Genomic DNA, 56471 nt, shown 5'->3' on the forward strand with positions numbered 1-56471 from the left:
CGGCACTCTCCCGCAGACCCCGAGCGGAGGACCCCTAGTATGGCCATTTTTCGGCCGTACTAGGGGTTTCTTGCTCTGGTTCTGTGGGCGGGGCTCCGGCGGTGGGGCCGTGGGCGCGGGTGGGGCTCCGGCGGTGGGGCCGTGGGCGCGGGTGGGGCTCCGGCGGTGGGGCTCTGGTGCATAGACCCTGGGAGGCAAAGCCTGGGATCGCGCAAAAATCGCGCGTTGCCAGGGTCTTGATCCCAGGGTCTGCGCGAGGGGACGGGGAACGAGCGGGCTGGGGCGGGGGAACGAGCTGGCAGGGACGAGGGACGGGGAACGAGCGGGCCGAACCGCGGGGGAGCCGACGGGAGCGCCACGGGTATGGGGGCTACGGGGTGGCCGGAGGGGCGTCGAGAAGCGAAAGCTCCTCGAAAACGGGCGCGAGGCGCTCCCACAGAACCGGAGCCAGCGACTCGGCGTAGGCGTTGGAGATGTGGTTTTGGTCGCGGTAGATGTACACGTTGCCGATCTGCGGCGGGCACAGACCGTCCACGCAGTACCAGCTGGCGGTGTCGATTTCCCACTGCGCGAAGGCGGCGTCGATCAGCTCCGCCGCCGGGTCCTCGGGAGCGTAGACCATGTCCGCGGCCATGGAGCAGTCGTGCTCGGAGTAGCCCGCCACGATGCACAGGTTCGGGTCCATTGGCTCGCCGGTGGGGGTGAACATCCACGGGTTGTCGCGCAGGCCCACGAACGGGATGCCTAGCTCGGCCAGGCGCTGCCAGAGGTTGGCGTAGGCTTCCGGCACGTAGTCGGCGGAGACGCGGCCGTCGCCGGCGTGGCCCGCGGGGCGGGTGGAGGTGGAGATGACCATGGCGGGCTGCAGGTTGATGATCTCCTGCATGGCGTTTTCGCCCCACTCGGCGCACTCGGGGGAGACGATCTCGTTGGCCGGATCCAGAGGCCCGCCGACAACCAGCGGGCATTCCTGGCGCACGAAGGTGGCGACCTTGAAGTGGTGCTCCTTGCCCAGTTTGTCCAGGGGGACGATAAACGGCTCGATGTGGGAGCCGCCGGCGAGCACGACCGTCGTCTCCGCCGCGAGGTCGCCGTAGGTGCAGTCAGGGCCCGGCATGGCGTCGGGGGCTTCGGGGAGGAAGATCATGCAGTCGTCGAGCCCGATGGGCGGGAACACGCCGGCGATGAGGTTCGGGTTTGGCTGCGGTTTCACGTTCGGCACTTGTGCGCCTTGGATGGCGCGGGCGCCGGGGTAGTTGACCGGGTCGAGGGCCTTTTCCGCGCTGTCGACGCGGTTGTCCCAGTACGGCTGCACGGCCAGCGCCACGGCAAAAAGCGCTGTCGCCAGCACGCCACCTACCGCACGCGCGGCACCGGGCAAGGTGCGTAGCGACGCTCTCGCGTCGGCCACCGGATGGTCGTCGCCACGCGGGCGCTGGCGGTGCTGACGAAGCGGATCCTCCACGAGCGTGTGGGTGACGTGCGCCAGGCACAGCGACACCACAATGACAAGTGCGCCCAGCCAGGCCGGCGGGGTGTCGTAGCCGCCGATGACGGTGACGATGATCAAAAGCGGCCAGTGCCACAGGTATAGCGAGTAGGCCACGCTGCCCAGCCAGGTCATCGGGGCGGAGGCGAGCACTCTGGACACGCCGTTGGCGTTGCCGGAGAGGATCACCAGCGCCGCGCCGGTCAGCGGGATCAGGGCGACGGGGCCGGGGAAGGCCAGCGAGGTGGGCACGATCAGACCGGTGACGGCGATGAGCACCACGCCGAGCAGCGCGGTCAGCCATGCGGTGGTCTGCGGCAGGAACCGGTTCCTCGGCACGAACGCCAGCAGCGCGCCGAGGGAGAGCTCCCACGCGCGGGAGAACGTGGAGTAGTAGTTCTCGCCGGTGCCCTCCAGCCCGAAACGAGAGGCCCAGGCGAACGACGCCACGGTGATCACAGCCAGCAGCGCAATCGCGGCGCGGCGGGCGTGCTCAGGCTTCGCGTGCAGCTTCACGACGGCCACGGCAACGACCCAGCCCATAAGAATGCCGAAGACGTAGAACTGCCCCTGCACGGACATGGACCATAGGTGCTGCAGGGGAGAGGTCTCCTGGCTGGCCGCGGCGTAGTCCGCGTTCTGCGCCATCAGCTCCCAGTTTTGGAAGTACAGCATCGACGCGGTGACCTGGCGGGACAGCTCCACGCCCATCAGTTCCGGGGTGAACGCCATGACCAGGCCGACGACTGCAACCACCACCAGCGCCAGTGCCGGCACCAGCCTGCGGATGGTGCGCCACAACGGCCACCACGGGTTCAGGTTCGGGTTCGGGCGCAGCGCGTAGCGCAGCTGGCCGCCGAGGAAGAAGTAGCCGGACAGCAGCAGGAAGACGTCCACGCCGCCGGAGACGCGGCCGACGAACACGTGGAAGATGACCACCAGCGCGATGGCGAAGCCTCGCAGCCCGTCCAGGTCAACGCGGTAGGCGGTGGAGCCCTTCGTCGGCCGCGGTGCGTGCCCTGCCGTCGTACTCAACCGTTTCTCCAACCCGTCTTGTCGTGTGTGTCTTGTTGCGCTGTGCCGATTATCGTCACAAGCGGTTAAGGACAATACCGCCACCAACGCGCCGGACCGAACCAGACTCGCGCGGACGTGGAAAGGCGAAAACCGGACGCGTGTTTTGGAACCTGGCGTAAGCGCGCGTAAGCTGTTTCGGGTTGTCCGGCGTCTTTGTGCGCCAGGCACGACAAGTCCATAACTGCGTACGCGCCGGATCCGTCTCACCCCGTGCTTTAAAGCACAGGAGGTCGCCCGGCCAGGCACGCGCAGGGTAAATAAGAAGGGTTGAACCGGCTCGTCGATAAGTGGCGAGTGTCTGCACTGCCCAGTGACCTAAAAGGAAGTACACCATGGCTGTAAAGATCAAGCTGCAGCGCGTTGGCAAGATCCGCAACGCGCAGTACCGCGTCGTCATCGCTGACGCCCGCACCCGTCGCGACGGTGCCGTCATCGAGAACATCGGCATCTACCACCCGAAGGAAGAGCCGTCGCTCATCCGCATCGATTCCGAGCGCGCTCAGTACTGGCTGGGTGTCGGCGCGCAGCCGACCGAGCCGGTGCTCGCACTGCTGAAGGTGACCGGCGACTGGCAGAAGCACAAGGGCCTCGACGGCGCCGAGGGCACCCTGAAGGTGGCCGAGGAGAAGCCGTCCAAGCTCGACCTGTTCAACCAGGCTCTTGAGGAGGCCAAGAACGGCCCGACCGCCGAGGCCATCACCGAGAAGCGCAAGAAGGCCAAGGAAGAGGCTGAGGCAAAGGAGGCCGCTGAGGCCGCCGCTGCTGCCGAGGCCGAGGCTGCTGAGGCCGAGGGCGAGTCCGCTGAGGCTGAGTCCGAGGCTTCCGAGGACGCTCCGGCTGAGGAGAACTAAGCACTCTTCGCTTATCGACGCCACCCCGTTCCCGCACACCGCGCGCGGAACGGGGGTTTCGTGTTGGTGGATGAGATTTTGCTATCCGCAGTCCCAGCCGAAGATGACCCGGTCGAAGTTGCGCGCGGCGAGATCGTCAGGGTGGATGAAGAAATTGCCGTAGCCGCAGTCGCCAAACATCAGATTGCCGTCGTGACTCACAGATGCAAGCGACACGCGCGGGTCTCCGGGTGTCAGTATGCAGTCATTGATCCACTGTGAGTATCCCCCGAGCCGAGTGCTGTCCTTCCAAAAGTAGGGTGCTGGCTGTAGTAGCTGGTCAGCTGAGGGGTCGAGAACGAATCCTTCTTGTTCCGCCTGAGCGATAGCGGAATCAAACATAGCCTGAAGTTCGCTTTTGTCATCTGTCCACGCTCGCGTCGTGCAAATTTCTTCTTGATCCCCGATTACTCTGCGTGACACGATCCGCCCGCGGAACGTATGTAGTGTTTGCAGATCGCTGTCTCTTCTTAGAAGGGCGTGGGGTTTGCGGGGTGAAAAAGCGTAAGTGTTGAATTCTTTGGACCCTAGAGTCACAAATTGATCGGTGCGCACACCAGAAATAGTGGTGGCCTCGAGCGGATCAATTGCGGGGTGATCACCAGAATCCAGGACACTTTCGGGCACCTCACCAACGTGCGGTTCCGTCGTGTCCGGAAGGTATCGAGCGTTTTGAGTTGGTTCGTGGTCCGATGGTTCTTTTACCGTATCCCGGTAATTATCGCCCCACATGTCATCATCTGAGACGAACAGTTGAAGTATTCCGATGGTTGGAAAACCAGGGAGAGGATCGAATTCTGAAAAATTGAACTGAGCGATGAAGTACATAGGCTCACCACTGCGATACGGGTACGGCGCGTATTCGGGGAGGTACGGGGTCCCACACACCTTGGAGGTTGTGGGGCTATCCGGACGTTCGCTGGACTCGAACCGGATTGAGGGGCGTGTAGTGAATTCGTCGAAGGGATACTTCAATTCATTGGAGGTGCCGGTTGGGCCTTCGTAGATCCTCATACTCGCGCAGTGTAGGCAGATTATGCGCTGATAGTCTTGGCTCCCATGGAGCTGCAGATCGGCCGCGTGGTCAAGTCCCACGGCGTGAAAGGTGAGGTTGCCGTCGAGTTGCTGGCGGACGAGTCGGAGGAGCACATCGTCGTCGGCGCTGTGCTCGCCGGTCGCCAGGCGGGCAAGGAGCGGGAGTTGACAGTGAAGACGGTGCGCCCGCACCAGAAGCGCCTGCTGGTCAGCTTCGAGGAGGTGCCGGACCGCACGGCCGCCGACAGCTTGCGAGGCATGAAGTTCTTCGCCGAGCCGCTCGAGCGCGAGGAAGACTCGGACGAGTACTACAACCACGAGCTCATCGGCCTGAAGGTGCGCCACGAAGGCGAAGAGGTTGGCGAGGTCACCGGCGTGATGGACGCGCCGAACCGGAAGATCCTGGAGATCGACTACAACGGCAAGGACGTCATGGTCCCGTTCGTGATGGACTTCGTCCCGGAGCTCGACACGGATGCGGGCTACCTCACCATCACCCCGCCCGAGGGCCTGCTGGATGTCTAAGCTGCGCCTCGACGTTGTCAGCATCTTCCCCGAGTACCTCGACCCGCTGCGCCACGCGCTGCTGGGCAAGGCGATCGAGCAGGGGATCCTGTCGGTGGGCGTGCACGACCTGCGCGATTGGGCCACCGGCAACCACAAGTCTGTGGACGCCCCGCCGCTGGGCGGGGGACCGGGCATGGTGATGAAGCCGGAGGTGTGGGGGCCTGCGCTTGACGACGTCGCCAAAGGCCGCCCCGGAACATCCCTCGACACCGCGGCCGCGCACCGCAACGACAAGCTGCGCCACGACGACGTCCACGAGGTGGCCCCCCGTCCGTACGAGGGCGGCGAGGACAGCAGCAAACCGCTGCTGCTCGTGCCCACCCCGGCCGGCAAACCCTTCACGCAACAGGACGCGCAGGCGTGGTCGCGCGAGGAGCACATCGTGTTCGCCTGCGGGCGCTACGAGGGCATCGATCAGCGAGTCTTCGAGGACGCGAAAAAGCGCTACCGGGTGCGCGAGGTCTCCATCGGCGACTACGTGCTGATCGGCGGCGAGGTTGCCGTCCTGGTCATCGCGGAGGCGGTCACGCGCCTGATCCCGGGCGTGCTGGGAAACACGGAAAGCCACGAGGACGACAGCTTCTCCGACGGTCTGCTCGAAGGCCCGAGCTACACCAAGCCGCGCGTGTGGCGCGGGCTTGAGGCACCGGCGGTGCTCACTTCCGGCGACCACGCCAAGGTGGAGGCCTGGCGCAGGGAGCAGTCCTTGAAGCGCACCCGCGAGGTCCGCCCCGAGCTGCTGGAGCAGTCTCATCTGAGCGAGGACGACCGGTTCATGTTGGACGCGCGCGACGTGGTCACGACGGTGAGGGTGGACGGGGCGACGCGGATCGTCGTCAAGCAAGTGCGCAGGGCCTTGAAGAAGGCTGGCTACCGCGACCCCGAGATCACGCTGGAGGGGGATACGCTCACCGTCGCCGGGCGCACCGCGCTCGCGCTCGAGGAGGCCACGCGTGCGGTGGAAAACGCGCTGCCACCTGGGGCTTATCAGTACGGCGAAACCAAAGAGGTTTAACCTATCTGGTGGGCAACATCACCCTATGAAAATTTAATGGTCTGACCAATCGGGCAATACACTTGGGTGCGTTACACGCGTAAGAAAGGACACCCATGCTCGCGTCAGTGCTTGACCCAACATCCGTGGTCGCCATCGTCCTGCAAATCCTGGTGATCCTCAGCGCCCTGCTGCTGGGCACCCGCTACGGTGGGCTCGGCCTCGGCCTGATCTCCGGCATCGGGCTCATGCTCATGGTGTTCGTCTTCGGTCTCGAGCCGGGCGAACCGCCAGTCGGCGTGATGCTCACCATCATCGCCGTGATCGGCTGCGCAGCCACGCTGCAGCAATCGCGCGGGTTGGAGGTGATGATGCAGCAGGCGGAGAAGCTGCTGCGCGCCCATCCGGAGCGAATCACCATCCTCGCACCACTGACCACCTGGTTCCTCACCGTGCTCTGCGGCACTGGGCACGTTGTCTACACCATGTTCCCCATCATCGAGGACATCGCGGTGAAGAAGGGCATCCGCCCGGAGCGCCCCATGGCGGTGGCGTCCACGTCCGCGCAGATGGGCATCACCGCCTCGCCGGTGTCGGTGGCGACGGTCTCGCTCGCGTCGATCCTGGCGGAAAACGCCGGTGTGATTGATAAGGCGTACTCCATTCCGCAGATCCTCATGGTCGCCATCCCGGCGTCGCTGTCCGGCGTCATCCTGGCCGCGCTGTGGTCGCTGCGCCGCGGCAAGGACCTGGACAAGGACCCGGTGTTCCAGGAGCGTATGCAGGACCCGGCGTTCGCGGAGTCCATCAACCAGTCCAGCCACTCGCTTTTGGACGAGGTCTTCCCGCGATCCGCCCGCAACGCCGTCTGGGTCTTCCTCGGCGCCATCGCGTTCGTGGTCGTCCTCGGCGCGTTCGAGGGGCTGCGCCCCGCCTTCGACGACGGCGAGGGCGGCATGAAGCCGCTGTCGATGAACCTGGCCATCCAGATGGTGATGCTGTTCGCCGGCGCGATCATCCTGCTGTTTTGCAAAGTGGACCACAAAAAGATCGCATCGACTCCGGTGTTCAAGGCCGGTATGACGGCGGTGTTCTCCGTCTTCGGCGTGGCCTGGATGGCGGACACGTTCTTCGCCGCCCACATGGACCAGCTCGAGTCCAGCCTCGGCTCCGTCGTGGAGGCCGCGCCGTGGGCGTACGCGATCGTGCTGCTTATCGTGTCCAAGCTGGTCAACTCGCAGGCCGCCGCGCTAGTCGCCATCGCCCCGATCGGCCTGGCGCTGGGCATCGACCCGAAGATCATCGTCGGCTTCTACGGCGCCGCCTACGGCTACTGGATCCTGCCGACCTACCCGTCCGACCTGGCCTGCATCGGCTTCGACCGCACCGGCACCACGCGGATTGGCAAGTTCGTGATCAACCACTCCTTCCTCATCCCGGGCGCGATCTCGGTGTTCACCTCGTGCGTGGTGGGTTCGCTTCTGGCGCAGGTGCTGCTGTAAAACTGGCGCAACACGGCCACGACTAGACTCGCCCGAATGACATCAATCGCAGCCACCATCGCGAACGAAATCAATGTGCGGGACAACCAGGTCGAGCAGGCGCTGAAACTGCTCGCCGAGGGCAACACCGTCCCGTTCATCGCCCGCTACCGCAAGGAGGCCACGGGCGGCCTCGACGACGCGCAGCTGCGCCACATCGAGGAGCGCAACACCTACCTGCTCGAGCTCGCCGAGCGCAAGCAGGCCGTGCTGGAAAGCATTGAAGAACAGGGCAAACTCACCGACGAGCTGAAGCAGGCGATCCTTAACGCCGACACCAAGGCGCGCGTGGAGGACCTCTACCTGCCGTACAAGAAGCGCCGTAAGACCAAGGCGGACATTGCGCGCGAGGCCGGGCTTGAGGCGTTGGAGCAAAAGCTTATCGACGATCCTTCGGCCGACCCCGAAACCCTGGCCGAGGCCCACCTCTCGGAGGGATTCCCGGATGCGAAGTCCGCGCTCGAGGGCGCCCGCGCGATCCTGGTGGACCGCTTCGCCACAGACGCGGACTTGGTCGGCGAGGTGCGCGACCGCGTGTACGCCCAGGGCACCATGCGCTCCGCCGTGGTGGAGGGCAAGGAAACCGAGGGCGCGAAGTTCGCGGACTACTTCGAGTTTTCCGAGCCGTTTGAGAAGCTGCCCAGCCACCGCATCCTGGCACTGCTGCGCGGCGAAGCCGAGGGCGTGCTCACCCTGGACATGGACCCGGGCGAGGAAGCCGTCTACGAGGGCATGATCGCCGAGCGCTTCGACCTGCCGGTCAAAGACTCTGAGTGGCTGGCCAAGGCGGTGCGCTGGGGCTGGCGCACCAAGCTGCAGGTCTCCGCGAACCTGGATACCCGCATGCGGCTGAAGGAGAAGGCGGAGGAGGGCGCGCTGCAGGTGTTCAAGACCAACCTGCGCGACGTGCTGCTCGCCGCACCCGCCGGCCAACGCGCCACGCTGGCCCTGGACCCGGGTTACCGCAACGGCGTGAAGTGCGCGGTGGTGGATGAGACCGGCAAGGTGCTTGCCACCACCATCGTCTACCCGCACCAGCCGCAAAACCGCTGGGACGCCTCCCGCGCGGAGCTGGCGTCGCTGGCCGCGCAGCACGGCGTGGAGCTCATCGCCGTGGGCAACGGCACCGCCTCGCGCGAGAGTGAAAAGCTCGCCGGCGAGGTGGCGGACCTGATCGCCCAGGCCGGCGGAAAGCGGCCCACCCCGGTGGTGGTGTCCGAATCTGGCGCGTCGGTGTACTCCGCCAGCCAGATCGCGGCGGAGGAGTTTCCGGACATGGACGTCTCCCTGCGCTCGGCGGTCTCCATCGCCCGCCGTCTGCAGGACCCGCTGGCGGAGCTGGTCAAGGTGGACCCGAAGTCCATCGGCGTGGGCCAGTACCAGCACGACGTGAACCAGACCGCGCTCGCCCAGACGCTGGACGCGGTGGTGGAGGACGCGGTGAACTCCGTCGGCGTGGACGTCAACACCGCCTCGGCGCCGCTGCTTGAGCGCGTGGCCGGCCTGTCGGGCACGGTGGCGAAGAACATCGTGGCCTACCGCGACGAAAACGGCCGGTTCACCACCCGTAAGGAGCTGGGCAAGGTGCCGCGCCTCGGCCCGAAGGCGTTCGAGCAGGCCGCCGGCTTCCTGCGCATCCGGGGCGGGGCCAACCCGCTGGATGGCTCCGCGGTGCACCCGGAGGCCTACCCGGTGGTCGAGCGCGTCGCCCAGGCCACAGGTTTGAGCACCGAGCAGCTCATCGGCAATACCGCGGTGCTGACCAAGCTTGCCCCTGCAGACTTCGCGGACGAGCAGTTCGGCGTGCCTACCGTCACCGACATCCTCGCCGAGCTGGACAAACCCGGCCGCGACCCGCGCCCGGAGTTTAAAACCGCCGAGTTCAAAGAAGGCGTCAACGAGGTCAAGGACCTCACACCCGGCATGATCCTGGAAGGCACGGTGACCAACGTCGCCGCCTTCGGCGCGTTCGTGGACGTGGGCGTGCACCAAGACGGCCTGGTCCACGTCTCCGCCATGAGCCATAAGTTCGTCTCGGACCCGCACGAGGTGGTGCGCTCCGGCGAGGTGGTGAAAGTCAAGGTCATGGATGTCGACGTCGCCCGCAACCGCATCGGCCTGAGCTTGCGGCTTGACGACGAGCCGGGCCAGCCGGCGCAGAAGAAACAGCGCAGGCAGCAGGGCAAAACTTCGGGCAAGGGTCGGAAGCGGGGTAGGCCGGAGGGACGTCGAGAAGCATCAGGCTCGATGGCCGACGCGTTGAAACGCGCCGGATTTGGGAAGTGACCGGCGCATATGTAAAATGCTGCAGGTTGTTGTAATCGACATGAACCGGCCGAGCGCCCCAGGTGGGGAAGTGCCGCCAGGGTCCTCTGTCCGAACACGTAAAGGATTGCTTTCATGAGCAACGGCATCATTGATCTTGTCGACGCAGGCCAGCTGCGCGACGACATCCCGGACTTCCGCCCGGGCGACACCCTCGACGTCCACGTCAAGGTTATCGAGGGTTCTGTGACCCGTACCCAGGTCTTCACCGGCTTTGTGGTCCGCCGCCAGGGCGCGGGCATCCGCGAGACCTTCACCGTGCGCAAGGTCTCCTTCGGCATCGGCGTTGAGCGTACCTTCCCGGTGCACTCCCCGAACATTGAGAAGATCGAGGTCGTCCGCAAGGGTGACGTCCGTCGCGCGAAGCTGTACTACATGCGCGACCTGCGCGGCAAGGCTGCCCGTATCAAGGAGCGCCGCTAGTTTCAGCGCGCACAAGTGCCCCGTCCGAGTCCGCTCGGGCGGGGCACTTTGCTTGTCGACGGCTCCCGCGGTGCTAACGTATCCCGGGTGACCAACGTGAACGGACCCGCAGGCGAGCCTTCCGCCTCGAAGCCTGCACAGCCCCACAACCCGTACGCCGCCGAGCCGCGCTATGAGGCGGCCCCGGTGGCGCAGCAGCCGGCTGCGGACGAGCCGGAGGAGAAGAAGGAGCTTCCCTGGTACGTGGAGATCCCGGTCGTGGTGGTGCTGACGCTTCTGATCATGTTTGTGATCCAGACGTTCATCGGCCGTCTCTACGTCATCCCGTCCGCCTCCATGGAGCCCACGCTGCACGGCGAGTCCGGCTCCGGCGACCGCATCTTCGTGGAGAAGGTCAGCTACTACTTCTCCGACCCGGAGCCGGGCGACGTGATTGTCTTCGCCGGCACCGATTCCTGGAACACGGGCTTCGACTCCAACCGTTCCTCCAACCCGGTGATCCGGGGCATGCAGGAGGTCGGCTCCTGGGTGGGCCTGGTGCCGAAGGACGAAAACACCCTGGTCAAGCGCATCATCGCTACCGGCGGGCAGACGGTGTCCTGCCAGGCGGGGGACCCGGCGATCATGGTGGACGGCAAGCCCATCGACCAGTCCTACATTCTGCAGCCGAACTTCTACCCGGTGGATCAATCCACTGGCTCCGACGCCTGCGGCGGGCCGTACTTCGGCCCCGTGACGGTGCCGGAGGGCAACTACTTCATGATGGGCGACAACCGCACCAATTCCCTGGACTCGCGCGCGCACATGGGCGACCAGTTCCAGGGCACCATTCCGGAGGAGAACATCCGCGGCAAGGTCAAGGCTGTGGTCTTCCCGGTCAACCGCATGCAGGGCGTGAGCGACCCGGACATCCAGCAGTAGCCCCGTGCGGCGCTTAAAACAGCTGCGCACCTACGAGGTCGCCTTGGACAAGGCGGGTTTCGGCCCGGTAGCGGGGGTGGACGAGGCCGGCCGCGGCGCGTGTTTCGGCCCCATCACCATCGCCGCGTGCGTGCTGCCGCCAAAGCCGCAGCCGGCGCTGGCGGAGCTCACGGACTCCAAAAAGCTCACCGCCCGCAAGCGCGACGTGCTGTTCGACGCTGTGAAAGACATCGCGGTGGCGTACTCCGTGGTGCATATCTCCGCGGCAGAGATTGACCGCCGCGGCATCCAGCACGCCAACATTGACGGCGCGCGCCGCGCCGTCGCCGGGCTTTCGGTGCGGCCGGGCTACGTGCTTATCGACGCGTTCCGTGTCCCCGGCCTTCCCTCACCCCAACTGCCGGTGGTGGGAGGCGACTACACCGCCCGCTGCATCGCCGCGGCAAGCGTGCTGGCCAAGGTGAGCCGGGACCGGCTGGTGTGCGAAATGGCCCAGAAGTTTCCCCAGTACGGGCTGGAGGGCCACAAGGGTTATTCCACGAAGGTGCACATGGACGCGGTGCGCCGCCACGGTGCGAGCCCCGAGCACCGTTATAGTTATGCGAACGTCAGGGACGCTGACGACTTCTATTGGCAGTCCAGCAAGAAGGGGCACGCATGAGCGCCGAGGATCTTGACAACTACGAGGCAGACGTCGAGCTTTCCCTCTACCGCGAGTACCGGGACGTGGCCAGCCAGTTCTCCTACGTGGTGGAAACGGAGCGCCGGTTCTACCTGGCCAACGCCGTGAAACTCATCCCGCACACCGATGGCGGGGATGTCTACTACGAGGTGCTGATGTCGGACGCGTGGGTGTGGGACATGTACCGCGCGGTGCGTTTTGTGCGCTACGTGCGCGTGATCACCTACAAGGACGTCAACATCGAGGAGCTGGACAAGCCCGATCTGACCTTCCCGGAATAGGGCTGTCGCGTACCGTTTGTAAAACTCGGCGTGTCGCGCTTTGCATCAGGTGGTTGTGAACAGTTTCTGGTTTAGGCGACGGTAAGTGTGGGTGGCTGAGGGTTTTACGAGGGACCACCACCCACCGCTATGCAGCTGCATAGTGGGTGCCGACCAACCATTGGTTGCGGCCGAGTTGTCCGCAATGCGGAGTCCGCAAGCAGCACCTCGTCGCTATGCCGCTGCATAGTGGGTGCCGACCAACCATTGGTTGCGGCCGAGTTGTCCGCAATGCGGAGTCCGCAGGCGCCGGCCACCTTCCGACTTTCGCAAGATCTGACGACCGCCCGACATTTCCGCAGGTCGCTGAGGGTCGATTTCGGTAAAATGTCAACTTTTACGACGGCCGACGCCTCGTCGCTATGCCGCTGCATAGTGGGTGCCGACCAACCATTGGTTGCGGCCGAGTTGTCCGCAATGCGGAGTCCGCAAGCGGTGCCTTATTTGTATCAGGCATTCACCTGGCCAAATACCGGTGCGGCCGCCGAGTTTCACAAAACTGCCCGCGCCATGGAACCGCGGCGGGGCCTTTTGCGTCTGATAGAGGACCAACATTCTTGGCAACTCTATGAAACGGGGAGGCACCGTGCAGGTGAACTATCAGGACCAGTGGGAGCTGGGCAGGGCAGGCGAGCACGCCGCCATCAGGTGGTACGAGGACGAAGGCTACGCGCTGTTGGGCCACCGGCAGCGCATGCGGGCGGGTGAGATCGACGCCGTCGTTGAGGACGAGGACGGCACAGTCGTCTTCGTGGAGGTGAAGTCCCGCCGCGGCACTGCCTTTGGCGCCGCGGAGGCGGTGACCACGAAGAAGCTCAACACCATGCGCCGGTGCGCGGCGCAGTGGCTGGACAAGCATGCGCAGGGCCAGTACCGCCCGATCCGCTTCGACGTGGTGGAGGTGGTCTTCGACGGCGAGGATTGCATCCTGCGCCGGTTCCCGGGGGTCGAAGATGGCGCTTGCTAGCACGATGAGCGCGACCGTGGAGGGGGTCGCCGCCCGCCTGGTCACGGTGGAGGCAAACGTTGGCGCCGGGTTGCCCGGCATGCACATGGTGGGTTTGGGCGACGCGGCAGTAAAAGAGTCGCGCGATCGCATCCGCACCGCGATTTCGAATTCGGCGCTGCCGTGGCCGCGCACGAAGATCATGGTGTCGCTCTCGCCCGCGCACCTGCCGAAGGCCGGCTCGCACTTCGACCTGCCGATCGCGCTGGCGGTGCTGGGCAGCCTGGATCCACCCGTGGAGCGCAGGCTCGCGTCCACCATGTTCTGCGGGGAGCTTGCGCTGGACGGGACTTTGCGACGGGCCGAAGGCGTGCTGCCGATGCTCATCGCAGCTTTCGACGCGGCAGAGCCAATTCGCACCGTCGTCGTGCCCAGGGCCAACGCCGCAGAGGCCGCGCTGCTGGGACGCAGGGAGGTGCTGGTGGCGGATTCGCTTGCGCAGGTGTGGCAGTGGATCACCGGCGAAGCGGAGTTGGAGCCCGCCACAGCGCCAGAAGCGGCCGCGCCGCAGTGTGCGGTGCCGGATTTCCAGGACCTGGCGGGGATGTCCGAGGAGCGCGAGGCACTCGAGGTGGCGGCGGCCGGCGGGCACCACGTGATGATGATCGGCCCGCCGGGCTCGGGAAAGTCCATGCTGGCGGAGCGGATCCCGTCGATCCTGCCGCCGATGGATGTGCAGGAGATGGTGGAGGTCACAGCCATCCATTCCGCGGCCGGGGTGTCCGGCGGCGGGGTTGTGGAAACGCGGCCGTTTATCGCCCCGCACCCCTCGCTGACGCGCGCGGCGCTGATCGGCGGGGGAGGCGGCACGCCGAGGCCCGGTGTGGTGAGCCAGGCGCACCGCGGGGTGCTGTTTTTGGACGAAGCCTCGGAGATTCCGGCCCCGGTGCTCGACGCGCTGCGCATCCCGTTGGAGAAACGCGAGGTGCGGCTGACCCGCGCGAAACGGGAAGTGGTCTACCCGGCGGACTTTCAGCTGGTGCTGGCGGCGAATCCGTGCGCCTGCCAGCGGATCAAGGGGCAGTGCACGTGCAAGTCCCCGCAGCGGGCGCGGCACTTAAGCAACGTCTCCGGACCGTTGAAGGACCGGCTGGACGTGTTCGTGACCACTTCTGGCGACGCGGCGGTGCTCAGCCCGAGGGACGCGGAGCCGTCGAGAAGCATCGCCCAGCGTGTGGCGGCCGCCCGCGAGCGCGCCGCAGCCCGGTGGGCGAAAGCGGGCTGCGACGAGGACGTCAACGGACGTGTGCCCGCGACGCTGATCCGCAGGCATTTCCCCGCCAAGGAATCGGCGATGGCGATGCTGCAGGCGGAGCTGGTCCACGGCAAGATCACGCAGCGCGGGGTGGATAAATGCCTCAAGCTGGCCTGGACGCTCGCGGACTTGGAAGAGATGGACCAGCCGGACATCCACCATGTCTGCCGCGCGGTGGAGATGCGCGAGCACCAGCTGCAGCAGCAGGAGGTGGCGTAGATGTCGTCGTTGGAATCCTGGGCCTACCTCTCACGGGTGGTGGAGGGGCCGTCGCACCACATCCAAGCGCTTTTGCGCGTGGGCAAAACCGCGGACGAGATCGCCGACGGTGTGCGCACCCGCGCCACCTGGATTGGCGGCCTGCTGTCGCAGACCGAGAACCGATTCACCTGGGACCGCCCGGCCGAGGACCTCGAGTTCGCGGCGGAGCTCGGCTACACGCTTATCACCCCGGAGTCGCCCCAGTGGCCGACGGATGCGATCCAGAGCTCGTTTGGCCGTAAGCAGACGGGGGCGGCGAGCAAAGCCAGCCACCAGCCCGACGGCATTGCGCCGCACGCGCTGTGGGTTGCGGGAAACACGAACTTGGCGGGCCTGTTCGCCCAGTCCGTGGGCGTGGTGGGCACCCGCCACGCCACCAAGTACGGCCACATGGCAACAAAGGATTTGGTCGCCGGCCTGGGCGGGCACAACTACACGGTGGTCTCCGGCGGCGCGCTGGGCATCGACACGGTCGCCCACACGACGGCCATGGACGTGCACACCCCGACCGTGGTGGTGGCGGCCTGCGGGCCTGGCGAGCACTACCCGCGCTCCAACAAGGCGCTCTTCGAGCGCGTGGTGGCCACGGGCGGCGCATTGATGACGGAGTATCCGCCCTGGGTCACCCCGGACAGGCACCGCTTCCTCACCAGAAACCGACTCGTGGCGGCGCTGACGCTGGGCACCGTGCTGGTGGAAGCGCCGTTTCGCTCCGGGGCGCTGAACACCCTGAAGTGGGTCAACGTGTTCAACCGCACCGCCATGGCGGTGCCGGGGCCGGTCACGGACGCCCAATCCCTCGGCGCGAACCTGGCCATCCAGAACAACGAAGCAGAAATGGTGCTCAACGCCGGGCAGATCCACGAGCAGCTCTCTGCAGTAGGCGAATACAGCGCCGAGGAGCAGATGGAAATGCAGTACCCGCCGAGCGTGACCCAGCAGCTCTCCCGCAACGAGCTGCGCATTTACGACGCCCTTCCGCCCGCCGGCCGCGCCGGCCGGGAAGCCGAGGCTGTGGCGGCGGATTCTGGGCTTTCCATCGCGCTGACGGTGCACATCCTGATGGAACTGTCCAAGCGCGGGTTGGTGGAGCGCGACAAGCGGGTGTGGTCTCGGGTGGAGCAGCCGGACTAAGGGAAGCGAGTACACTGCCGTGGCATGAGTAAACAGCTGGGGCAAGTGCAGGCGGCAGTGGAAGACTTCGCCGAATACGCCGAACTTGTCCTCGGCCGCTCCCCAAACACGGTTAAAGGCTACGTCGCGGACCTTAGAGGGCTCGCCGGCTACGCAGACACCTTCGACGCGTTCACCCTCGACGCGCTGAGGCGCTGGCTCGCGGACGCGATGAGTGCTGGTAAGAGCCGGGCCACGCTCGCGCGCCGCACCGCTGCCGCGCGCGCCTTTTCCACCTGGGCCTACCGCCGGGGCGACATCAGCACCGACGCCGCAGCGCGACTCAAGGCACCCAAGGTCAACCGCCCACTGCCCACAGTGGTCAAGGGGGAGCGCGCAGGCGACCTCGTCGAGGCGGGCACGGCCGACGACGCCCACCCCGCCGAATACCTGCGCGACCGCGCCATGCTCGAGCTGCTCTACGCCACCGGCATCCGCGTCGGGGAGCTGACGGGGCTAAACCTCGGCGACGTGGACCTTGCCCGCGGTCTCGCCCACGTCACCGGCAAGGGCAACAAGCAGCGCGTCGTGCCATTCGGCGACGAAGCCGCAGCCGCCGTGTCCGAGTGGCTCGAGTTCGGCCGCGCAGAACTCGCGACCGACACGCAGGCGATGTTCGTCGGCTCCCGCGGCGGGCGCATCGACCAGCGCCAGGTGCGCCGCATAGTCGAGCGCGCCGGGCAACGCGCCGGGGTGGAACACGTCAGCCCGCACACGCTGCGCCACACGACTGCCACCCACATGCTCGAAGGTGGGGCGGATCTGCGCGTGGTGCAGGAGATGCTCGGCCACACCAGCCTGCAAACCACGCAGATATACACCCACGTCTCCGCGCAGCGGCTCAAGCGCGTCTACGACCAGGCGCACCCGCGCGCGTAGTGGAGCCGTCCAAGGGTTTGAGCCGGATCCGCGGCGCTTCCAACAGCGTGAGCGGATCGATGTAGGAGTCCTTGCCCACCAGCGCACCCCAGTGCAAGCCGTCGTGGGATCCGGAAAACCCCGCCGGGGCGTGCGCGAGGGCGCCAATCGGTTCGCCTTCGCGCACCTTGTCACCCACGGCAAGCGGGGAACGCACCGGTTGATACGTGGTGCGGATCCCGCCTGCGTGATCGACGGAGATCACCGGGGTGCCGGCTACCACGCCCACGAAGACGACAACGCCATCGCCTGCGGCCAGCACGTCAGCGCCGAGGCGCAGGGGTAAGTCCACGCCGCGGTGGCCGGGCTTCCAGTTCTGCTCCGGGATGTCAGCAGGGCGCGACACCGCGGCCGGGTACGGGGTGCCGGCTGCCGGGTCCACCCAGGCGGCTGCCGGTGCGGCGCTCATGGCGGCGGCAAGGATGAGGGCGGTGGTGGACCGGAGGATCGTCGATAGGCGCATGCGTGAATAGGAGCACGCAGGACGCAAGAAAACTAGCCTGGTTGCGGAAATCTGTGGATAACCCGGTGCCTGCTGCGGTGTTATCCACAGAACGTGCAGATGAGATTAGGTTTTGCGGGCGTGAGCGGGTAGTGTTGCACGGGCAGCTTTTATGGGCTGACTACGCGCGCCGGATAATGCCTGCTCAGCGACGGTCCCTCTCACAGGGTGCAGGGCGAGCACGGTGCCAGGGTGCGGGATAAAAACCCGCACGTGAGATACGCAATGTAACCGAACTACTTTCTCCGAAGGAGACAAAACCATGGCAGTTGTAACCATGCGTGAACTCCTCGACGCCGGTGTGCACTTCGGCCACCAGACGCGTCGCTGGAACCCGAAGATGCGCCGCTTCATCTTCACCGACCGTAACGGCATCTACATCATCGACCTGCAGCAGACGCTGACCTACATCGATGAGGCCTACGAGTTTGTCAAGGAGACCGTCGCACACGGCGGCACCGTCCTGTTCGTCGGCACCAAGAAGCAGGCACAGGAGCCGATCCAGGAAGAGGCGCAGCGCGTCGGCATGCCGTACGTGACGCACCGCTGGCTGGGCGGCATGCTCACCAACTTCCAGACCGTGTCCAAGCGCATCGGCCGCATGAAGGAACTGCAGGCCATGGACGCAGCCGAGGACGGCTACGCAGGCCGCGGCAAGAAGGAAGTCCTCATGCTCACCCGCGAGCGCATCAAGCTCGAGCGCGTGCTGGGCGGCATCGCCGACATGACCAAGGCCCCGTCCGCACTGTGGATCGTGGACACCAACAAGGAGCACATCGCCGTCAACGAGGCGCAGAAGCTGCGCATCCCCGTTGTGGCTGTGCTGGACACCAACTGCGACCCGGACGTCGTGGACTTCCCGATCCCGGGCAACGACGACGCCATCGGCGCCGTGAAGCTGCTCACCCACATCGTGGGCGAGGCTGTCATCGCCGGTAAGCAGCAGCGCGAGGAGCGCCAGCTCGCTTCCGCACGCGACGCCGCAGGCGACACCGACGCGAAGCGTCAGGCAGAGGCTGCAGAGGCAGCTGCCCAGGCTGCTGCTTCTGAGGAAGTGTCCGCAGCTGACGCAGCGAAGGCTGCCGTTGCAGCTGAGTCCGCGGCTCCGCAGGAGGTCGCCGAGGTTGAGCAGCCGCACGCTGTCCGCGCAGCGGAGCAGGCTGAGGCCAAGGCGAACGAGTCCGGCGACGAGTCTGCAACCCAGGCGTAAGCTTTCGGCTCACGCCACCTGCACGCGCACCCCGCGTTCCGCTCACGCCCGCCGGCTTCCACGCCCGGGACAGTGCGGGCGCGGGGTGTTTTGTGTGCGCCCCGTTCCAAGCCGTGCCACAGCGAGTACTGTCGGCTACGCTTGAAACGGTTTGAACACTTTTAGCAACACATTCACGAGGAGGATCGCCCACTATGGCGAACTACACTGCTGCTGACGTCAAGAAGCTCCGCGAGACCACCGGTTCCGGCATGCTCGACTGCAAGAAGGCACTCGAGGAGACCGGCGGCGACTTCGATAAGGCCGTCGAGAACCTCCGCATCAAGGGCGCGAAGGACGTGGGCAAGCGCGCTGAGCGCAACGCCCTCGAGGGCCTGGTCGCCGTTTCCGGCAACACCATCATCGAGATCAACTCCGAGACCGACTTCGTGGCCAAGAACCAGGAGTTCAAAGACATCGCAGCCCAGATCGCTGACGCAGCCGCCGCAGCGAAGGCGAACTCCCAGGAGGAGCTGGCGAACGCAGACGTGAACGGCGAGACCGCGCACGACGTCCTGGAGCGCCTCTCCGCCAAGATCGGCGAGAAGCTCGAGCTGCGCCGCGCCGCCACCATCGAGGGCGAGCGTGTTGAGGCGTACCTGCACCAGAAGGCTGCGGACCTCCCGCCGGCAGTCGGCGTGCTGGTGTCCTACACCGGGGACAACGCCGAGGCAGCGCACCAGGTCGCTCTGCAGATCGCCGCGATGAAGGCTCGTTACCTCAACCAGGAGTCCGTCCCGGCGGACGTCGTTGAGAAGGAGCGCGCGGTCCAGGAAGAGATCACCCGCAACGAGGGCAAGCCGGAAGCTGCCATCGCCAAGATCGTCGAGGGCCGCATGGGCGGCTTCTTCAAGGACGTTGTTCTGCTGGATCAGCCGGCGCTGTCTGACTCCAAGAAGACCGTCAAGCAGTACGCCGAGGAGAACGGCATCGAGGTCCTGGACTTCGTCCGCTTCGAGGTCGGCCAGGCTTAAGCTGCTGCCTTAAGCTGCGCTAACCGCAAAGCCCCGCACCGCTTCCGCCCAGTTGGGCCGGTGGCGTGTGCGGGGCTTCGTCGTGAAGCATGATGCCCCCAATTGCACGGTTCGGTGTGCGCATGAAAGCACGTCTAGAATCGTCTGCGAACATCTGCACATCCCGCCGCGCAAAAGGAGCGAATTTCGGTGACTGACCTCAATCCCAGCCGCACAGGTTTCAAGCGAGTGATGCTGAAGTTGGGCGGTGAAATGTTCGGCGGAGGCAAGGTCGGCATCGACCCGGACGTGGTCGAGTCCGTTGCACGCCAGATCGCGGACGTGGCACGCGCAGGCACCGAGGTGGCCGTGGTCATCGGCGGCGGCAACTTCTTCCGCGGCGCCGAGCTGCAGCAGCGCGGCATGGACCGCGCGCGCTCCGACTACATGGGCATGCTGGGCACGGTGATGAACTGCCTGGCGCTGCAGGACTTCCTGCAGCAGATGGGCGTGGACTGCCGCGTGCAGACCTCCATCAACATGGCGCAGATCGCCGAGCCGTACCTGCCGCTGCGCGCCGCCCGCCACCTGGAGAAGGGCCGCGTGGTCATCTTCGGCGCCGGCATGGGCATGCCGTACTTCTCCACGGACACCACCGCCGCCCAGCGCGCGCTGGAGATCGGTTGCGAGGTGCTGCTGATGGCCAAGGCCGTCGACGGGGTGTACGACTCCGACCCGCGCGAGAACCCGGACGCGAAGCTGTACTCCGAGATCTCCCCGCGCGAGGTCATCGAAAACGGGCTGAAGGTCGCCGACGCCACCGCGTTCAGCCTGTGCATGGACAACAACATGCCGATCCTGGTGTTCAACCTGCTGCAGGAGGGCAACATCGCGCGCGCCGTCTCCGGCGAGCAGGTGGGCACGCTGGTGGCCTAAGCGCGCAACAGTTCGGCCTGTGCAGCCAGGCCGAGTAACTCGGGGCCGCTGAGTGTCAGGCTGCCCAGGTGCACCCCCGCGAGCGCGATTGCGGGGGTGCGCAGCACGTTAAATACAGAGCACCACGGCGACCATTCGGTCTGCGCGTGGAAGCTCTCTTCGGGGCGCAGCGCGGGGAAGTAGCCGAGCGGGGGCGGATCGAACGCGATGGTGGGGGAGAGCACCGCGTCCACGCCCCACTGCGCCGCAAGCAACGCGGGGAGTGCGCGCGTGTGCGCTTTCGCCGCGGCGACCTGCTCTGGCCGCAGCCGGTGCGCCTCCTCTTTGAGCCACGCGATGTAGCCGCTGTCCAGCGGGTCCACCTCCTTGAACCAGCGCTTGATTGTGGTGCTGAAGTGCGCGTACGTCTCGCGCGACTCGTCGTAGGGGGAAATCTCCACCACATCGTGGGCGCGTCCCAAAGCAGCAGCAAGCTTCTCGACGTCAGCTCCGCGCCCCTCCGACACCTCAGGGTCCGCGAACACGCCCCGGGTGAGCACACCGATGCGCAGCCTCCTTCGCGCGGGCGGCGTCCAACCGGTGAGCGTGAACAGGTCGCCGACGTTGCGGGTGAAAAACCCGTGGGCGGACAGATCGCGGCTGGCAAGTTTCAGCCCCACCGCCCCGCAGGCCGCGGCCGGCACACGGATCGAGCCGCCGGCGTCGGTGCCGTGGGCGGCGCGCACCGTGCCGTCCGCCACCACCACTGCGGCGCCCGCGGAAGACCCGCCGGGCGTGCGGCCGGGAAAGGCGGGGGATTCCAGCACGGCCACGCCGGGGCGCTCCGCGTAACAAGTGGCGCCGAGCTCGGAGGTCAGGGTTTTGGCGTCGACGTGCGCTCCGGCGTCGATAAGCATCTGCGCAAACGGATCCGTTGCCTTCGCGGTGTAGGCGCGCGCGGGGTTGCCGTGCGTGGTGGGCCAGCCTGCGACATCGGTGCCGTCTTTGATCGGGATCCGCCAGCCGGAAAGCCGCCCGCCGGGCGGGCCTGCGAGCGCGGCGCCGGGCGGCGCGACGAACGTGAAGGCTGGGTGCGGCATGGCGACAGTCTAGGCACGCGGCAGGCGCTGGTAGGTTAAGGGGGACGCAAACCCGAGAAACGATAGGGGTAAAACCATGATTGATGACGTTTTGCTGGATGCCGAAGAGCGCATGACCGCCTCCGTTGAGCACACCCGAAACGAGCTGGCCACCATCCGCACCGGCCGCGCGAACCCGGCCATGTTCAACGGCGTGATGGCCGACTTCTACGGCGCTCCCACCCCGATCAACCAGATGGCCACCATCTCGGTTCCGGAGCCGCGCATGCTGCTGATCAAGCCGTACGACATGTCCACCATGGGCGAGATCGAAAACGCCATCCGCAACTCCGACCTCGGCGTGAACCCGACCGACGACGGCCAGGTCATCCGAGTCTCCGTCCCGCAGCTGACCGAGGAGCGCCGCAAAGAGCTGGTCAAGCAGGCCAAGCAGAAGGGCGAGGACGGCAAGATTGCCATCCGCAACGTGCGCCGCCAGGGTATGGAAGCGCTGAAGAAGATCCAGAAGGACGGCGACGCGGGCGAAGACGAGGTCATCACCGCTGAGAAGTCGCTGGACAAAACCACTCAGGACTACGTTGGTCAGATCGACGAAATCGTGCAGCGCAAGGAAAACGAGCTGCTGGAGGTCTAAGCCGACGTGTCGGAGGCGCAGACGGAAACCACCGAGCCCACTGGTCCCGCTGAAGGCGAGGAGATGGGTGCGGCCGTGAGCGATGCTCCGGAGGCACCCGAGGCCACCCCGAGCCGCTGGCCCGCCCACGCCCCGAAGCCGAAGAACAAGGCGGGGCGCGACTTGCCGGCGGCGATCACCACGGGCGTTGTGCTCGGAGCGCTGGTGATCGCGGCGGTGTGGATCGGGCCTGTGGCCTGGTACCCGCTGGTCGCCGTCGCCGTGGCGCTGGCCATGTGGGAGGTGATGACGCGTCTGCGCGAGGCCGGCTACGTCCAGCCGCGCACGCTGATGATCATCCTCGGCCAGGCCATGCTTTGGTTGTCCGCGCCTTACGGCACCACAGGTCTGGTCTCCGGATTCGCCTTCACCGTGCTGGTGGTGATGTTCTGGGGCATGTTCCACCAGGGCAGGCACCACCAACCAGAGAACTACCTGCGCGACACCGCGGTGGCGATCTTCGTGCTCGCGTGGATCCCGCTGTTCGGCACATTCGCCGCCATGATCTCCCGGATCACCGAGGCTGGCGTGGACGGCTCCGCGTACATCGTGGCGTTCATGCTGTGCGTGGTGGCCAACGACGTCGGCGGCTACGCCGCAGGCGTGATGTTCGGCTCCCACCCGATGGCCCCGGCCGTTAGCCCGAACAAATCCTGGGAGGGCTTCGCCGGATCCATGACCGCCGGCATCATCACCGGTGTGCTGGTGGTGCACTTCCTCATCCACGGGCCGTGGTGGATGGGCATCGTGCTCGGCATCGCGCTGGTCATCTGCGGGACCATGGGCGATTTGGTGGAAAGCCAGTTCAAGCGCGAGCTGGGCATCAAGGACATGTCCAACCTGCTGCCGGGCCACGGCGGCATCATGGACCGCCTCGACGGCATGCTGCCCGCCGCGGCGGCGACCTACATCCTGCTCACCACCATCACGTTGATGAACCCGTAGGTTTACGCCCGCGCCAGATTCGAAATTCGCCGCGCGACGTGCCAAGATGGGGCGCACTATGAGCGATTTCCCCCAGATCCAGCTGCTCGCCCCGAAGCGCGGCATGCCGCCGAAGCACTTCGCGGACTTGAGCAAAGACGAGCGCATCGACGCGCTCAAGGAACTCGGCCTGCCCAAGTTCCGCGCCGACCAGATCGCGCGCCACTACTACGGCAAGTTCGAGGCCGACCCGCTGACCATGACGGACCTGCCGGAGGCGCAGCGTCAAACCGTCAAGGACGCGCTGTTTCCCACGCTTTTGACGCCGGTGCGCACGGTGGAGACCGACGAGGGCGACACGACGAAGACGCTGTGGCGGCTTCACGACGGCACCCTGCTGGAATCTGTCCTCATGCGCTACCCGGGCCGCGCAACCCTGTGCATCTCCTCGCAGGCCGGCTGCGGCATGGCCTGTCCCTTCTGCGCCACTGGCCAGGGCGGGCTGGACCGCAACCTGTCCGTGGCCGAGATCGTCGACCAGGTCCGCGCCGCCGCGGCGATGATGGCCGCGGAGGGCTCGCGCCTGTCCAACATCGTGTTCATGGGTATGGGGGAGCCGCTGGCCAACTACAAGCGCGTGGTCAACGCGGTGCGCCAGATCACCCAGCCGTCCCCGGACGGATTCGGCATCTCCCAGCGCAACGTCACCGTCTCCACGGTGGGGCTCGCCCCGCAGATCCGCATGCTCGCGGACGAGGGCCTGTCCTGCACCCTGGCTGTCAGCCTGCACACGCCTGACGACGAGCTCCGCGACGAACTCGTCCCCGTCAACAACCGCTTCGAAGTGTCCGAAGTGCTGGACGCCGCCCGTTACTACGCGGACCAGACCGGCCGGCGCGTGTCCATCGAGTACGCGCTGATCCGCGACATGAACGACCACGACTGGCGCGCGGACCTGCTGGGTAAGAAGCTGCACTCGGCGCTGGGCTCGCGCGTGCACGTCAACGTCATCCCGCTCAACCCGACCCCGGGCTCGAAGTGGGACGCCTCGCCGAAGGCCCGCCAGGACGAGTTCGTCCGCCGCGTGGCCGCCCAGGGCGTGCCGTGCACGGTGCGCGACACCAAGGGCCAGGAAATCGCCGCCGCCTGCGGCCAGCTCGCCGCCGACGAGGACGCTAGCTAGCCGCTTAGCTTCTGCCGAGCTCACTTTTCGCGTTTACCTGCGGCGCTACAGCCCACGCCGCAACCCTCCCGAGCACGCCTCCGCGCACAGACCCCCAGTACAGGACCCCTAGTATGCCCAAAATAGGGCCATACTAGGGGTCTCTTGCTCTGGGTCTGCGGATTCGAGCCAAGGCGGAATGGGACGTGGCGAGCGGGTTGCAGGGCGAGCACACACGGCACGAAAAAACCGCCAGCGGCGGGGCTGGCGGTGACGGTGGCGTCGAGAAGCTTAGATGCGCTCGTGCTTGCCGCGGGACTCGACGGTGATGACCTCAACGTCCTCGCGCTGCTGTGCCGCGTCCACCGGGCGAGCAGCGGTGCGCTCGACCACGCGCTCCTGGCCGCGAGCCGGGCGCAGGTGGGCGACACGGCCCGGCTCGATGTTCAGGGAACGCAGCTGAGAGTCGGAGAGGTTCTCGTACACGTCACCGGAGAGGGTGGCCTGGTCGTAGATCCAGTCCGGCTCCTGGTGGCCCACCGGCTTGTTGTGGGCGGTGACGGTTCGCACCTGGTTCAGCTTCGGCTTGGTGGCGTGCAGGATCAGGCCGAGCGCGATCAGCACCGCGAGGGCGATGAGCCAGATGGTCTCGACGTGGCCCTGGTGGTTGCCAAAGTTGTAGGCGATAAGGAACAGGACGGAGATCCAACCGGCGATCTGAATAGTGCGGTCGGTGAAGGCGCTCCAGCCGAAACGGGCGGACGGAACATCCGCCTCAGAAACGCCGTTGTACACCTGGGGTGCGTTGTCCTTCGCGTGGGCCACTGGAATGCTCCTTCAAAGCCTGCTTAGCGGTTGCCAAGATCGGTAAAACTTTCAGCGCCTATCATCGCACACCGGGTGGGGCAAAGGGGACTTCTCACCCCCAATGTGTTCAAACTTTCGCACCACAGTCCACGGGATTACGCCCGCACAGTGCCAGAATGTGCTGTTTCATGTCACAATGGGCGCGTGAAGAATGTAATCATCTTGGGCTCGACAGGTTCTATCGGTTCTCAGGCGATTGATGTCATCCGCGAACACAGAGACCAGTTCAACGTGGTCGGCATCGCCACCGGCGGAACCAACCCTGACCGGGCTATCGAGCAATCCCGCGAATTCGGCCTCAGCGCCGACCAGGTTGCCGTGCGCGATCTGGAGGGGGCCAAGAAGGTGTCCAAGGAGATCGGCGGCTTCGTCATCACCGGCGATAACTGCGCGGCGGCGCTCGTGGAGTCGCAGAAGGCGGACTTGGTGCTCAACGCGCTCGTTGGCTCTGCGGGCCTGCCGGCCACCCTTGCTGCCCTGAAGTCCGGCGCGACGCTGGCGCTGGCGAACAAGGAGTCGCTCGTCGCCGGCGGACGCTTCGTGCTGGAGGCGGCGAAACCCGGCCAGATCGTGCCGGTTGACTCTGAGCACTCCGCGATGGCCCAGGCGCTGCGTTCCGGCGACCGCGGGGAGGTGGCCCGCTTCGTGCTCACCGCCTCCGGCGGCCCGTTCCGCGGCAAGTCCCGCGAGGAGCTCATGGACGTCACCTACGAGCAGGCCGTGAACCACCCGACGTGGTCCATGGGCTCGATGAACTCGCTGAATTCCGCGACGATGGTGAACAAGGGCCTCGAGCTCATTGAGGCAGCGCTGCTTTTCGACGTGGACCCGGACGACATCGATGTGACTGTCCACGCGCAGTCCATCGTCCACTCCATGGTGACGTTCACCGACGGCGCGACCATCGCCCAGGCGTCCCCGCCGTCGATGATGCTGCCGATCTCCCACGCGCTGAATTGGCCGAACCGCATCCCGGACGCGCAGCCCGCCCTGGACTTCTCCAAGTCCTTCGAGTGGACCTTCGAGCCGCTGGATGAAGACGCTTTCCCGGCGGTGAAGCTGGCCCGCGAGGCCGCGGCGAAGGGTGAGCCGTACCCGGCGATCTACAACGCGGCCAACGAGGTTGCCGTCGACGCATTCGTTGAGGGCCGCATTAAGTTCCCGCACATCGTGGACATCATCACCGAGGTCCTCAACGGCGCCGGCGATTTCGCGGAGGCGCCTGCCGACGTCAACGCGGTCCTGCGCACCGAGTCCCGCGCCCGCGAGCGCGCGCAGGCTGTTGTCGAGCGCATCGCCAGCGCGTAGCGCACTAGGGGTTTTGTGGGTGCGCTAGGCATTCTGGCGTTCGCGCTTGCGATCGCCGCGTCCATTGCGCTGCACGAGGCCGGGCACATGTTCACTGCCCGCGCCTTCGGCATGCGCGTGCGGCGCTACTTCATTGGTTTCGGGCCGACGGTGTGGTCGACCACGAAGGGCCACACCGAGTACGGCCTCGCCGCGCTGCCGTTCGGCGGGTTCTGCGATATTGCGGGCATGACCGCGATGGATCCCCTCACGCCCGAGGAGGAGCCACACGCGATGGTGAACAAGCCGGCGTGGCAGCGAATCGCGGTCCTCGCCGGCGGCATTGCGATGAACCTGCTCATCGGCGTGGTGATCATCTACTTTGTCGCCATCTTTTCCGGCATCCCGAACCCGGACGCGGACTTCACTCCGCGCGTGGGCAAGACGGTGTGCGTCGCAGACCAGGTGGACGCGGAGACGCTGGGGGAGTGCTCCGGCGCGGGCCCGGCGGGCGAGGCCGGTGTCCAGGTCGGCGACACGCTGGTGGCACTTAACGGGCAGGAGATTGAGCAGTTCGGGCAGTTGCGCGATGCCGTCGCGAAGCAGCCCGGCGAAACGGTGACCCTCGAGGTGCTGCGCGGCGGCGAAACCGTCACCCTCGACGTGCCTGTCGCCGCCGTCGAGCGCATCGATCCCACGACGGGCGAAAAGGTCACCCAGGGCGCGGTGGGCATCGGCCCCGCGCCTGTGACGGACGCGGTGAAGCAGTACGGTCCTGCAGAGGCCGTGCCCGCGACCTTCCGGTTCACCGGCAAGATGCTGCGCGCGACTGTGGACGGCATCGCGTCGTTCCCCTCGAAGATCCCGGGCGTTGTTGCCTCCATCTTCGGCGCGGAGCGCGACATCGAAGGCCCGGTCAGTGTCATCGGCGCCTCGCGCACCGGCGGCGAGCTGGTGGAGCAGGACATGTGGTCCGCGTTCTGGATGATGCTGGCCAGCCTGAACTTCTTCCTCGCCCTGTTCAACCTTGTGCCGCTGCCGCCGCTGGACGGCGGGCACATTGCGGTGGTGCTGTACGAAAAGATTCGCGATGCTTTACGACGTCTCCGTGGCCTCGGCCCGGGCGCTCCCGCGAACTACGAAAAGCTCATGCCCTTGACGTACGCCATGGCTGCGCTGCTGCTCGGCGTCGGTGTGTTGGTGATGGCCGCGGACGTGGTCAACCCCGTCCGAATTTTTGGCTGACGGTGCTAGAGTTAGCCACCATGAACACCCCCATCGGATTAGGTATGCCCGAAGGCCCGGCACCGACTTTGGCTCCGCGCCGCAAGACCCGTCAGCTGATGGTGGGAGATGTCGGCGTCGGCTCTGATCACCCGATCTCCGTGCAGTCCATGACCACCACGAAGACGCACGACATCAACGCCACGCTGCAGCAGATTGCGCAGCTGACCACCGCCGGCTGCGACATTGTGCGCGTGGCCTGCCCGAAGACCGTGGACGCGGAGGCGCTGCCGGCGATTGCGGCGAAGTCGCCGATCCCGGTGATCGCGGACATCCACTTCCAACCGAAGTACATTTTCGCGGCCATCGACGCCGGCTGCGCGGCCGTGCGCGTGAACCCCGGCAACATCAAGGAATTCGACGGCCGCGTCAAGGAGGTCGCCAAGGCAGCGGGCGACGCGGGCATCCCGATCCGCATCGGCGTCAACGGCGGCTCCCTGGACAAGCGCCTGCTGGAGAAGTACGGCAAGGCCACCCCGGAGGCGCTGGTGGAGTCCGCGATCTACGAGGCGGGCCTGTTCGAAGAGTACGGCTACGGCGACATCGCCATTTCCGTGAAGCACTCCGACCCGGTGCTGATGGTGGAGGCCTACCGCCAGCTCGCGGAGAAGACCGACTACCCGCTGCACCTCGGCGTGACCGAGGCCGGCCCGAAGTTCATGGGCACCATCAAGTCCTCCGTGGCCTTCGGCGCACTGCTGTCGCAGGGCATCGGCGACACCATCCGCGTGTCCCTGTCCGCGGACCCGGTGGAGGAGATCAAGGTCGGCGACCAGATCCTGCAGTCGATGAACCTGCGCCCGCGCAAGCTGGAGATCGTCTCCTGCCCGTCCTGCGGCCGCGCACAGGTAGACGTGTACAAGCTCGCCGAGGAAGTCACCGCCGGCCTTGACGGCATGGAGTTCCCGCTGCGTGTGGCCGTGATGGGCTGCGTTGTCAACGGCCCGGGCGAGGCGCGCGACGCAGACCTCGGTGTGGCGTCCGGCAACGGCAAGGGCCAGATCTTTGTCAAGGGCGAGGTTGTGGAGACCGTGCCGGAGTCCAAGATCGTGGAGACGCTGATCGATTACGCGCAGCGCATCGCCGAGGAGGAGGGCCTCGAGGAGGTCGAGGGCGCCAAGGCCGAGGTCAAGGTCACCCGCTAGTATGCTGCGTCGCCGTGTCGCGGGGATTGCGGTGGTGGCGCTGGCGGCGTCGATAAGCAGTTGCACCCCGCGCCCCAACGACGCCGAACCCGCCGCATCGGACTTTCTGAGCGCGCTGGAGAAGCGCGAGGTGAACTCTGCGCTTATCGACGACGCCTCCGCCGCCGAAACCTCCCTCAACGAGACGTGGGGTGGGCTGCAGGCGGAGGGTCTAAGCGCATCGCTTATCGACGTCAATCAGGACGACAACCTGGCCACCGCCACGTATGAGCTGCGCTGGGACCTGCCGCGCGAGCGGGATCTGACGTACCAGGCGCAGATGACGCTGACGCAAAGCGGCAATACGTGGAACGTGCGCTGGCAGCCGTCCGTTCTGCATCCGCGGCTGGGCGCGAACCAGCACCTGGAGCTGCGCTCGGTGGCGCCGTCGCAGGCAAGCGTGGTCTCTTCCGACGGGGTGGAGCTGCTCAAGCCCGGCACCGCGTACCGCGTGCTCGTGGACACGGACGAGGTGCGCAGCGCAAGCTCGACGGCCGCGGGTATCAGCGCGGCGCTGGCGAAGGCGCACGAGGTGGATCGCGGCGTGCCGCTGCGCGACGCGGAGGACCTTGCCAAGCAGCTGCAGGACGCCTCCGGCACCTACTCCGTCGCCGTGGTGCCCGCACCTGCGCGCGATGCGTTTGAGACGGCGCTGGCCGGCGAGCCCGGCGTGCGGCTGAACGAAGAGGCCTCGATGGTCAACGCGCAGCCGGACTTCGCCCCCGACATCATGGCGCGCGTGGGCGAGCTGGTGCGCGACGATCTGCAGGGCGATTCCGGGTGGAGCGTCGACGTGGTCAACGAAAACGGCGCCTCCTACGAGGAAATCAAGCGCGAGGACGCCGCCCCGGCTCCGGCGGTGCACATCAGCCTGGACCACCGGGTTCAACGAGCTGCGGAGATGGCCTTAGAGCCGGTTGCGGGACAGCAGGCCATGATTGTGGCCATTCGGCCCTCAACGGGCGGTATTTTGGCGATTGCGCAGACGCCTGCCGCCGACAAAGGCGGCAACCTGGCCACGATGGGCCAGTACCCGCCGGGATCGACGTTTAAGATCCTCACCGCGTTCGCTGGCCTGACCAAGCAAGGGCTCATCCCCGGCTCGCCTGTGCCGTGCCCCGGCACGATGAACCTCTTCGGGCGCACCGTGACCAACTACGCAGGCTTCGGCCTGGGCACCGTGCCGCTGGAGACCGCGTTCGCCCGTTCCTGCAACACCACCTTCGCGGATATTTCCACGAAGCTGGCGCCGGGGGAGTTGAAGACCATCGGCAAGCAGTTCGGCTTGGGCATCGACATGGAGATCCCCGGGGTGGAGACCATCACCGGCTCCATCCCCAACGGCGAGGAGCCGCTGGACCGCACCGAGGCCGGCTACGGCCAGGGCCTGGATCTGGCCAGCCCGTTCGGCATGGCGCTTGTCTCCGCAGCGGCCGCTCGCGGATCGTTGCCCGTGCCGTACCTGGTGGAGGGCGAGGAGACGAAGTTGAGTGAGGATGCGGCCCCTATGGACCCCCAGGCGGTGGACGAACTACGCCAGATGATGGCCGCCGTGACCGGCCCGGGCGGCACCGCGAGTGCGTTTACCGCGGGTGGGGACATCCGCGGCAAGACCGGCGAAGCCGAGATAAACGGCGGCTCCCATTCGTGGTTCACCGGCTACCGCGCGGACGACGACATCGCCTTCGCCACCCTGGTAGTCCTCGGCGGAGGTTCTGAGGCCGCAGTGGCGCTTTCGGACCGAATGCTGCTGAACCTGGACGCGCCCGCTCAGTAGGCCGCCCAGAGGGCTGCGCGGGCCTGTTTGACCGCGGGTCTACCATTGGGGACATGAATAACCGAGGCCTACTTACCCCAGGAAAACCCACCCCAGAGCGCAAGGTGCCAAAGTCCATTGAGCGCCCCGAGTACGCGTGGAAGGACGAGGTCCAGGAGAACGTCGGCGAGCCGATCGTCCAGACCCGCGAGACTATCGAGGCGATGCGCGAAGCCTCCAAGATCGCGGCGAACGCGCTGGCGCTTGCCGGTGCCGCAGTGGCCCCGGGCAAGACCACCGACGAGATCGACGGTATCGTCCACGACTACCTGGTGGAGCACGGCGCCTACCCGTCGACGCTGGGCTACCGCGGGTACCCGAAGTCCTCCTGTATCTCCCTGAACGAAATTGTCTGCCATGGCATCCCGGACACCACGGTGATCCAGGAGGGCGACATCGTCAACATCGACGTCACCGCCTACAAGAACGGCGTGCACGGCGACACCAACGCCACCTTCTTCGCCGGTGAGGTAGCCCAGGAGCACAAAGACTTGGTGGACCGCACCTACCAGGCGATGATGCGCGGCATTAAGGCTGCGAAACCGGGCCGCCAGATCAACGTGATCGGGCGCGTGATCGAGTCCTACGCCAAGCGTTTCGGCTACAACGTGGTCACCGACTTCACCGGCCACGGCGTGGGCACAACCTTCCACAACGGCCTTGTGGTGCTCCACTACGACTCCGACGCCTACACGGACGTCCTCGAGCCCGGCATGACGCTGACCATCGAGCCGATGATCAATCTCGGCGAGCTGCCGTACCGCGTGTGGGACGACGGCTGGACGGTGCAGAACGTCGACGGCGAATACACCGCCCAGTTCGAGCACACCATCGTGATCACTGACGACGGCAACGAGATCCTCACCATTCCGGACGCGGATGCCGCCGCCGGGCAGCACATGCTGGGGGAGTAGAACCGCGTAACACATAGATGGCCCGTTGGAGAATGTTGCTCCAACGGGCCATCAATGTGTTCCAGAAATGGAAAAACCCGCTGCAAATTGCAGCGGGTTTTGTTTACGCCCTAGAGGCGAACTTCAACTTAGAAGTTGAAGTTCGGCAGCTGGATCCAGCCGTTGTAGGAAGCGTAGTTGACGCCAGCGATGACCAGGCCGACGAGGGCGCCGATGCCAGCGACGATGGTGCCGTCAACCCAGAGACGTGCCCACTGCGGCATGTTCTCGACGTTGGTCTCCTTGCCAGCAGCGTCGCGGATGTCGAAGCGGGTCTGTGCGTCTTCCTTGGTGACGTAGTGGGAAGAGCCAGCGCCGCTGAAGACACCCTTGGTGCCGTCGGAGATGACCTCGCCGAAGGTCTTGTCGTCCTTCTGCTTGGTGCCCTGGAATGCCACGGAAGACTGGTTGCCGGTGTGCGTTACCACGCGGTCGGAAGCGTCAGCAGCGTCGGTGGTCTCTGCCAGTGCGATGGAGGTGCCGGTAGCGGCGAGGGTGATTGCGGTCGCGGTTGCGACAGCAGCGTTGCGGAAGTTACGCATTGCAATCCTTCTTTCAGGTGTGATGGGGGATTTGGTCGCGGAAAACCGCAATTAGACGTGGAACGGGCCGTGAACGACGAAGTTGTACGCCGGGCCAACGATCAGGCCAACAAGAGCGGACACAGCGGTGAAGATGGAGAGGGCCTGGAAGAGCTTAGCCCATACCGGCTGCTGTTCGTAGGTCTCGGTCTCGCCTTCTGCATCGCCCTTGGAGGAGCCGAACAGGGCCGGACCGTAAGCGGTCTTGTCACCCTCGAGCTTGTTGCCGGCCTTGGAGGACAGGCCGGAATCGCCGGCGGTCTTGTCGCCCTTGCCGTTGTCCGGGTTGACGGACACATTGGCGACCGGAGTTGCCGGTGCCTCAGTGCCTTCGGTTGCTGCAGTTGCGACTGCGGTGGAGCCGAATGCCACAGCGACGGCGGTTGCGCCGGCGAGGGCTGCCTTACGGAAATTACGCATGAAACGAAATCCTTCTCTGATAGTTCTTGCACGACGTCCGGGTGGAATTCAAAGAATCCCAGGGGCATTGAGCTCCTAGGACCGATAGCAAGCCCGGTGGGCTCGGTCCCGGTGTCTGCACCGACAATAGCCGAACACTTCCAGTGGTATGCAAGTTGACGCTTAAAAATTTTCAAAAGTTCAACCAAAGGTTGGAAAGCTTGGCGTTCGCTGAAAATATTGGGGCAAACCAAATATCTCTCACGTGCTCTTTTCGGCAACTGTGTCGAAATGATCGTGTCTTTTTACCTAGTCCCCCGAAAGAGGGGGTGAAGTAGGGGTTTAGACTTCTTTGAACGTCAGGTCGAGGCCGAGGATCGCGTTTTCAGTCACTTCTGCCAGGGACGGGTGGATCCAATACTGAGACCGCGGAAAGTCCCGCAGATCCAGTCCGTATGCGAGCACTGTGATCATTTGCTGGATCAGCGTGGAGGCCTGCGGGCCCATGTAGTGCGCGCCCAAAAGCTGGCCGGATTCACGGTCCGCCACCAGCTTCACCACACCGGTGGAGTCTTCAAGACCCCAGCCGTAGGCCACGTCGCCGTAGTTCTGCACCTTCACGGTGACGTCGAAGCCGGCGTCCACAGCTTCCTGTTCGGTCATTCCCACCGTCGCGATCTGCGGGTGGGTGAAGATCGCCGACGGGACGTGCTCGTGCGGCATCGGCACCAACGCGGAGTCGTCGTTACCCGCCCAAGCCTGCAGCACGTTGTGCGTCACGGCGCGTTGTTCCGCGTTCGCGACGTGCTTGAGTTGGTACGGGGAAGACAGGTCGCCGAGCGACCACACGCCGTCGGCAGAGGTGCGACCGAACTCGTCGACGGCGACGCGGCCGTCTTCGTGCGTTTCGATCCCAGCGGCGGCGACATCGAGTGTGTCGCTGTTGGGGATGCGGCCCGTGGCGATGAGGAGGGCTTCGGAACTGACCGTGTTGCCGTCGTCAAGCGTGAGCGTGACGCCCTCGCTGTCCTCGGAAGCGGAAGCGACCGTGCGCCCCATGTGAACGGTGTAACGCTCGGCGGCGAGCTTGTTGAACGGCTCCGCGAGGTCCGGATCCAGGTGCCGCAGCAGCTGCGAGCGGCTGATGATGGTCACCTCGGTGCCCAGGGCGTCAAAGACGTGCGCGAACTCCATGGCGATGAACCCGCCGCCGACGATGGTCAGCGACTTCGGCTGGCGCTCAAGGCGCATAATGTCCTCGTTGGTGTGGAACGTGACGTCGTGCGCCCACTCCGGAATGAACGGGCGGGCGCCGGCGGCGAGGATGATCGTGTCGGCGGTGATGAGCTCCTCGCTCCCGCCGCGGCCGGTCTTCAGTGTCTTCTGCCCGACGAAGGACGCCTCCACGTCGTAGACGGTGACGTTGGGGCAGCCGTTGCGGCGGTAGTCCTCGCCGCCTTTGGCGATCAAGTCGATGCGGTTGTCAAAGACGCGCTCGACGATCCCGGGCCAGTCCGCGCCCTTGTACTCGAGGTCGATGCCGAGCTTTCCGGCCTCGCGCGCAGCGTACGCCTGCTCCGCGGCAAGCACGTACATCTTCGTGGGGATGCAGCCGACGTTGAGGCACGTACCCCCGAACGCGCCCTTCTCCACAATCGCGACGTTCTTGTCGTCGAAGTCCGGAGTGAGGATGGAGTTGCCCGATCCCGTTCCCACAATGATCAGGTCGTAGCGTGTGGCGTCCTGGAAATCGCTTCCGTGAGCGGGCATGGTTCTCTCCTCTATATATATGTCTGTTTTGCGTATCGACGTTACTGGGCGAAATGTTGGCCGTCTAACCACTGGAAAACAGCCTTGAACGCAGCCTCGCGGGCGTGGCGTCCGGATAGGAACACGTCGTGGCGTGCGCCGTCGATGACCTGCACGTCTGAGGTATCGGACAGCGTCGGCGCCCAGCGCTGAATCTGGTCGACGTCGAGCACAGTGTCGGCCGTGTCGGCGGCGGGGGAGTACTCCTCGCCGAGATACGAATGCGACGAGCACAACGTCAGCGTCGGCACACCAGTATCAACGCGTCCGGAGTGGATCTGTTCCTGCCCCTGGATCACCGCGCGGAGCCAGCCCAGGTACTTGCGGTGGCCGTCAATCGGCTTCCACTCAGTGTTGAAGTCCCACTCGCCGTGGAAGTCCCGGTGGATTGACTTGCCGTAGGTGCCCTCCCCGCGCTGCAACAGCGGCAGCGACGGGAAGATCGTGCCGAAGAAGTTCAGCAGCGGCTTGAGCGCTGCCACCTGCCACTTCGGAAACTGCATGTCCAGCCACGGGCTGTTGAGGACCACCCCGGCGAGCTTTGCATGCTCCGCGGGCTTCTCGCGGCGCAGGTGGTCTGCCCACAGCGGCACGATCAGCCCGCCGGTGGAATGCGCCAGCACCACCACCGAACCGTGTTCCGCGGCGAGGATCTCCAGCGCCTGGGTGAGCTCGGGGAAGTACCGGCTCATCGACAGCGTGAAGTGCGCGCGCTGCCCCTTCCTCAGCGCGCGCCCGCAGCGCCGCAGGTCCAGAGCGTAAAACGGGTACCCGTGCCGCGCAAACTCGTCGGCGACGTGGGTCTGGAAAAAGTAGTCGGACATGCCGTGCACCCACAGCACCGCGGGCTTTTGCGAGCTTTTGCTTTGCGACGCGCGCTTGTCCCGCACCAGCACCGCATCCACGCGGGTTCGACTATCCGGGTCCTTTCCCTGGGGGAGTACTACCTGCTCGAATCCGTCGCCGAGCGGGTCAGGTTGCCAATCAAGCTGATGCGCGGTGTAACTCATGCGGCCGATGATACTTTTCTGCGGACGGTGGGCACCTGTGGTCGTCGACAAGCCTTTGCACCTTGGCGGCGAGGGGGACGTAATATGGTCACCACTCCCAAAAGTCGATAAACATCAAAGGATGACTACGCATGTCTGACAACGGTGGTAAGAAGTACGCGGACGAGGTGGACATCCTGCACGTCGGCGCCGGCATCATGAGCGCGACACTGTGCTCGATGCTGCACGAGCTGGAACCCGACTGGTCCCAGATGATCTTCGAGCGGCTCGACGGTCCTGCCGAGGAGTCCTCCTACCCGTTCAACAACGCCGGCACCGGCCACTCCGCACTGTGCGAGCTGAACTACACGCCCGAGAAAAAGGGACGCATTGATGTCTCCAAGGCGATGAACATCAACGAGAAGTTCCAGCTGTCGCGCCAGTTCTGGTCCTACCAGGTGGAAAACGACGTACTGACGGATCCGCGCGCCTTCATCAACCCCGTGCCGCACGTGTCCTTCGCACAGGGCGAAGACCAGATCAACTACCTGCGCAAGCGCTACGACAAACTCTCCGCAAACCACATGTTCCCCAACATGCAGTTCGCGGACGACCGTGAGACCTTCGCAGAGAAGCTGCCGCTGATGTCCCAGGGCCGCGACTTCGACGCCGAGCCGGTGGCCATCTCCTGGACCAACGTGGGCACCGACATCAACTACGGCTCCCTGACCGGGCAGTTCCTCGACGCCGCGAAGCGCAACGGCACCGAGATCCGCTACGGCCGCGAAGTGACCAACATCAAGCGCGAAGGCAACTTCTGGAAGGTCACGGTCAAAAACGTCCACACCGGCGACAAGCAGGTCGTACGCGCCCGCTTCGTCTTCGTCGGCGCCGGCGGCTACGCGCTGGACCTGCTGCGCAAGGCGGGCGTGCCCGAGGTGCACGGCTACGCCGGCTTCCCGATCTCCGGCATGTGGCTCAAGACCGACAACCAGGAACTGGTGCAGCAGCACAAGGCCAAGGTTTACGGCAAGGCCAAGGTCGGCGCCCCGCCGATGTCCGTGCCGCACCTGGACCTGCGCGTGGTCGACGGCAAGGAATCCCTCCTGTTCGGCCCCTACGGCGGCTGGAGTCCGAAGTTCCTCAAGGAAGGCTCCTACCTGGACCTGTTCGAGTCCATCCGCCCGGACAACATCCCGTCCTACCTCGGCGTGGCCGCCACCAACATCGGCCTGGTGAAGTACCTGGTGCAGGAAGTCTTCCGCGACTTCGACGGCAAGGTGGACATGCTGCACGAGTACTACCCGGCAGCAGACGGCAAGGACTGGGAGGTCGTAGTCGCCGGCCAGCGCGTGCAGGTGATCAAGCCGGCCGCCGCCCCGCGCTTCGGCACCCTGGAGTTCGGCACCGCCCTGGTGAACGACCAGAACGGCACCATCGCCGGCGTGCTTGGTGCATCCCCGGGTGCGTCCATCACCCCGGCCGCCATGATCGAGCTTCTCGAGCGCTGCTTCGGCGAGCACATGATCGACTGGGGCGACAAGCTCCACGAAATGTTCCCCACCTACGGCAAGTCCCTCAAGCGCGACGAGGCCGCTTACGACGAGCAGTGGGCGTGGACCCAGAAGACGCTGGGGCTGGACACGGACGAAAACACCCTGTAGCAGCGTTTACGTCCCGCAGAAGGTGACGTAGGGCAGCTGCCCCTCAGGCCGGGCCATCCATTCGGGCCCGGCCTTTTCGTTGTACGGGTCGCTCACCGCGGCGAGCAGCTCGTTGTACGCGGTGTAGTCGCCGCGGAGCTCGGCGGCGTCGATAGCCTCCTGCAGCATCTGGTTGCGGGGGATGAAAATGGGCCCTGGCGCACCGTTGATGCCGTGCTCGCGGTTGTAGGTGGTGATGTCGGCGGCCGCGTTGAGCCCGTCGTGGTCGCCTCCGATCCACTTCGCCCACGCCTCGTCCCAGGCTGGTTGGACGGTTTTGACGTACTCGTCGACCTTCTTCGCGCCGAGCAGCGGATAGAGCGCCTCCGCTAGCCGCGCCATGTTCCACGCGATGATGTTGGGCTGGTTGCCAAAGGCGTAGCGTCGCTGGCGGTCGATAGAGGAGAAGCTCGCGGTGCCGTCGAAACGTTCGGTGAACGCGCACGGACCGTAGTCGATGGTCTCGCCCGACAGTGCCACGTTGTCGGTGTTCATCACCCCGTGGACAAACCCCAGGCGCATCCAGTGCGCCACCAGGTCGAACTGGCGGCGGGTGACGGTGCGCAGCATCTCCTCGGCATCTGCGAAGCCGGCGGCGGCGACGACCTTCTGCGTCAGCTCCTCCGACTGTGTCGCCGCGTACTGCACCGTGCCCACGCGCAGGTGGCTCTTCGCCACGCGCACCACGATCCCGCCGGGGACCGCGCCGTTTTGGCGGATCACGGTGCCGCCGGTGGACAGCACCGCAAGCGAGCGGGTGGTAGGCACGCCGACCGCATGCATGAACGTGGAGACGAGGTGCTCGCGCAGCATCGGCCCGATCGCCCCCACCCCGTCCGTGCCCGGGCGCGAAAACGCGGTCAAGCCTGAGCCCTTGAGCTGGATCTCATGCCCGGCGGTGTCGCCGAGCAGCAGGGCGCGGCCGTCGCCAAGCAATGGCACGAACTGGCCGAACTGGTGCGCCGCGTACGCCATGGCGTGGCCGCCGTGGGAGCCGGAGAGGAACTTGAGGCCGTCATCAGACTTGAGCCACGCAACATCGAGGCCGAGCTCCTTTGCAAGCGGCTCATTGAGCGCGACAAGCTGCGGGTTCTCAAACTCCGTGCCGGGCTCCGCGTGCGCGAGCTCCGGCAGGGTGTCTGCGAGCGTGTGGGCGAGCTGGGGTTGATTCATGGCTCCACCCTAAACTGATTGGCTATGACTACCGGCCACATCACACTCGTAGGCGGCGGCCCAGGCGCGTGGGACCTGCTGACCATCCGCGGACTGCGCGCCCTCGAGGCTGCCGACGTCATCCTCGCCGACCACCTCGGCCCCTCCGCCGAGCTGGAGGGCTTTCTGGACCTGACCGGCAAAGAGGTCGTGGACGTGGCGAAGCTGCCGTACGCGAGGCAGGTGGCGCAGGAGCGGATCAACGAGATGCTCGTGGAGTTTGGGCGCGCCGGCAAGCACGTGGTCCGGCTCAAAGGCGGCGACCCGTACGTGTTCGGCCGCGGCTTCGAGGAGCTGCAGGCGTGCGCGGCTGCCGGGCTGGAGTGCTCGGTGGTGCCGGGCGTGACCTCGGCGGTGTCCGTGCCGGCCGCCGCTTCGGTGCCGGTGACGCAGCGCGGGGTGACGCACGCGTTCACGGTGGTCTCCGGGCACCTGCCGCCCGGCCACGAGAAGTCGCTGGTGGACTGGGGTGCCCTCGCTCGCGTCGGTGGCACGATCGTGGTGGTGATGGGCGTGCGCAACGTGCGCGCGATCACGGCGGCGCTGGTGGAGGCCGGGTTGTCCGGGGACACGCCCGCCGCCGTGATCCAGGAGGGCGAGACGGACGCGCAGCGCGTGTACTTCGCCACCGCGGCGACCTTGGCCGACGTGATGGAGGCCGAAGGCGTCGCGGCGCCGGCCGTGTACGTGGTGGGGGAGGTCGCAGGCCTTGCGCACGCTGGATAGCTTGATCTGGGATGTCGCCTTCGGCGCGGCTGACAGTGGTCAAAGGACAGTGCTCATCTGCCACGACCCGACCCTGGACCTGACCCGCGCGGCGGTCGCGACGGGCGCGCCCGTGCTGTTCTGCGACTCGGACTACACGCGCAGCCAGCAGGCCCGGTCGCTCGGCGCCGAGGTGGCCGGGGACGTGCGCCTGGACGAGTACCTCGCCGGCGCGACCGGGGCTGCCGTTGCGGTCGGAGAGATGCCGAAGTCCCTGGCGCGGCTGGATTACCTGGCGCGTTCTATCGCGGGCGCAGGCTTCGACGAAGTGCGCCTCGTGCTCGGCGCGAACAATAAACACCTCGCACGCAGCATGAACGCGACGTTGGGGGAGTCGTTCGAAGAAGTTGCCGCCTCGCTCGGCCGCGGCAAGTTTCGCTGCCTGGTCGCCTCCGGCCCCCGCGAGGTGTCGTATGAGCCATTGCTTTACGACGGCCTCGTCGCCGTCGGCGGAGTTTTCTCCGGCGCAAAACCGGACCGGGGCGGGGAGCTGCTTCGCTCCTGCCTGCCCGCCGAGCCCGGCCGGCTTCTCGACCTGGGCTGCGGCAACGGCTCCGTCACCCGGGGCTTGGGCGGCGTCGCCACGGACGCGGACGCCGATGCGGTGCTCTCCGCCCGCGCCATCGGGCTGGAGGCGACGTGGGATGACGCCGGCTCCCGATTGCCGGACGCGTCCTTCGACACAATCGCGCTGAACCCGCCGTTCCACGACGGCACCACCGTCGACGCCACGTTAGTGCAGCACCTCCTCGACGCCTCCGTGCGTTTGCTCGCCCCCGGCGGGGCGCTGTACCTGGTGCACAACTCGCACTTGCGCTACCGCGGCGAGGTGGAGCGTCGCTTCGCGTCCGTGGAGCAGGTCGCGCGCGATAGGACCTTCACGGTGCTCCGCGCCAGCTCGTAAATGTGGTACCGTTTTGTGGTACCACATAAAGGAGGGGCAAATGTCCATCAGTGCATCGGAAGCTCGCCGGACCTTATATCCGCTCATCGAGCGTGTGAACAACGACCGCGACGCGGTTGAAATTGTGTCGCGCAATGGCAATGCCGTGCTCATGGCAGCAGAAGATTATGAGTCATGGGTAGAGACCGCTTACCTGTTTAAATCGCGGGAGAACAGGCGCAGGTTGACTCGGTCCTATGAGGATGCCCTCAACGGCAAGTTCGTTGAGCATGATCTCGATCTGGATGAGTAATGCGCCTCGTTTGGACTGCCGATGCGTGGAGCGACTACCTCTATTGGCAAACCACTGATAGGAAGATGCTGAAGCGCGTGAATCAGCTTCTCCGTGATACGCTGCGAGATCCTTTCGAAGGGATTGGTAAGCCTGAACCGTTGAAATATGGAGCGGATGGTGCCTGGTCAAGGCGTATTACCCAAGAACACCGGTTGGTTTACATGCTCGCAGATGGCGATCTGGTAATCCTGCAGGTCCGCTATCACTACTAGCCCAGAAGAGCAGGCAGCGCGTTGGCGGCGGTGTCCTCGATGACCACGTCGGCCAGGTGCGACAGGTCGGTGCGCATGGGGGTGACCTCGATGATGGGGATCTCGCGGGCGTGCGCCATCAGCGGCAGGCCGGCGGCGGGGTAGACCACCCCGGAGGTGCCCACGATCACCAGCGCGTCAGCGGTGCGCATGCGGCGCTCCGCTTCCCTCCACTCGGCTTCAGGCAACGCCTCGCCGAACCAGACCACGCCGGGGCGCACTGGGCCTCCGCATTCCGGGCAAGCCGGGGGAGTAATTGCTGTCACGGGTTCTTTGGGGAGATCGATGGGCTGGGCGAAGTTCTCGTCGCAAAGCGAACAGCGAAAGTCGAACAGCGAACCGTGCAGGTGGACGACCCCCTTGCTGCCTGCGCGCTCGTGGAGGTTGTCGATGTTTTGGGTGGTTACCGTGGTCTTCGGCGACTTGGCGACGGCGGCGTGGCCCGCGTTCGGCTCCGCCTGCTGCGCGAGGTGGGCGCGCCAGAGGTACCAGGCGAACATGGTGTCCGGGTCGTCGCGCTACGCGTCGATGGACGCCATGTCCTGCGGGTCCACGTTCTCCCACAGGCCGGTCTGGGCGTCGCGGTAAGTGGCGATGCCGCTGTCGGCGCTCATGCCGGCGCCGGTGAAGACCTCGATGTGGGAGGCGTCGGCGATAAGGGCGCGGGCGGTGTCGATGGTGGTAGAGGCTGTCATGAGTGCGACGGTACCTGCGTGAGATGGGAGATGAAGCGTCTTAGCTGATCCGCTGAGGCCGTCCGCGGTCGAGCAGGTACTGGCCCAGATACGGCTGAGCGAACTCGATGAGGCCCCAGCCCGCGGGGGTGATCAGGTCGCGTTCGATCAGGCGGGCACGAATGTCGGAAAGCGAAGTGGCTGGTCGGCCGAGGGCCTCCGCTAGTGCCGAAGTGGCGATCTCGGTTGAGCCGGTCTCGTCCTCGATCTTGGCCATCGCCCGCAGGTACTCCATCTGCCGGGGTGGGAGATCTCTGAGCGCTGGCTGGAGGACTTGGACGCCCAGGCGTTCAAGCGTGCGCGGAATCGCCGCTGAAACCGCGTGGGCATCGATGCTGTCGAGCCCGAGTTCGTCCGCGGCCTCCCAAGACAAGAAGCCGAGCAGCTGCACGAGGTAGGGGTAGCCCTTGCTGAACTCCGCTGCCCGCTGCGCGTCGTTGAAAGTCCTGCCGCCGTCGCGGGCCGTCTCAGTAAGCGCAACGTTTGCGTCCTCCAGCGTGAGCGGGCCGAGTTCGTAGTGGCGGGCGCGGCGGAGAAACGTCGCGCCGGGCAGATCGAGCAGAGTATTGATCCCGTGGGTCAGGCCGGCCATCGCGACGGCGACGGGGAGATCGTCACGAACCAGATCTTGGTACGCCACCGCGACCTGTGTGAGGTCTTCCGGTGAGGCGTCCTGCACCTCATCGATGGTGATGAGCACTCCAGTGCCGCGGAGAAGGGAGATGAGCTCCCGGAGCTGCGTGGTCAGTCTCGGCACGGGATCACGTGACTCCACCTCTGTGCGCACCGACCCGATGCCGGCAACGGAAACGCCGGTAATCTGGCGTCGTTGCGGAGGGGACAGCCGGTTAATCGCTTCGGGGATAGCGGACTGGATGAGCGATTCTGCGATCTTCTCCCGTGCCGAAGCGCGGAGCACGATCCAGCCGTGGCGAGCTGCGATATCTTTGAGCTCGGTAAGGAGCACTGTCTTGCCGATACCCCTTGACCCCGAGATGAGTATCGACCGGTCTGGGTTACCGGCCGAACCCGAAATGGCTCTCTCGAAATTGGTCAGCACGGTCGCGCGACCCGCCCAAACAAGCGGGCTTGCACCGAAGGTCGGGCGAAAAGGATTGTTCATGCTGGTCAGCATAGCGCAACCGATAAACCGATAAATTCCACTCGGCCGATAAACCGATAAACCGATAAATTACTAGACCGCAAAAGAGAGCGCCACGCACACTACGGGGATCAAAGCTATGCCGACCACCACCCGCCGCAAGTAGCGCTTGCCCGGCGCGTGGGCGGTGTTCACCGCGATCTTGCCCGGGTTCGACGGCAGCGCCGCGGCGACCATAGGGTCGTTCGGCGCCGAATAGGTGCCCATGCCGCCCTGGTAGCGCAACTGCTCGTTGCGGGCCTGTTCGTCCGCGTCCGGTTCGATCCCGTCCTTTTTTGAGGTCACGCGCATGCCGATCACCACCACATAGATGATGAAGCCGATCCAGAGCACAATCTCCAGCCAGAACGGCAGACTCACGTCCGGCACGACCATGGCAATGTTCATCACCGCGAACAGTGTGGCCATCGCGAGGATTATTTTGGAGACGACGTCTACGGAGGCGTCGCAAAGCTTCTCGACGCGCCGGGCCGCCGTCTCCGAAAACGGCAGCGCGCCCTCGGCGGGGACCTCGACGGTGTGGCGGGCAAGCGATCTCGGCGGCAGAAACAGCGGCAGGATCAGCGTTACCGCGATGCCGATGATCATCACCAGGGTTGTGCTGAGCAGCGTCTTCGGTGCGAAGCCGTCCGCCTCGCCGGTGGGGCCGATGTGCACCGTCACAGGGTCGGGGATGGCGTCCCAACGCAGCAGGATGTAGGCGAACCCGGCGGCGTAGATCAGCGCGGCCAGGGCGTAGCGACGGTAGTGGGCGGGCATGGAGCTCAACCTACACACGCATTGTGAGCAGCGTGCCGTCGACCGCAACGTCGAACCCGGCGGCGGAAGCGATGTCGGCGACGTCGTCGGCGGACGTGGCGTCGTGAGGCGCCAGCGCGCGGGCCAGCTCACCCTTGTACTGCTTGTTGAAGTGGCTGACCACCTTGCCGGTGTCGGCCTGCTCCACGCGCACGGTCACCGACCCCGGCACCGGCCCGAGCTGCTGGTAGGCGCCGGAGCGCATGTCCACCACGAACCCCTGCTCACCAAGCACATCCGTGACCGAGGTGCCCCACCACGCCTTCATGGTCTTCCCGCCGACCTTGGAGCCGCCGGAAACGCGGTAGCGGGGGATCAGATCGCCTGCGCGCGCCACCCCGAACAGCGCGGAGCCCACGGCCAGGCGGGACAGAGCCTCATCGGGCAGGGACAGAGCGTCGAGGGCGTCGTACAGCACGCCCGTGTAGCGCTGGATCGCCGGCATCACCGGAGCCGTGCGCAACTCTCGGTTCTCCTCGGCCTCCGCGCGCTTGCCGGCGGGGATTTTCAGCTCACGCATTTGGGCGTCCACGTCGGTGGCCGTGAGGATGTCGATAAGCAAAGCGCGCACCGGATCGAGCGAGGGAAACGACAGCTGCATGGCGGCGTTGGTGTCGCCGCGGGCTTTGGTCTCAGAAGGCGGGAGCACGATCAGCATGCGCAAAACCCTAGCGGTAAACTGCCAAACCATGATTACACGCCTGTCCACGCTGTTCCTGCGCACACTGCGCGAAGATCCCGCCGATGCCGAGGTGCCCAGCCACAAGCTGCTGGTGCGCGCAGGCTATGTGCGCCGCGCCGCGCCGGGCGTGTACTCCTGGCTGCCGCTGGGCCTGCGCGCGCTGCGCAAGATCGAAGGCGTGGTGCGCGAAGAGATGGACGCCATGGGCGGCCAGGAACTGCTCTTCCCGGCGCTGCTGCCGCGCGAGCCGTACGAGGCCACCAACCGCTGGGCGGAGTACGGCGACGACCTGTTCCGCCTGAAGGACCGCAAGGGCGCGGACATGCTGCTTGGCCCCACGCACGAGGAGATGTTCACCACCGCGGTGAAGGACCTGTACTCCTCCTACAAGGACTTCCCGGTCACGCTGTACCAGATCCAGACCAAGTACCGCGACGAGGCGCGTCCGCGTGCCGGCATTCTGCGCGGGCGCGAGTTTGTGATGAAGGACAGCTACTCCTTCGACATGTCGGATGAGGGGCTGGACCAGTCCTACGCCAACCACCGCGCCGCCTACCAGCGCATCTTCGACCGCGTGGGCCTGCGCTACGAGATCTGCAAGGCCACCTCCGGCGCCATGGGCGGTTCCGCGTCCGAGGAGTTTTTGGCGTACTCCGACAACGGCGAGGACACCTTCGTCGTCTCCACCGCGGGCGATTACGCGGCGAACGTCGAGGCCGTGACCACGGTCGCGCCCGAGCCGCGCTCGATTGAGGGGCTGCCGGAGGCGGTCGAGCACGACACCCCTGCGTCCGAGACCATCGCGGCGCTCGTGGAGTGGGCGCAGGGGGCTGGCGTGCTTATCGACGGCCGCTCCGCCGAAGCCGCCGACACCCTCAAATGCATGATGGTGAAGGTCAACGACCCGCGTCAGGTGGATGAGGACGGCGAGCCGGTCGGCCCGCAGCTGGTCGGCGTGCTCATTCCGGGCGACCGCGAGCTGGACGAGAAACGCCTCGAGGCGTCGCTTGAGCCCGCCACGTTCGAGCTGGCCAGCGACGAGGACTTTGCCAAGAACGACTTTTTGGTCAAGGGCTACGTCGGCCCCCGCGCGCTCGCGGCCAACGGCGTGCGCGTGCTGGCGGACCCCCGCGTGGTGGACGGCACCGCCTGGATCACCGGCGCGGACGCCCCGCAGAAGCACGTGGTGGGCCTGGTCGCCGGCCGCGACTTCACCGTCGACGGCTTCATCGAGGCCGCCGAGATTAAGGCCGGCGACCCGTCGCCGTCCGGCAACGGCACCGTCGAACTCGCTCGCGGCATCGAGCTGGGCCACATCTTCCAGCTCGGCCGCAAGTACACCGAGGCTATGGACGTGCAGATCCTGGACGAAAACGGCAAGCGCGCCGTGCCCACCATGGGCTCCTACGGCATCGGCATCTCCCGCATGCTCGCGGTGATCGCTGAGCAGCGCCACGACGACAAGGGCCTGGTCTGGCCGGTGGAGATCGCCCCGTTCCAGGTGCACGTCGCGGTGGCGAACAAGGACGCCGCCGCCCTCGAGGCGGGCGACCGCATCGCGGCCGAGCTGTCCGACGCCGGGCTCGAAGTGCTTTTCGACGACCGACCAAAGGTCTCCCCGGGCGTGAAGTTCAAGGACGCCGAGCTTTTGGGCATGCCGTTCATCGTCATTCTCGGCCGCGCGTTCGCCGACGGCGTGGTGGAGCTGCGGATCCGCGGCGGCGAGACACTGGAGGTCCCGGCCGACGAGATCGTGGCAAAGGTGCAGGAGCTCGTCGCCGAGCGCCTCGGCTAGACCCGCTGGGCGTGGGCGGCCAGCCTGATGGCGTCTCCGCGCCAGGTCGCCGATTCCGCGTGCGCGGCGGCGTAGCGCCACTGCGCGACTAGGTCGCTCTGCATGGTTTTGACCAGCTGGGCGGCCTCTTCTGTGTTTGCGGGCTCGCTGTAGCCCTCGGCGAACTCGTAGCCGGCGGCGGGGACCAGGGACTCGCCGTCGGCGATGTCCAGCACGCGAGTCAGTGCCGCGGTGCGCTCGTGGGATGCCTCGCGCAGCTCGCCGACGCGTTCACGCAGGTCGGCATCGGCGTAGGCGAGCGCGAGGCCAAGCCCGTAGTAGACGGCGTTTTCCCGCGCGAGCATGTCGCGTGCCGCTTCAGTGTCTGCGGCGTCCGACACTGTCTCGGTGACGGGCTCGAGGTTGACGGGGGAGAGCGTGAGTGCGTCGATAGCCTGGGCGACGATGAGGTCCACGGACTCTTCCGGCACCTTGTCGGCGGCGGCGACGGTGTGCTCGAGCACCGCAGACGCATTACCTTCGGCGGGCAGGTCGGTGTCGCCGTAGCTGACGTCGCACGAGGCGGGCGTTTGCCCTTGCGCGTCCAGGCCGCACAAACGAAGCGCTTCCTCTTTCAGCTCCTCGCTCTGCTTCTGGCGCATCTCGCGCCACTGTTCCCGCGCGGGGTCCCCGAAAACCCAGTCGGCGGAGGCCTGCTTGGCCAGCGCCATGATCTCGCCGTTCGCGCGTGGACCCACGACGTCCATCACGGTGCAGCTGGTGAGCAAAAGCGCGGCGGCGGGCAGCAGGAGGAGTTTCTTCACGCGCTGCACGTTACACGCTAGGTTGGTCGGCATGGCTTTTCCCACGAACGAGGTAATCGAGCGCATGGTTGAACCGGTTGCGCGCACCTACGGCATGGACATTGAGAAGATCCGCACGGTCAAGGCGGGCAAGAAGTCGCAGGTGGTCATCGCTCTGGATTCGGACGATCATCCGACACTCGATGACCTCGAGGAGGTGTCCAAGGAGCTCTCGACGCTTTTCGACGACGCCGAGGAACGTGGTGAGGTCAGCTTCGGCGCGGGCTACACCCTGGAGCTGACCACTCCGGGCGTGGACCTGCCGTTGACCGAGGCGCGGCACTTCCGCCGCAACCGCGGACGCAAGGTCAAGGTGGGCGGGGAGCAGTGGCGCGTAGGCCCGCTCGACGCGGAGGAGACTCAGGTGGCGCTGGTGCGTGCGACGAAAAAGGGGGAGGAGGTTCGCGTTTCGCCAGTTTCTGAATTGTCGGGCGCAGTGGTAGAAATTGAATTCAATGCCCCGCCGGCAGCCGAAACGGAGCTGGCGGATCGGGCGTTTGAAGAGCTTGAGGCCGCTGCGGCGGAAGGAAAGGAACACAAGTGAATATCGACTTGAACGCGCTGAAGGCGATCGAGGAACAGCAGGGGATCGCCATGGAGGATTTGCTGGCGACCATCGCGAATGCACTGCTGTTTTCCTACCGCGAGTTCAAGGAGGGGGATGCCGGGGCGAACGGGGATGACAAGTCCAAGGCGCGCGTCGACATCGACACTGAAACCGGCGACGTCGCCGTCATCGTCAGCGAGCTGGATGCCGAAGGGGAGGTCGTCTCCGAGCATGACGACACCCCGGTGAACTTCTCCCGCATCGGCTCCGTCGCTGTGCGCGACGCCATCAAGGGCCGCCTGCGCCAGGCGGAAGCCGGCCGTGTCTACGACGAGTACTCCGGTTTCGAGGGCCAGGTGGTCTCCGGCATCGTGCAGCGCGACGCGCAGGCGGAGGCCCGCGGTCTGAACATCGTCCAGCTGGGCACCGAGGCAGACCCGCAGGACGGCATCCTGCTGCCGGCGGAGAAGATTCCGGGCGAAAAGCTCAAGCACGGCGACCGCATCAAGGCCTACGTCGTGGGCGTGAACAAGGGCGACAAGCGCGTGCAGGTGAACCTGTCGCGCACCCACCCGGAGCTGGTGCGCGGCCTGTTCGCGCTCGAGGTGCCGGAGGTTGCGGACGGTTCCGTGGAGATCGTCGGCATCGCGCGAGAGGCAGGCCACCGCTCCAAGGTGGCGGTGCGGGCCTCCGTCAAGGGCGTCAACGCCAAGGGCGCCTGCATCGGCCCGCGCGGCGCGCGCGTCACCAACATCATGTCCGAGCTCGGCGGCGAGAAGATCGACATCATCGACTGGGACGAGGATCCCGCGAAGTATGTGGGCAACTCCCTCGCTCCGTCGAAGGTGGTCGCAGTGGAGGTGCTGGACCTGGAGGCCCAGTCGGCCCGCGTGACGGTGCCGGACTACCAGCTGTCGCTGGCCATCGGCAAGGAAGGCCAGAACGCCCGGCTCGCGGCTCGTCTGACGGGCTGGAAGATCGACATCCGCTCCGACGCTGACGCGGCCGAGTAAATAACACCGCTGTAACCAGGAAACCCGCTGGAAATATAGATCCAGCGGGTTTTGGCGTACAGTGTTATACGGCTTTTGTGTCCGCACGTTCAGGTGCGGCGACGATAAACGCGAGAAAGGAAGGGACGCGGATGGGTGTTGCCCGCAAGCAGCCGATCCGCACCCGAACCTGCATCGCCACCCGCACCGCGCAGCCGGATACCCAGCTGCTGCGGGTCGTCGCCGATCCGGACGTGCCAGGGCGTGTGCTCGCGGACCCGGGCAGGAAACTTCCTGGCCGGGGAGCGTGGATCACGCCCTCCATGGATGCGGTCGAGCTGGCGGAACAACGCCGTGCCTTCGGGCGGGCGCTCCGTCTGTCCACTGCGGTGGACCTAGGTCATGTACGTACGTACCTTGCGTCGTCGCAAAGCAACTGCGACGAAGTAAAAGACCCAGACGAAAAAGGAAAGACTGAACACTGATGAGTACGCAACCATGAAGCAGCATCAGCGATGAATGTCACTGACCACGTCTAGGGGCAGGTAGCCGGAAGGGCACTGCTCCTAGCAACAACGAAGAGGAGATACGTGTCCGGAAAGCTACGCGTTCACGAGTTGGCTAAACAGCTCGGCGTAACAAGTAAGGAACTGCTCGCCACGCTCAAGGAGCAGGGCGAGTTTGTGAAGACGGCGTCGTCGACCATCGAGCCGCCCGTCGTGAAGAAGATGAAGGCGCACTACGCCAAGCAGGCCGGCGGCGACGATGCTGCCGACGACAAGAAGGCCGAGGCTGCGCCGAAGAAGCCGCCGCTGAAGAAGCCGGGCCAGAATCGCGCGAAGGCTGCGGCGCCGAAGCCTGCCTCCCCGAAGCCGGCGGGCGAGAAGCCGGCCAAGCCGGCGGAGAGCAAGCCGGCTACGGCGAAGCCGGTTCCGGGCGCCCCGAAGCCGGGCGCAGCGAAGCCAGCGGGCGGCGAGCCGGCACCGAAGCCGGGCGCAGCAAAGCCCGGTGCGCCGAAGCCGGGCGCAGCAAAACCCGGTGCACCGAAGCCGGGCGCCGCCAAGCCTGGTGCACCGAAGCCGGGCGCAGCAAAGCCCGGTGCCGCGAAGCCCGGTGCCGCGAAGCCGGGCGCGCCGAAGCCGGCAGCGAAGGGCGGCGCTCCGACGCCGGGCGCGATGCCGCGTCCGGTGCCGAAGCCGGGCCGTCCGCGTGTGGCAAACAACCCGTTCTCTTCCAACACCGGCGGTGGCCAGCGTCCGCCGCGTCCGGGTGGCGGGCGTTCGGGTGGCGGCCGTCCCGGCCAGGGTGGTCCGCGTCCCGGCGGCGCTCGTCAGGGCGGCGGCTCCCGTCCGTCCCCGGCTGATATGCCGGCAGGTCCGTCCCCGACACAGATGCCGTCCAAGGCGGCCGCTCCAGGCGGTCGCGGCCGTGGTGGCGGCGGTGGCCGTGGCCGTGGTGGCGGACCGGGCGGTCCCCGCTTCGGCGGACCGGGCGGCGGCGGTTTCCGCGGTCGCGGCGGACGCCGCGGCGGCACCGCTGGTGCATTTGGCCGTCCCGGTGGCGCACCGGGCAAGCGCCGCAAGTCCAAGGGCCAGAAGAGGGCCGAGTACGAGGAGATGCACAAGCCGAACGTCATCGGTGGCGTTCGTCTGCCTGACGGCGGCGGCAAGACCGTCCGCCTGCGTCAGGGCGCGACCCTGTCGGACTTGGCGGAGAAGATCAACACCGACGCGTCCTCGCTCGTGCAGGCGCTGTTTAACCTCGGTGAGATGGTGACGGCAACGCAGTCTGTCTCCGAGGACACGCTGCAGCTGCTCGGCGCCGAGATCAACTACGAGGTGCAGATCGTTTCGCCGGAGGACGAGGACCGCGAGCTGCTCGAGTCCTTCGACCTGCAGTTCGGCGAGGACGAAGGCGGCGAAGAGGCGCTCGAGCAGCGCCCGCCAGTGGTCTCCGTCATGGGCCACGTCGACCACGGTAAGACCCGTCTTTTGGACTCGATCCGCAACGCCAATGTGGGCCGCGGCGAGGCCGGCGGTATTACCCAGGGCATCGGCGCGTACCAGACCGAGGTCACCCTCGAGGACCAGCCGCGCAAGATCACGTTCCTGGACACCCCGGGCCACGAGGCGTTCACCGCCATGCGTGCCCGCGGTGCGAAGTCCACCGACCTGGCCATCCTGGTCGTGGCGGCGGACGACGGCGTGATGCCGCAGACCGTCGAGGCGATCAACCACGCCAAGGCGGCGGACCTGCCGATCGTGGTTGCCGTGAACAAGGTGGATAAGCCGGAGGCGCAGCCGGACAAGATCCGCGGCCAGCTCACCGAGTACGGCCTCGTGCCGGAGGAGTACGGCGGCGACACCATGTTCATCGACATCTCCGCGAAGCAGGGCACCGGCATCGACGACCTGCTGGAGGCCGTCCTGCTCACCGCCGACGCGGCGCTGGAGCTGACAGCGAACCCGGACATGGACGCCCAGGGTGTGGCCATCGAGTCCCACCTGGACCGCGGACGCGGCCCGGTGTCCACCGTCATCGTGCAACGCGGCACGCTGCGCGTCGGCGACTCCATCGTCGTCGGCGGCAACTTCGGCCGCGTGCGCCGCATGGTCGACGAGTGGGGCAACGACGTCGAAGAGGCGGGCCCGTCCCGCCCGGTGCAGGTCCAGGGCCTCAACGGTGTCCCGGGCCCGGGCGACAACCTGCTCGTGGTGGACGACGACCGCGTGGCGCGCCAGATTGCGGCGCAGCGCGACGCCCGCCACCGTGCGGCGATCCAGGCGCGCAGCAAGAAGCGCGTCTCCCTGGAGAACCTGGATCAGGCGCTCAAGGAGACGAGCCAGCTCAACCTCATCCTCAAGGGCGACAACGCCGGTTCGGTGGAGGCCCTGGAAGAGGCGCTACTCAAGATCGAGATCGACGACGAGGTCGAGGTCAACATCATCGACCGCGGCGTCGGCGCCGTGACCCAGACCAACGTCTCCCTCGCGGCGGCATCGGACGCTGTCATCATCGGCTTCAACGTCCGCGCCGACGGCAAGGCCACCGAGGAAGCCAACGCCGAGGGCGTGGAGATCCGCTACTACTCGGTGATCTACCAGGCCATCGAGGACGTGGAGAACGCGCTCAAGGGCATGCTCAAGCCCATCTACGAGGAGCGCGATCTGGGCGAGGCGGAGATCCGCCAGATCTTCAAGGCCTCCTCCGTCGGCCTCATCGCCGGCTGCATGGTCACCGAGGGCAAGGTCAAGCGCGGCGCGAAGCTGCGCCTGGTCCGCGACGGCAACGTCATCACCCCGGACGCGACCATCGAGTCGCTGCGCCGCGAGAAGGACGACGCCAACGAGGTGGCCAAGGGCTACGAGTGCGGCATGGTGCTGTCCTACCCGGACATCCAGGTGGGCGACATCATCCAGACCTACGAGATGGTCGAGGTGCCGCGCGACTAGCACTGCCGCGTGACAACCGTCGCAAAGCAATTGCTTTACGACGCCAACCCCCGCTCCGCGCGAACCCGCGCAGGGCGGGGGTTACACTATTGAAAGTTTCGGACAAAGGAGTTGAGCATGGCTGACAACCCACGCGCGCAGCGCCTGGCAAAGCAGATTCAGACGATCGTCGCTTCCGCCATCGAGCGAGAGGTGAAAGATCCCCGCTTGGAGCTGGTCACCGTCACCGACACCCGCGTCACCGGCGACCTGCATGACGCGACCATCTACTACACGGTGCGCGGCCGCGACATCAACGACGAGCCCGATTACGACCAGGCGGCAGAGGCGCTGCACCGCGCCCGCGGTCAGATCCGCAAGATCGTGGGCGACCAGCTCAGCGTGCGTTTCACCCCGACGATCGCCTTTGAGCGCGACACCGTCCCGGAGTCTTCCGCGCACATGGAGGAGCTGCTGAACCGGGCCCGCGCCCGCGACGAGGAGCTGGCGAAGCTGCGCGCGAACGCGAAGCCGGCGGGTGAGAGCGACCCCTACAAGCGCACAGGTGACGATGTCTAAGCAGGCACCGGTATACATTCCGGAGGCGGCGGCGCAGTTTGAGGCCGCCGCCTCCCGTGTGCGCGCGGCCGAGAAGATCTCGGTGGTCGCGCATATCAAGCCGGACGCGGACGCGATCGGCTCCGCGTGCGCGCTGGCGTTCGGGCTGGAGAAGCTGGGCAAGGACGTGCAGGTCTACATCGGCCAGCCTCTGCCGCACTCGGCGAACATGCGCACCATCCCGGGCGTGGGCCGCATCCACTATGGGGCACCGCTGCCTGACGACGGGCTCGTGGTCACCGTGGACTGCGCCTCTGCCGACCGCACCGGCTCACTCATGCCGGCGATTTTGGAGGACCCCTCGCGGGTCATCGTGATCGACCACCACAACACCAACCCCGGCTTCGGCGGGATGAACCTGATTGTGGAGAGCGAATCCACCACCGTGATGGTCCGCGAGCTGCTGGGCTGCCTCGGCGTGGACTTGGACCCAGACATTGCCTACTGCCTGTACGCCGGCCTGGTCACGGACACGGGCAGCTTCCGCTGGGGCACGCCCCGCATGCACGTCTTCGCCGCGGAGCTGATGGAGTACGGGCTGAACACCCGCCAGATTGCCCTCGACCTGATGGACACGATGGGCCCTGTGGACTTGCAGCTGATGGGCGAGGTGCTGGCCAAGACCCAGATCGTGCCCACGAAGGGTCTGTCCGTGGCGGTGCTGACGATTCCAGTCGGCATCCACTCGCGCATGAGCCAGACGGCGGTGGAATCGATCATCGACTACTCCCGCTCGCTGGAAGGCACCGATGTCGGCGTTGTGCTCAAGGAGCAGACGCCGAAGTACTGGGCGATGTCGCTGCGCTCGGTGGTGGTGGATGTCTCCGCCGTCGCGCAACAGCTGGGCGGCGGCGGCCACTGGGCCGCGGCCGGCTACTCCGCCACCGGCACCCGCAACGAGGTCATACGCCAGCTTCTCGACGCGTTCCCGGAGCCCGATGACTAACTCGCAACCAGCAACACAACGTTCAATGGGCCGCGAGATCCTCATGCTCGCCCTCCCCGCGCTCGGCGTCCTGGCCGCCAACCCGCTGTACCTGCTTCTGGACACCGCGGTGGTGGGCCGGCTGGGCACCGCCGAGCTCGCCGCGCTCGCGGCGGGGGCGGCGATTCAGTCCACGGTGACCACCCAGCTGACGTTTTTGTCCTACGGCACCACGGCGCGCAGCTCGCGCTTCTTCGGCGCCGGCCGGCGAGACAAGGCTGTCGCAGAGGGGGTGCAGGCCACGTGGGTGGCCTTGGGCGTCGGCACGCTGCTGGCGCTCATTGTGGGGCTGTTCGCGCAGCCTCTCGCCCAAGCGCTCGCCAGCGATTACGACACGAGTCTGCGGGCGGCCCAGTGGATGCGCGTGGCTGTTTTTGCGGTGCCGATGACACTGATGATCATGGCCGGAAACGGCTGGATGCGCGGCGTGCAAAACACCAAGCTGCCGTTTTACCTCACCCTGTGCGGGCTGGTCCCCGGCGCGATTTTGCTGCCGATCCTGGTGGGGCGCTACGGGCTGATCGGCTCGGCGGTGTCCAACGTGATCGGCATGGGCATCACCGCAACGCTGTTCGTGGCGGTGCTGGTGCGTGAAAACGGCAGGTACGGCGGCAGCTGGGCGCCGCGCTGGGGCGTGATCAAACGCCAGCTCGTACTGGGCCGCGACCTGATTTTGCGCTCGCTGTCCTTCCAGGTCTCGCTCCTCGCGGCCGCGTCGGTGGCCGGCCGGATCGGGGTGGTGGCGCTGGCGGCGCACCAGCTCATGCTGCAGCTGTGGAATTTCCTCACGCTCGTGCTGGACTCGCTGGCGATTGCGGCGCAGACATTGACCGGTTCCGCGCTGGGCCGCGGGGGAGCGAAGGAGGCCCGCGCCGTGGGGGTGCAGGCGCTGAAGTACTCCATGATCTTCGCGGTGGCGCTGTCCGCCGTGTTCGCGGTGTTCGCTGTGCCGATTCAGAGCATCTTCACGTCGGACTCGGATGTCGTCGATACGCTGCGGGTTCCCTGGTTCCTGCTCATCGGGATGATCCTGGTGGGCGGGGCGGTCTTCGCCCTCGACGGCGTGCTGCTCGGCGCCGCCGACGCAGCGTTTCTGCGCAACCTCACGCTGTTCTCGCTATTGGGGGTGGCGCTGCCGATCATCCTGGCCTCCGGGGCGTTCGGCTGGGGGCTTACCGGCATCTGGGTCGGGCAACTGGGCCAGGTTGTGGCGCGGTTGATTGGCGTGGCGTGGAGATTCCGCTCAATGCGGTGGGCCGTGTCTGGCGTGGATGGTAAGAATGGGGAATGACCACCACGCTCTGGGCCGTCAGCGACCTGCACGCGGCGGTGAAGCGCAACGGCCCGAAAATCGATGCCATCCAGCCGGTCGACCCGTCGGACTGGCTCATTGTCGCGGGTGACGTAGCCGAGCGCCCGGAGCTGATCGTCCAGGTGATGGAAGATCTTGCCAACCGCTTCGACACGGTGGTGTGGGTGCCCGGCAACCACGAGCTGTTCTGCCGTTCCGCGGACAGGCACCGCGGGCGCGAGAAGTACACGATGCTGGTGCAGGCCATGCGTTCGATCGGCGTGATCACCCCGGAGGACCGCTACCCGGTCTTCGGCGGAGTGACCATCTGCCCGCTGTTCACCCTCTACGACTACTCGTTCCGCGCCCGCGACCTGACCGTGGAGGAGGCGCTCGCCGCGGCCCACGAGAACAACGTGGTGATGACCGACGAGGTCGCCATCGCCCCCTTTGTGGACATCCGCGCCTGGTGCTGGGACCGCCTGGCCTACACCACCAAACGGCTGTCCCGCATCAATGGCCCGACGATCCTGATCAACCACTGGCCCTTGGTGCAGGAACCGGTGCAGCGCATGCAGTGGTCCGACATCGCCCTGTGGTGCGGCACCCGGCACACGCGAACCTGGGCCCAGCGCTACAACGCGCAAGCGGTCGTGTACGGTCACCTGCACATGCCGGGGGTGACAACTGTCGACGGAATCGAGCACATCGAAGCGTCTCTCGGCTATCCGCGCGAATGGGAGCGTCACCCGTCCGCGCAGCCGTTCCCGTACCCGGTCATGGAGGTTGAGCAGTGATGCAAGACGTTGCGCTGTTCCCTGCCGAGGCACGCTGCGTGTTCTACCTGACCGACGACGCATCCGACGCCGTGGACCTGACCCGCTACGAGCACCTGCACCCCGACGAGCGCAACGAGGTCAGCGCCGCCGTGGACCTGCGCAAAGGCGAGTTCGGCGACGCCCGCTGGTGCGCCCACCAGGCCCTGCGCGAGCTCGGCGTCGAATCGGCCGGGGCGATCCTGCGGGGGGAGCGGGGCATGCCGCTGTGGCCGGAGGGTTTCACCGGCTCGCTCACGCATACTGACGGGCTGCGCGCCGCCGTGGCCGCCTCCACCCGGCACGTGCACTCAATGGGCTTGGACGCGGAACCCGCCGAGCCGCTCCCGGACGGTGTGCTGCGTTCCATCGCCAGTTCCACCGAAATCGCGATGGTGCAGCGGCTGCAGGCCGACGGCTACCCGTGGGCGGACCGCCTCCTGTTTTGCGCGAAGGAAGCCACCTACAAGTGCTGGTACCCGATGACCCGGCGCTGGCTGGACTTTGACGAAGCCGAAATCGAGCTGCGCACCGACGGGTCCTTCACCTCCCAGCTGTTGGCCCGCCCCGCACCCGTGCCGCTGTTTGAGGGCCGCTGGGTCGAGCGCTGCGGCTACGTGGTCACGGCCACCTACGTGCGGTAGCGCGGGCGCGGCGACGGCGACCGCAGCCCAACCAACACCGTCTACAACGTCGACGGGCGCGCCACGAACACCGTGGCCAGCCGCTTGCCTTTCTCCTTCACCAGCGCTACCGCGCGCCCGTCCGGGCCCACCGCCGCGTGGACGCCTTCCAGCCCGCGCGGCTCCAGCCATTTGCCCATGGCCAGGGCGTCGTATTCCTCGGCAGTCACGTCGAGCACCGGCCACGCCCGCGTCAAGGCCTCGTCCAGGCTCAGGGACAGCTCGGCGGAGTCCTCGAGCTGTTCGAGGGTGCGTGCGTCGGTGAGGGAGAAGGAGCCGACGCGTGAGCGTCGTAAGGCAATCAAATGCCCCCCGACACCGAGGGCGGCGCCGAGGTCGCGCCCGAGCGAGCGGATGTAGGTGCCGGAGGAACAGTGCACGCGCGCGTCGACGTCCACGAACT

Annotated in this window: 54 protein-coding genes and 1 pseudogene (1 of these 55 cut by a window edge); 39 read left to right on the top strand and 16 right to left on the bottom strand. The window is 66.2% G+C overall.

What is annotated here, in order from left to right; all coding sequences use genetic code 11:
- Nucleotides 1-370 precede the first annotated feature (370 nt).
- Nucleotides 371-2524, bottom strand: coding sequence for an acyltransferase family protein (locus tag O5O53_RS07110; RefSeq protein ID WP_269510401.1), 2154 nt, complete (start codon nt 2522-2524; stop codon nt 371-373).
- Between the two features lie 374 nt (nt 2525-2898).
- Between O5O53_RS07110 and rpsP the strand changes: the two genes are divergently transcribed.
- A complete protein-coding gene (gene rpsP, locus O5O53_RS07115) occupies nt 2899-3417 on the top strand; it encodes a 30S ribosomal protein S16 (protein ID WP_181888668.1) in 519 nt (172 codons plus the stop codon).
- 81 nt (nt 3418-3498) lie between these two features.
- Here the strand turns inward: rpsP and O5O53_RS07120 are convergent, their stop codons facing one another.
- Nucleotides 3499-4470, bottom strand: coding sequence for a DUF1963 domain-containing protein (locus tag O5O53_RS07120; RefSeq protein ID WP_269510402.1), 972 nt, complete (start codon nt 4468-4470; stop codon nt 3499-3501).
- A 45-nt stretch (nt 4471-4515) separates the two neighbouring features.
- Between O5O53_RS07120 and rimM the strand changes: the two genes are divergently transcribed.
- The 12 genes from rimM (at nt 4516) to O5O53_RS07180 (ending at nt 16838) form a co-directional block, all read left to right on the top strand.
- The gene (gene rimM, locus O5O53_RS07125) at nt 4516-5016 is read left to right on the top strand and encodes a ribosome maturation factor RimM (RefSeq protein ID WP_269510404.1); all 501 of its coding nucleotides are present in this window, start codon (nt 4516-4518) and stop codon (nt 5014-5016) included.
- Nucleotides 5009-6073, top strand: coding sequence for a tRNA (guanosine(37)-N1)-methyltransferase TrmD (gene trmD / locus O5O53_RS07130; protein ID WP_437177850.1), 1065 nt, complete (start codon nt 5009-5011; stop codon nt 6071-6073). Before rimM ends, trmD begins: the two co-directional genes overlap by 8 nt.
- 95 nt (nt 6074-6168) lie before the next feature.
- Entirely contained in the window at nt 6169-7554 is a 1386-nt protein-coding gene (locus tag O5O53_RS07135) for an anaerobic C4-dicarboxylate transporter (protein ID WP_269510406.1), read from the top strand.
- 36 nt (nt 7555-7590) lie between these two features.
- Nucleotides 7591-9879: a Tex family protein gene (locus O5O53_RS07140; protein ID WP_269510408.1), complete on the top strand. Its 2289-nt coding sequence runs from the start codon at nt 7591-7593 to the stop codon at nt 9877-9879.
- A gap of 114 nt (nt 9880-9993) precedes the next feature.
- A complete protein-coding gene (gene rplS, locus O5O53_RS07145; protein WP_181888664.1) occupies nt 9994-10341 on the top strand; it encodes a 50S ribosomal protein L19 in 348 nt (115 codons plus the stop codon).
- Between the two features lie 186 nt (nt 10342-10527).
- Nucleotides 10528-11262 carry a signal peptidase I gene (gene lepB, locus O5O53_RS07150; RefSeq protein ID WP_269510537.1) on the top strand — a complete coding sequence of 245 codons (735 nt, stop codon included), beginning with the start codon at nt 10528-10530 and terminating at the stop codon, nt 11260-11262.
- A 4-nt stretch (nt 11263-11266) separates the two neighbouring features.
- Nucleotides 11267-11923 (top strand): ribonuclease HII, encoded by a 657-nt coding sequence (locus tag O5O53_RS07155; RefSeq protein ID WP_269510410.1) that lies wholly within the window; start codon nt 11267-11269, stop codon nt 11921-11923.
- Nucleotides 11920-12225: a DUF2469 domain-containing protein gene (locus O5O53_RS07160; protein WP_181888661.1), complete on the top strand. Its 306-nt coding sequence runs from the start codon at nt 11920-11922 to the stop codon at nt 12223-12225. The genes O5O53_RS07155 and O5O53_RS07160 overlap by 4 nt, the downstream gene beginning before the upstream one ends.
- Before the next feature lie 625 nt (nt 12226-12850).
- Nucleotides 12851-13231: a YraN family protein gene (locus O5O53_RS07165; RefSeq protein WP_367616731.1), complete on the top strand. Its 381-nt coding sequence runs from the start codon at nt 12851-12853 to the stop codon at nt 13229-13231.
- Nucleotides 13218-14744 carry a YifB family Mg chelatase-like AAA ATPase gene (locus O5O53_RS07170; RefSeq protein ID WP_269510412.1) on the top strand — a complete coding sequence of 509 codons (1527 nt, stop codon included), beginning with the start codon at nt 13218-13220 and terminating at the stop codon, nt 14742-14744. Before O5O53_RS07165 ends, O5O53_RS07170 begins: the two co-directional genes overlap by 14 nt.
- Complete coding sequence (locus O5O53_RS07175; protein WP_269510413.1) at nt 14745-15920, top strand: DNA-processing protein DprA; 1176 nt, start codon at nt 14745-14747, stop codon at nt 15918-15920.
- A gap of 24 nt (nt 15921-15944) precedes the next feature.
- Entirely contained in the window at nt 15945-16838 is an 894-nt protein-coding gene (locus O5O53_RS07180) for a tyrosine recombinase XerC (RefSeq protein WP_269510414.1), read from the top strand.
- Here O5O53_RS07180 and O5O53_RS07185 read toward each other — a convergent pair.
- Nucleotides 16801-17340: a M23 family metallopeptidase gene (locus O5O53_RS07185; protein WP_269510415.1), complete on the bottom strand. Its 540-nt coding sequence runs from the start codon at nt 17338-17340 to the stop codon at nt 16801-16803. The two genes, O5O53_RS07180 and O5O53_RS07185, sit on opposite strands and share 38 nt — an antisense overlap.
- 301 nt (nt 17341-17641) lie before the next feature.
- On the opposite strand from O5O53_RS07185, the gene rpsB reads away from it, so the two are divergent.
- The 3 genes from rpsB to pyrH all read left to right on the top strand — a co-directional run bounded on the left by rpsB (nt 17642) and on the right by pyrH (nt 20517).
- The gene (gene rpsB / locus O5O53_RS07190; protein ID WP_269510416.1) at nt 17642-18589 is read left to right on the top strand and encodes a 30S ribosomal protein S2; all 948 of its coding nucleotides are present in this window, start codon (nt 17642-17644) and stop codon (nt 18587-18589) included.
- 194 nt (nt 18590-18783) lie between these two features.
- The gene (gene tsf / locus O5O53_RS07195) at nt 18784-19602 is read left to right on the top strand and encodes a translation elongation factor Ts (protein ID WP_181888654.1); all 819 of its coding nucleotides are present in this window, start codon (nt 18784-18786) and stop codon (nt 19600-19602) included.
- A 231-nt stretch (nt 19603-19833) separates the two neighbouring features.
- Complete coding sequence (gene pyrH / locus O5O53_RS07200) at nt 19834-20517, top strand: UMP kinase (RefSeq protein ID WP_070474098.1); 684 nt, start codon at nt 19834-19836, stop codon at nt 20515-20517.
- Here pyrH and O5O53_RS07205 read toward each other — a convergent pair.
- Nucleotides 20514-21596, bottom strand: a complete 1083-nt coding sequence (locus tag O5O53_RS07205; protein ID WP_269510418.1) for an amidase family protein — start codon at nt 21594-21596, stop codon at nt 20514-20516. The two genes, pyrH and O5O53_RS07205, sit on opposite strands and share 4 nt — an antisense overlap.
- A gap of 76 nt (nt 21597-21672) precedes the next feature.
- Between O5O53_RS07205 and frr the strand changes: the two genes are divergently transcribed.
- The 3 genes from frr (at nt 21673) to rlmN (ending at nt 24376) form a co-directional block, all read left to right on the top strand.
- The gene (frr, locus tag O5O53_RS07210) at nt 21673-22230 is read left to right on the top strand and encodes a ribosome recycling factor (protein WP_181888652.1); all 558 of its coding nucleotides are present in this window, start codon (nt 21673-21675) and stop codon (nt 22228-22230) included.
- A gap of 63 nt (nt 22231-22293) precedes the next feature.
- On the top strand, nt 22294-23214 hold the full coding sequence (locus O5O53_RS07215; RefSeq protein ID WP_302471043.1) for a phosphatidate cytidylyltransferase: 921 nt from the start codon (nt 22294-22296) through the stop codon (nt 23212-23214).
- A 58-nt stretch (nt 23215-23272) separates the two neighbouring features.
- Nucleotides 23273-24376, top strand: coding sequence for a dual-specificity RNA methyltransferase RlmN (rlmN, locus tag O5O53_RS07220; RefSeq protein ID WP_181888651.1), 1104 nt, complete (start codon nt 23273-23275; stop codon nt 24374-24376).
- 270 nt (nt 24377-24646) lie between these two features.
- Here the strand turns inward: rlmN and O5O53_RS07225 are convergent, their stop codons facing one another.
- On the bottom strand, nt 24647-25180 hold the full coding sequence (locus O5O53_RS07225) for a DUF2631 domain-containing protein (RefSeq protein ID WP_269510422.1): 534 nt from the start codon (nt 25178-25180) through the stop codon (nt 24647-24649).
- Nucleotides 25181-25366: 186 nt separating this feature from the next.
- On the opposite strand from O5O53_RS07225, the gene dxr reads away from it, so the two are divergent.
- From dxr to map, 5 genes are read left to right on the top strand one after another with little or no spacing between them, the layout of a single operon-like run.
- Complete coding sequence (gene dxr, locus O5O53_RS07230; RefSeq protein ID WP_269510423.1) at nt 25367-26530, top strand: 1-deoxy-D-xylulose-5-phosphate reductoisomerase; 1164 nt, start codon at nt 25367-25369, stop codon at nt 26528-26530.
- Nucleotides 26531-26545: 15 nt separating this feature from the next.
- A complete protein-coding gene (locus O5O53_RS07235) occupies nt 26546-27754 on the top strand; it encodes a M50 family metallopeptidase (protein ID WP_269510424.1) in 1209 nt (402 codons plus the stop codon).
- Between the two features lie 20 nt (nt 27755-27774).
- A complete protein-coding gene (ispG, locus tag O5O53_RS07240) occupies nt 27775-28938 on the top strand; it encodes a flavodoxin-dependent (E)-4-hydroxy-3-methylbut-2-enyl-diphosphate synthase (protein ID WP_070844337.1) in 1164 nt (387 codons plus the stop codon).
- Between the two features lies 1 nt (nt 28939).
- Nucleotides 28940-30754 carry a penicillin-binding transpeptidase domain-containing protein gene (locus O5O53_RS07245; RefSeq protein ID WP_269510426.1) on the top strand — a complete coding sequence of 605 codons (1815 nt, stop codon included), beginning with the start codon at nt 28940-28942 and terminating at the stop codon, nt 30752-30754.
- A 53-nt stretch (nt 30755-30807) separates the two neighbouring features.
- Nucleotides 30808-31707, top strand: a complete 900-nt coding sequence (gene map / locus O5O53_RS07250) for a type I methionyl aminopeptidase (RefSeq protein WP_239356921.1) — start codon at nt 30808-30810, stop codon at nt 31705-31707.
- A 128-nt stretch (nt 31708-31835) separates the two neighbouring features.
- On the opposite strand, the gene O5O53_RS07255 is transcribed toward map, so the two are convergent.
- The 4 genes from O5O53_RS07255 to O5O53_RS07270 form a co-directional block, all read right to left on the bottom strand.
- Nucleotides 31836-32288, bottom strand: coding sequence for a hypothetical protein (locus O5O53_RS07255; RefSeq protein ID WP_269510429.1), 453 nt, complete (start codon nt 32286-32288; stop codon nt 31836-31838).
- A 51-nt stretch (nt 32289-32339) separates the two neighbouring features.
- A complete protein-coding gene (locus tag O5O53_RS07260) occupies nt 32340-32747 on the bottom strand; it encodes a hypothetical protein (RefSeq protein WP_269510430.1) in 408 nt (135 codons plus the stop codon).
- A 321-nt stretch (nt 32748-33068) separates the two neighbouring features.
- Complete coding sequence (gene mtr, locus O5O53_RS07265) at nt 33069-34496, bottom strand: mycothione reductase (RefSeq protein ID WP_269510431.1); 1428 nt, start codon at nt 34494-34496, stop codon at nt 33069-33071.
- A gap of 41 nt (nt 34497-34537) precedes the next feature.
- Nucleotides 34538-35545: an alpha/beta hydrolase gene (locus tag O5O53_RS07270; RefSeq protein ID WP_269510434.1), complete on the bottom strand. Its 1008-nt coding sequence runs from the start codon at nt 35543-35545 to the stop codon at nt 34538-34540.
- A 131-nt stretch (nt 35546-35676) separates the two neighbouring features.
- On the opposite strand from O5O53_RS07270, the gene mqo reads away from it, so the two are divergent.
- Entirely contained in the window at nt 35677-37188 is a 1512-nt protein-coding gene (mqo, locus tag O5O53_RS07275) for a malate dehydrogenase (quinone) (protein WP_269510436.1), read from the top strand.
- Nucleotides 37189-37194: 6 nt separating this feature from the next.
- On the opposite strand, the gene O5O53_RS07280 is transcribed toward mqo, so the two are convergent.
- A complete protein-coding gene (locus O5O53_RS07280) occupies nt 37195-38400 on the bottom strand; it encodes a protein adenylyltransferase SelO family protein (protein ID WP_269510437.1) in 1206 nt (401 codons plus the stop codon).
- Between the two features lie 24 nt (nt 38401-38424).
- On the opposite strand from O5O53_RS07280, the gene cobA reads away from it, so the two are divergent.
- The 4 genes from cobA to O5O53_RS07300 are packed head-to-tail and all read left to right on the top strand — an operon-like array spanning nt 38425 to nt 40654.
- Nucleotides 38425-39165, top strand: coding sequence for a uroporphyrinogen-III C-methyltransferase (gene cobA, locus O5O53_RS07285; RefSeq protein ID WP_269510439.1), 741 nt, complete (start codon nt 38425-38427; stop codon nt 39163-39165).
- The gene (locus O5O53_RS07290; protein WP_269510442.1) at nt 39149-40108 is read left to right on the top strand and encodes a class I SAM-dependent methyltransferase; all 960 of its coding nucleotides are present in this window, start codon (nt 39149-39151) and stop codon (nt 40106-40108) included. The genes cobA and O5O53_RS07290 overlap by 17 nt, the downstream gene beginning before the upstream one ends.
- A gap of 40 nt (nt 40109-40148) precedes the next feature.
- On the top strand, nt 40149-40400 hold the full coding sequence (locus tag O5O53_RS07295) for a type II toxin-antitoxin system Phd/YefM family antitoxin (protein WP_181888638.1): 252 nt from the start codon (nt 40149-40151) through the stop codon (nt 40398-40400).
- A complete protein-coding gene (locus O5O53_RS07300) occupies nt 40400-40654 on the top strand; it encodes a Txe/YoeB family addiction module toxin (protein WP_269510444.1) in 255 nt (84 codons plus the stop codon). The genes O5O53_RS07295 and O5O53_RS07300 overlap by 1 nt, the downstream gene beginning before the upstream one ends.
- Here O5O53_RS07300 and O5O53_RS07305 read toward each other — a convergent pair.
- The 4 genes and pseudogenes from O5O53_RS07305 to O5O53_RS07320 all read right to left on the bottom strand — a co-directional run bounded on the left by O5O53_RS07305 (nt 40651) and on the right by O5O53_RS07320 (nt 44045).
- A pseudogene (locus tag O5O53_RS07305) lies at nt 40651-41388 on the bottom strand (NAD-dependent deacylase). The gene O5O53_RS07300 and the pseudogene O5O53_RS07305 sit on opposite strands and share 4 nt — an antisense overlap.
- 40 nt (nt 41389-41428) lie before the next feature.
- Nucleotides 41429-42550, bottom strand: coding sequence for an ATP-binding protein (locus O5O53_RS07310; protein ID WP_269510446.1), 1122 nt, complete (start codon nt 42548-42550; stop codon nt 41429-41431).
- Nucleotides 42551-42622: 72 nt separating this feature from the next.
- A complete protein-coding gene (locus tag O5O53_RS07315) occupies nt 42623-43348 on the bottom strand; it encodes a DUF1648 domain-containing protein (RefSeq protein WP_269510448.1) in 726 nt (241 codons plus the stop codon).
- Nucleotides 43349-43358: 10 nt separating this feature from the next.
- The gene (locus tag O5O53_RS07320) at nt 43359-44045 is read right to left on the bottom strand and encodes a YaaA family protein (RefSeq protein ID WP_269510451.1); all 687 of its coding nucleotides are present in this window, start codon (nt 44043-44045) and stop codon (nt 43359-43361) included.
- A gap of 31 nt (nt 44046-44076) precedes the next feature.
- Between O5O53_RS07320 and O5O53_RS07325 the strand changes: the two genes are divergently transcribed.
- Entirely contained in the window at nt 44077-45864 is a 1788-nt protein-coding gene (locus O5O53_RS07325) for a proline--tRNA ligase (protein ID WP_269510455.1), read from the top strand.
- On the opposite strand, the gene O5O53_RS07330 is transcribed toward O5O53_RS07325, so the two are convergent.
- Complete coding sequence (locus O5O53_RS07330; RefSeq protein ID WP_269510457.1) at nt 45861-46667, bottom strand: DUF4439 domain-containing protein; 807 nt, start codon at nt 46665-46667, stop codon at nt 45861-45863. The two genes, O5O53_RS07325 and O5O53_RS07330, sit on opposite strands and share 4 nt — an antisense overlap.
- A gap of 31 nt (nt 46668-46698) precedes the next feature.
- Between O5O53_RS07330 and rimP the strand changes: the two genes are divergently transcribed.
- From rimP to O5O53_RS07375, 9 genes are all read left to right on the top strand, one after another.
- Entirely contained in the window at nt 46699-47250 is a 552-nt protein-coding gene (gene rimP, locus O5O53_RS07335) for a ribosome maturation factor RimP (RefSeq protein ID WP_269510459.1), read from the top strand.
- Nucleotides 47247-48266: a transcription termination factor NusA gene (gene nusA / locus O5O53_RS07340; RefSeq protein ID WP_269510461.1), complete on the top strand. Its 1020-nt coding sequence runs from the start codon at nt 47247-47249 to the stop codon at nt 48264-48266. The genes rimP and nusA overlap by 4 nt, the downstream gene beginning before the upstream one ends.
- 131 nt (nt 48267-48397) lie before the next feature.
- On the top strand, nt 48398-48730 hold the full coding sequence (locus O5O53_RS07345) for a YlxR family protein (protein ID WP_269510463.1): 333 nt from the start codon (nt 48398-48400) through the stop codon (nt 48728-48730).
- Nucleotides 48731-48835: 105 nt separating this feature from the next.
- Nucleotides 48836-51697, top strand: a complete 2862-nt coding sequence (gene infB, locus O5O53_RS07350) for a translation initiation factor IF-2 (protein WP_269510465.1) — start codon at nt 48836-48838, stop codon at nt 51695-51697.
- Between the two features lie 117 nt (nt 51698-51814).
- The gene (rbfA, locus tag O5O53_RS07355) at nt 51815-52255 is read left to right on the top strand and encodes a 30S ribosome-binding factor RbfA (RefSeq protein ID WP_269510467.1); all 441 of its coding nucleotides are present in this window, start codon (nt 51815-51817) and stop codon (nt 52253-52255) included.
- On the top strand, nt 52248-53240 hold the full coding sequence (locus tag O5O53_RS07360; RefSeq protein ID WP_269510469.1) for a DHH family phosphoesterase: 993 nt from the start codon (nt 52248-52250) through the stop codon (nt 53238-53240). Before rbfA ends, O5O53_RS07360 begins: the two co-directional genes overlap by 8 nt.
- Nucleotides 53241-53265: 25 nt before the next feature.
- Nucleotides 53266-54570: an MATE family efflux transporter gene (locus O5O53_RS07365; protein WP_269510471.1), complete on the top strand. Its 1305-nt coding sequence runs from the start codon at nt 53266-53268 to the stop codon at nt 54568-54570.
- Nucleotides 54567-55367 (top strand): metallophosphoesterase family protein, encoded by an 801-nt coding sequence (locus O5O53_RS07370; protein ID WP_269510475.1) that lies wholly within the window; start codon nt 54567-54569, stop codon nt 55365-55367. Before O5O53_RS07365 ends, O5O53_RS07370 begins: the two co-directional genes overlap by 4 nt.
- Nucleotides 55367-56029, top strand: coding sequence for a 4'-phosphopantetheinyl transferase family protein (locus tag O5O53_RS07375; protein ID WP_239356942.1), 663 nt, complete (start codon nt 55367-55369; stop codon nt 56027-56029). Before O5O53_RS07370 ends, O5O53_RS07375 begins: the two co-directional genes overlap by 1 nt.
- Before the next feature lie 41 nt (nt 56030-56070).
- Here the strand turns inward: O5O53_RS07375 and truB are convergent, their stop codons facing one another.
- Nucleotides 56071-56471, bottom strand: the 3' end of a protein-coding gene (gene truB / locus O5O53_RS07380; RefSeq protein ID WP_269510477.1) for a tRNA pseudouridine(55) synthase TruB. The gene runs 493 nt beyond the window's last position; 401 of the gene's 894 nt are visible here — the last part of the coding sequence; its start codon lies beyond the right edge, outside the window; the stop codon is at nt 56071-56073.

The sequence above is a fragment of the Corynebacterium faecium genome (assembly GCF_027257105.1).
GTDB classification, from domain to species: Bacteria; Actinomycetota; Actinomycetes; order Mycobacteriales; family Mycobacteriaceae; genus Corynebacterium; species Corynebacterium lehmanniae.

Excerpts from the sequence above, each read along its gene's own strand:
- O5O53_RS07215 (WP_302471043.1), top strand. The coding sequence starts at position 22,294 with ATGGGTGCGGCCGTGAGCGATGCTCCGGAGGCACCCGAGGCCACCCCG.
- O5O53_RS07320 (WP_269510451.1), bottom strand. The coding sequence starts at position 44,045 with ATGCTGATCGTGCTCCCGCCTTCTGAGACCAAAGCCCGCGGCGACACC.
- trmD (WP_437177850.1), top strand. The coding sequence starts at position 5,009 with ATGTCTAAGCTGCGCCTCGACGTTGTCAGCATCTTCCCCGAGTACCTC.
- O5O53_RS07135 (WP_269510406.1), top strand. The coding sequence starts at position 6,169 with ATGCTCGCGTCAGTGCTTGACCCAACATCCGTGGTCGCCATCGTCCTG.
- rpsB (WP_269510416.1), top strand. The coding sequence starts at position 17,642 with ATGGCAGTTGTAACCATGCGTGAACTCCTCGACGCCGGTGTGCACTTC.
- mqo (WP_269510436.1), top strand. The coding sequence starts at position 35,677 with ATGTCTGACAACGGTGGTAAGAAGTACGCGGACGAGGTGGACATCCTG.
- O5O53_RS07180 (WP_269510414.1), top strand. The coding sequence starts at position 15,945 with ATGAGTAAACAGCTGGGGCAAGTGCAGGCGGCAGTGGAAGACTTCGCC.
- O5O53_RS07255 (WP_269510429.1), bottom strand. The coding sequence starts at position 32,288 with ATGCGTAACTTCCGCAACGCTGCTGTCGCAACCGCGACCGCAATCACC.
- O5O53_RS07280 (WP_269510437.1), bottom strand. The coding sequence starts at position 38,400 with ATGAATCAACCCCAGCTCGCCCACACGCTCGCAGACACCCTGCCGGAG.
- rimM (WP_269510404.1), top strand. The coding sequence starts at position 4,516 with ATGGAGCTGCAGATCGGCCGCGTGGTCAAGTCCCACGGCGTGAAAGGT.
- rlmN (WP_181888651.1), top strand. The coding sequence starts at position 23,273 with ATGAGCGATTTCCCCCAGATCCAGCTGCTCGCCCCGAAGCGCGGCATG.
- O5O53_RS07270 (WP_269510434.1), bottom strand. The coding sequence starts at position 35,545 with ATGAGTTACACCGCGCATCAGCTTGATTGGCAACCTGACCCGCTCGGC.
- O5O53_RS07120 (WP_269510402.1), bottom strand. The coding sequence starts at position 4,470 with ATGAGGATCTACGAAGGCCCAACCGGCACCTCCAATGAATTGAAGTAT.
- O5O53_RS07175 (WP_269510413.1), top strand. The coding sequence starts at position 14,745 with ATGTCGTCGTTGGAATCCTGGGCCTACCTCTCACGGGTGGTGGAGGGG.
- mtr (WP_269510431.1), bottom strand. The coding sequence starts at position 34,496 with ATGCCCGCTCACGGAAGCGATTTCCAGGACGCCACACGCTACGACCTG.
- O5O53_RS07360 (WP_269510469.1), top strand. The coding sequence starts at position 52,248 with ATGTCTAAGCAGGCACCGGTATACATTCCGGAGGCGGCGGCGCAGTTT.
- O5O53_RS07260 (WP_269510430.1), bottom strand. The coding sequence starts at position 32,747 with ATGCGTAATTTCCGTAAGGCAGCCCTCGCCGGCGCAACCGCCGTCGCT.
- O5O53_RS07170 (WP_269510412.1), top strand. The coding sequence starts at position 13,218 with ATGGCGCTTGCTAGCACGATGAGCGCGACCGTGGAGGGGGTCGCCGCC.
- O5O53_RS07325 (WP_269510455.1), top strand. The coding sequence starts at position 44,077 with ATGATTACACGCCTGTCCACGCTGTTCCTGCGCACACTGCGCGAAGAT.
- rbfA (WP_269510467.1), top strand. The coding sequence starts at position 51,815 with ATGGCTGACAACCCACGCGCGCAGCGCCTGGCAAAGCAGATTCAGACG.
- O5O53_RS07300 (WP_269510444.1), top strand. The coding sequence starts at position 40,400 with ATGCGCCTCGTTTGGACTGCCGATGCGTGGAGCGACTACCTCTATTGG.
- rimP (WP_269510459.1), top strand. The coding sequence starts at position 46,699 with ATGGCTTTTCCCACGAACGAGGTAATCGAGCGCATGGTTGAACCGGTT.
- O5O53_RS07375 (WP_239356942.1), top strand. The coding sequence starts at position 55,367 with ATGCAAGACGTTGCGCTGTTCCCTGCCGAGGCACGCTGCGTGTTCTAC.
- cobA (WP_269510439.1), top strand. The coding sequence starts at position 38,425 with ATGACTACCGGCCACATCACACTCGTAGGCGGCGGCCCAGGCGCGTGG.
- ispG (WP_070844337.1), top strand. The coding sequence starts at position 27,775 with ATGAACACCCCCATCGGATTAGGTATGCCCGAAGGCCCGGCACCGACT.
- O5O53_RS07310 (WP_269510446.1), bottom strand. The coding sequence starts at position 42,550 with ATGAACAATCCTTTTCGCCCGACCTTCGGTGCAAGCCCGCTTGTTTGG.
- O5O53_RS07245 (WP_269510426.1), top strand. The coding sequence starts at position 28,940 with ATGCTGCGTCGCCGTGTCGCGGGGATTGCGGTGGTGGCGCTGGCGGCG.
- rplS (WP_181888664.1), top strand. The coding sequence starts at position 9,994 with ATGAGCAACGGCATCATTGATCTTGTCGACGCAGGCCAGCTGCGCGAC.
- frr (WP_181888652.1), top strand. The coding sequence starts at position 21,673 with ATGATTGATGACGTTTTGCTGGATGCCGAAGAGCGCATGACCGCCTCC.
- map (WP_239356921.1), top strand. The coding sequence starts at position 30,808 with ATGAATAACCGAGGCCTACTTACCCCAGGAAAACCCACCCCAGAGCGC.
- pyrH (WP_070474098.1), top strand. The coding sequence starts at position 19,834 with ATGCTGAAGTTGGGCGGTGAAATGTTCGGCGGAGGCAAGGTCGGCATC.
- O5O53_RS07140 (WP_269510408.1), top strand. The coding sequence starts at position 7,591 with ATGACATCAATCGCAGCCACCATCGCGAACGAAATCAATGTGCGGGAC.
- O5O53_RS07160 (WP_181888661.1), top strand. The coding sequence starts at position 11,920 with ATGAGCGCCGAGGATCTTGACAACTACGAGGCAGACGTCGAGCTTTCC.
- rpsP (WP_181888668.1), top strand. The coding sequence starts at position 2,899 with ATGGCTGTAAAGATCAAGCTGCAGCGCGTTGGCAAGATCCGCAACGCG.
- O5O53_RS07315 (WP_269510448.1), bottom strand. The coding sequence starts at position 43,348 with ATGCCCGCCCACTACCGTCGCTACGCCCTGGCCGCGCTGATCTACGCC.
- O5O53_RS07365 (WP_269510471.1), top strand. The coding sequence starts at position 53,266 with ATGGGCCGCGAGATCCTCATGCTCGCCCTCCCCGCGCTCGGCGTCCTG.
- tsf (WP_181888654.1), top strand. The coding sequence starts at position 18,784 with ATGGCGAACTACACTGCTGCTGACGTCAAGAAGCTCCGCGAGACCACC.
- O5O53_RS07205 (WP_269510418.1), bottom strand. The coding sequence starts at position 21,596 with ATGCCGCACCCAGCCTTCACGTTCGTCGCGCCGCCCGGCGCCGCGCTC.
- O5O53_RS07370 (WP_269510475.1), top strand. The coding sequence starts at position 54,567 with ATGACCACCACGCTCTGGGCCGTCAGCGACCTGCACGCGGCGGTGAAG.
- O5O53_RS07295 (WP_181888638.1), top strand. The coding sequence starts at position 40,149 with ATGTCCATCAGTGCATCGGAAGCTCGCCGGACCTTATATCCGCTCATC.
- O5O53_RS07185 (WP_269510415.1), bottom strand. The coding sequence starts at position 17,340 with ATGCGCCTATCGACGATCCTCCGGTCCACCACCGCCCTCATCCTTGCC.
- O5O53_RS07345 (WP_269510463.1), top strand. The coding sequence starts at position 48,398 with ATGGGTGTTGCCCGCAAGCAGCCGATCCGCACCCGAACCTGCATCGCC.